54 protein-coding genes and 1 tRNA gene (1 of these 55 only partly in view) are annotated in these 55238 nt (G+C 71.3%); 35 read left to right on the top strand and 20 right to left on the bottom strand.

Going from position 1 to position 55238, the window contains the following annotated elements:
- Positions 1-79 precede the first annotated feature (79 nt).
- Positions 80-150 (bottom strand) — tRNA-Gly (locus ACZ3IJ_RS22030).
- 391 nt (positions 151-541) lie between these two features.
- Here ACZ3IJ_RS22030 and dcd point away from each other — a divergent pair.
- Together dcd and ACZ3IJ_RS22020 are read left to right on the top strand one after the other, a co-directional pair.
- The gene (gene dcd / locus ACZ3IJ_RS22025) at positions 542-1117 is read left to right on the top strand and encodes a dCTP deaminase (RefSeq protein ID WP_030690788.1); all 576 of its coding nucleotides are present in this window, start codon (positions 542-544) and stop codon (positions 1115-1117) included.
- 5 nt (positions 1118-1122) lie between these two features.
- Complete coding sequence (locus ACZ3IJ_RS22020; RefSeq protein ID WP_467470611.1) at positions 1123-1620, top strand: phosphoribosyltransferase; 498 nt, start codon at positions 1123-1125, stop codon at positions 1618-1620.
- A 143-nt stretch (positions 1621-1763) separates the two neighbouring features.
- On the opposite strand, the gene ACZ3IJ_RS22015 is transcribed toward ACZ3IJ_RS22020, so the two are convergent.
- Positions 1764-2609: a Yip1 family protein gene (locus tag ACZ3IJ_RS22015; protein WP_467470609.1), complete on the bottom strand. Its 846-nt coding sequence runs from the start codon at positions 2607-2609 to the stop codon at positions 1764-1766.
- Between the two features lie 207 nt (positions 2610-2816).
- On the opposite strand from ACZ3IJ_RS22015, the gene ACZ3IJ_RS22010 reads away from it, so the two are divergent.
- A complete protein-coding gene (locus tag ACZ3IJ_RS22010) occupies positions 2817-3716 on the top strand; it encodes a hypothetical protein (RefSeq protein WP_467470607.1) in 900 nt (299 codons plus the stop codon).
- Between the two features lie 86 nt (positions 3717-3802).
- On the opposite strand, the gene ACZ3IJ_RS22005 is transcribed toward ACZ3IJ_RS22010, so the two are convergent.
- Both ACZ3IJ_RS22005 and ACZ3IJ_RS22000 read right to left on the bottom strand, forming a co-directional pair.
- Positions 3803-6082, bottom strand: a complete 2280-nt coding sequence (locus ACZ3IJ_RS22005) for a (Fe-S)-binding protein (protein WP_467470605.1) — start codon at positions 6080-6082, stop codon at positions 3803-3805.
- A gap of 152 nt (positions 6083-6234) precedes the next feature.
- On the bottom strand, positions 6235-6753 hold the full coding sequence (locus tag ACZ3IJ_RS22000; RefSeq protein ID WP_467470603.1) for a sugar transferase: 519 nt from the start codon (positions 6751-6753) through the stop codon (positions 6235-6237).
- Between the two features lie 260 nt (positions 6754-7013).
- Between ACZ3IJ_RS22000 and dnaK the strand changes: the two genes are divergently transcribed.
- The 4 genes from dnaK to ACZ3IJ_RS21980 are packed head-to-tail and all read left to right on the top strand — an operon-like array spanning position 7014 to position 11180.
- Positions 7014-8858 carry a molecular chaperone DnaK gene (dnaK, locus tag ACZ3IJ_RS21995; RefSeq protein ID WP_467470601.1) on the top strand — a complete coding sequence of 615 codons (1845 nt, stop codon included), beginning with the start codon at positions 7014-7016 and terminating at the stop codon, positions 8856-8858.
- Positions 8858-9502, top strand: a complete 645-nt coding sequence (gene grpE, locus ACZ3IJ_RS21990; protein ID WP_467470599.1) for a nucleotide exchange factor GrpE — start codon at positions 8858-8860, stop codon at positions 9500-9502. Before dnaK ends, grpE begins: the two co-directional genes overlap by 1 nt.
- 30 nt (positions 9503-9532) lie before the next feature.
- Positions 9533-10723, top strand: coding sequence for a molecular chaperone DnaJ (gene dnaJ, locus ACZ3IJ_RS21985; RefSeq protein ID WP_467470597.1), 1191 nt, complete (start codon positions 9533-9535; stop codon positions 10721-10723).
- A 4-nt stretch (positions 10724-10727) separates the two neighbouring features.
- Positions 10728-11180, top strand: a complete 453-nt coding sequence (locus ACZ3IJ_RS21980; protein ID WP_361441888.1) for a heat shock protein transcriptional repressor HspR — start codon at positions 10728-10730, stop codon at positions 11178-11180.
- Between the two features lie 111 nt (positions 11181-11291).
- Here the strand turns inward: ACZ3IJ_RS21980 and ACZ3IJ_RS21975 are convergent, their stop codons facing one another.
- Positions 11292-11765, bottom strand: a complete 474-nt coding sequence (locus ACZ3IJ_RS21975) for a hypothetical protein (protein WP_467470594.1) — start codon at positions 11763-11765, stop codon at positions 11292-11294.
- A gap of 2 nt (positions 11766-11767) precedes the next feature.
- Positions 11768-12748 carry a helix-turn-helix transcriptional regulator gene (locus ACZ3IJ_RS21970; RefSeq protein WP_467470592.1) on the bottom strand — a complete coding sequence of 327 codons (981 nt, stop codon included), beginning with the start codon at positions 12746-12748 and terminating at the stop codon, positions 11768-11770.
- Between the two features lie 128 nt (positions 12749-12876).
- Here ACZ3IJ_RS21970 and ACZ3IJ_RS21965 point away from each other — a divergent pair, with 128 nt between their 5' ends.
- Together ACZ3IJ_RS21965 and ACZ3IJ_RS21960 are read left to right on the top strand one after the other, a co-directional pair.
- On the top strand, positions 12877-13068 hold the full coding sequence (locus tag ACZ3IJ_RS21965; RefSeq protein ID WP_391801610.1) for a hypothetical protein: 192 nt from the start codon (positions 12877-12879) through the stop codon (positions 13066-13068).
- Positions 13065-13382: a (2Fe-2S)-binding protein gene (locus ACZ3IJ_RS21960; protein WP_352190419.1), complete on the top strand. Its 318-nt coding sequence runs from the start codon at positions 13065-13067 to the stop codon at positions 13380-13382. The genes ACZ3IJ_RS21965 and ACZ3IJ_RS21960 overlap by 4 nt, the downstream gene beginning before the upstream one ends.
- A gap of 139 nt (positions 13383-13521) precedes the next feature.
- On the opposite strand, the gene ACZ3IJ_RS21955 is transcribed toward ACZ3IJ_RS21960, so the two are convergent.
- Positions 13522-13935, bottom strand: a complete 414-nt coding sequence (locus ACZ3IJ_RS21955; RefSeq protein ID WP_467470590.1) for a pyridoxamine 5'-phosphate oxidase family protein — start codon at positions 13933-13935, stop codon at positions 13522-13524.
- Between the two features lie 121 nt (positions 13936-14056).
- Here ACZ3IJ_RS21955 and clpB point away from each other — a divergent pair, with 121 nt between their 5' ends.
- The gene (clpB, locus tag ACZ3IJ_RS21950) at positions 14057-16642 is read left to right on the top strand and encodes an ATP-dependent chaperone ClpB (RefSeq protein WP_467470826.1); all 2586 of its coding nucleotides are present in this window, start codon (positions 14057-14059) and stop codon (positions 16640-16642) included.
- A 25-nt stretch (positions 16643-16667) separates the two neighbouring features.
- Here clpB and ACZ3IJ_RS21945 read toward each other — a convergent pair whose 3' ends face one another.
- On the bottom strand, positions 16668-17096 hold the full coding sequence (locus tag ACZ3IJ_RS21945; protein ID WP_467470588.1) for a hypothetical protein: 429 nt from the start codon (positions 17094-17096) through the stop codon (positions 16668-16670).
- Positions 17097-17226: 130 nt separating this feature from the next.
- Between ACZ3IJ_RS21945 and ACZ3IJ_RS21940 the strand changes: the two genes are divergently transcribed.
- Positions 17227-17763, top strand: coding sequence for a type III secretion system chaperone family protein (locus tag ACZ3IJ_RS21940; RefSeq protein WP_352190415.1), 537 nt, complete (start codon positions 17227-17229; stop codon positions 17761-17763).
- A gap of 33 nt (positions 17764-17796) precedes the next feature.
- Here the strand turns inward: ACZ3IJ_RS21940 and ACZ3IJ_RS21935 are convergent, their stop codons facing one another.
- Both ACZ3IJ_RS21935 and ACZ3IJ_RS21930 read right to left on the bottom strand, forming a co-directional pair.
- A complete protein-coding gene (locus ACZ3IJ_RS21935; RefSeq protein ID WP_467470824.1) occupies positions 17797-18987 on the bottom strand; it encodes a hypothetical protein in 1191 nt (396 codons plus the stop codon).
- A 167-nt stretch (positions 18988-19154) separates the two neighbouring features.
- A complete protein-coding gene (locus ACZ3IJ_RS21930; protein WP_467470586.1) occupies positions 19155-20336 on the bottom strand; it encodes a pyridoxal phosphate-dependent aminotransferase in 1182 nt (393 codons plus the stop codon).
- 601 nt (positions 20337-20937) lie between these two features.
- Here ACZ3IJ_RS21930 and ACZ3IJ_RS21925 point away from each other — a divergent pair.
- The 16 genes from ACZ3IJ_RS21925 to ACZ3IJ_RS21850 all read left to right on the top strand — a co-directional run bounded on the left by ACZ3IJ_RS21925 (position 20938) and on the right by ACZ3IJ_RS21850 (position 37673).
- On the top strand, positions 20938-21456 hold the full coding sequence (locus ACZ3IJ_RS21925) for a DUF2617 family protein (protein ID WP_383169603.1): 519 nt from the start codon (positions 20938-20940) through the stop codon (positions 21454-21456).
- A gap of 75 nt (positions 21457-21531) precedes the next feature.
- Positions 21532-23220 (top strand): polyamine aminopropyltransferase, encoded by a 1689-nt coding sequence (locus ACZ3IJ_RS21920; protein ID WP_467470583.1) that lies wholly within the window; start codon positions 21532-21534, stop codon positions 23218-23220.
- Between the two features lie 77 nt (positions 23221-23297).
- Positions 23298-24326, top strand: coding sequence for an SRPBCC family protein (locus ACZ3IJ_RS21915; RefSeq protein ID WP_467470581.1), 1029 nt, complete (start codon positions 23298-23300; stop codon positions 24324-24326).
- A gap of 20 nt (positions 24327-24346) precedes the next feature.
- Positions 24347-25144, top strand: coding sequence for an aldose epimerase family protein (locus ACZ3IJ_RS21910; protein ID WP_467470579.1), 798 nt, complete (start codon positions 24347-24349; stop codon positions 25142-25144).
- Positions 25145-25154: 10 nt separating this feature from the next.
- Positions 25155-25703, top strand: coding sequence for an orotate phosphoribosyltransferase (gene pyrE, locus ACZ3IJ_RS21905; RefSeq protein ID WP_467470577.1), 549 nt, complete (start codon positions 25155-25157; stop codon positions 25701-25703).
- A 224-nt stretch (positions 25704-25927) separates the two neighbouring features.
- Positions 25928-26950: a class II fructose-bisphosphate aldolase gene (gene fbaA, locus ACZ3IJ_RS21900; protein ID WP_467470575.1), complete on the top strand. Its 1023-nt coding sequence runs from the start codon at positions 25928-25930 to the stop codon at positions 26948-26950.
- 74 nt (positions 26951-27024) lie between these two features.
- A complete protein-coding gene (locus ACZ3IJ_RS21895; protein ID WP_467470574.1) occupies positions 27025-28191 on the top strand; it encodes a MalY/PatB family protein in 1167 nt (388 codons plus the stop codon).
- A gap of 45 nt (positions 28192-28236) precedes the next feature.
- The gene (locus tag ACZ3IJ_RS21890; RefSeq protein WP_467470572.1) at positions 28237-29691 is read left to right on the top strand and encodes an MFS transporter; all 1455 of its coding nucleotides are present in this window, start codon (positions 28237-28239) and stop codon (positions 29689-29691) included.
- 14 nt (positions 29692-29705) lie between these two features.
- Positions 29706-30119 (top strand): DUF3151 domain-containing protein, encoded by a 414-nt coding sequence (locus tag ACZ3IJ_RS21885; RefSeq protein ID WP_389570563.1) that lies wholly within the window; start codon positions 29706-29708, stop codon positions 30117-30119.
- A gap of 184 nt (positions 30120-30303) precedes the next feature.
- Entirely contained in the window at positions 30304-31215 is a 912-nt protein-coding gene (locus ACZ3IJ_RS21880) for a DUF3152 domain-containing protein (RefSeq protein WP_467470570.1), read from the top strand.
- Positions 31216-31327: 112 nt separating this feature from the next.
- Positions 31328-32176 (top strand): tryptophan 2,3-dioxygenase family protein, encoded by an 849-nt coding sequence (locus ACZ3IJ_RS21875; protein WP_467470568.1) that lies wholly within the window; start codon positions 31328-31330, stop codon positions 32174-32176.
- The gene (gene kynU, locus ACZ3IJ_RS21870; protein ID WP_467470566.1) at positions 32169-33383 is read left to right on the top strand and encodes a kynureninase; all 1215 of its coding nucleotides are present in this window, start codon (positions 32169-32171) and stop codon (positions 33381-33383) included. The genes ACZ3IJ_RS21875 and kynU overlap by 8 nt, the downstream gene beginning before the upstream one ends.
- A 103-nt stretch (positions 33384-33486) precedes the next feature.
- A complete protein-coding gene (locus ACZ3IJ_RS21865; protein WP_391801596.1) occupies positions 33487-34356 on the top strand; it encodes an alpha/beta hydrolase in 870 nt (289 codons plus the stop codon).
- A 76-nt stretch (positions 34357-34432) separates the two neighbouring features.
- Complete coding sequence (locus tag ACZ3IJ_RS21860) at positions 34433-35773, top strand: sensor histidine kinase (RefSeq protein WP_467470564.1); 1341 nt, start codon at positions 34433-34435, stop codon at positions 35771-35773.
- The gene (locus ACZ3IJ_RS21855; RefSeq protein WP_352190399.1) at positions 35770-36429 is read left to right on the top strand and encodes a response regulator transcription factor; all 660 of its coding nucleotides are present in this window, start codon (positions 35770-35772) and stop codon (positions 36427-36429) included. The genes ACZ3IJ_RS21860 and ACZ3IJ_RS21855 overlap by 4 nt, the downstream gene beginning before the upstream one ends.
- 41 nt (positions 36430-36470) lie before the next feature.
- Entirely contained in the window at positions 36471-37673 is a 1203-nt protein-coding gene (locus tag ACZ3IJ_RS21850) for a cytochrome P450 (RefSeq protein WP_467470561.1), read from the top strand.
- A gap of 86 nt (positions 37674-37759) precedes the next feature.
- On the opposite strand, the gene ACZ3IJ_RS21845 is transcribed toward ACZ3IJ_RS21850, so the two are convergent.
- Together ACZ3IJ_RS21845 and ACZ3IJ_RS21840 are read right to left on the bottom strand one after the other, a co-directional pair.
- Positions 37760-39343, bottom strand: a complete 1584-nt coding sequence (locus ACZ3IJ_RS21845; RefSeq protein WP_467470559.1) for an ABC transporter permease — start codon at positions 39341-39343, stop codon at positions 37760-37762.
- Positions 39340-40251, bottom strand: coding sequence for an ABC transporter ATP-binding protein (locus ACZ3IJ_RS21840; RefSeq protein ID WP_467470557.1), 912 nt, complete (start codon positions 40249-40251; stop codon positions 39340-39342). The genes ACZ3IJ_RS21845 and ACZ3IJ_RS21840 overlap by 4 nt, the downstream gene beginning before the upstream one ends.
- Positions 40252-40313: 62 nt before the next feature.
- On the opposite strand from ACZ3IJ_RS21840, the gene ACZ3IJ_RS21835 reads away from it, so the two are divergent.
- Positions 40314-40841, top strand: coding sequence for a GbsR/MarR family transcriptional regulator (locus tag ACZ3IJ_RS21835; RefSeq protein ID WP_467470555.1), 528 nt, complete (start codon positions 40314-40316; stop codon positions 40839-40841).
- An 84-nt stretch (positions 40842-40925) separates the two neighbouring features.
- On the opposite strand, the gene ACZ3IJ_RS21830 is transcribed toward ACZ3IJ_RS21835, so the two are convergent.
- The 3 genes from ACZ3IJ_RS21830 to ACZ3IJ_RS21820 form a co-directional block, all read right to left on the bottom strand.
- Complete coding sequence (locus ACZ3IJ_RS21830; RefSeq protein ID WP_467470552.1) at positions 40926-41216, bottom strand: helix-turn-helix domain-containing protein; 291 nt, start codon at positions 41214-41216, stop codon at positions 40926-40928.
- Positions 41216-41713: a DUF2975 domain-containing protein gene (locus tag ACZ3IJ_RS21825; protein ID WP_467470822.1), complete on the bottom strand. Its 498-nt coding sequence runs from the start codon at positions 41711-41713 to the stop codon at positions 41216-41218. Before ACZ3IJ_RS21825 ends, ACZ3IJ_RS21830 begins: the two co-directional genes overlap by 1 nt.
- Positions 41714-41849: 136 nt before the next feature.
- Positions 41850-42659: a diacylglycerol kinase gene (locus ACZ3IJ_RS21820; RefSeq protein WP_467470550.1), complete on the bottom strand. Its 810-nt coding sequence runs from the start codon at positions 42657-42659 to the stop codon at positions 41850-41852.
- A 142-nt stretch (positions 42660-42801) separates the two neighbouring features.
- Between ACZ3IJ_RS21820 and ACZ3IJ_RS21815 the strand changes: the two genes are divergently transcribed.
- Positions 42802-44085 (top strand): adenylosuccinate synthase, encoded by a 1284-nt coding sequence (locus tag ACZ3IJ_RS21815; RefSeq protein WP_391801588.1) that lies wholly within the window; start codon positions 42802-42804, stop codon positions 44083-44085.
- A 94-nt stretch (positions 44086-44179) separates the two neighbouring features.
- Here the strand turns inward: ACZ3IJ_RS21815 and ACZ3IJ_RS21810 are convergent, their stop codons facing one another.
- Together ACZ3IJ_RS21810 and ACZ3IJ_RS21805 are read right to left on the bottom strand one after the other, a co-directional pair.
- Positions 44180-46060, bottom strand: coding sequence for a serine/threonine-protein kinase (locus ACZ3IJ_RS21810; protein WP_467470548.1), 1881 nt, complete (start codon positions 46058-46060; stop codon positions 44180-44182).
- 38 nt (positions 46061-46098) lie between these two features.
- A complete protein-coding gene (locus ACZ3IJ_RS21805) occupies positions 46099-47622 on the bottom strand; it encodes a substrate-binding domain-containing protein (RefSeq protein WP_467470546.1) in 1524 nt (507 codons plus the stop codon).
- A gap of 165 nt (positions 47623-47787) precedes the next feature.
- Between ACZ3IJ_RS21805 and ACZ3IJ_RS21800 the strand changes: the two genes are divergently transcribed.
- The 3 genes from ACZ3IJ_RS21800 (at position 47788) to ACZ3IJ_RS21790 (ending at position 50481) form a co-directional block, all read left to right on the top strand.
- Positions 47788-48729: an NADP-dependent oxidoreductase gene (locus tag ACZ3IJ_RS21800; RefSeq protein ID WP_391801585.1), complete on the top strand. Its 942-nt coding sequence runs from the start codon at positions 47788-47790 to the stop codon at positions 48727-48729.
- Between the two features lie 266 nt (positions 48730-48995).
- A complete protein-coding gene (locus ACZ3IJ_RS21795) occupies positions 48996-49430 on the top strand; it encodes a MarR family winged helix-turn-helix transcriptional regulator (RefSeq protein WP_467470545.1) in 435 nt (144 codons plus the stop codon).
- A 166-nt stretch (positions 49431-49596) separates the two neighbouring features.
- Positions 49597-50481, top strand: coding sequence for a glycoside hydrolase family 19 protein (locus ACZ3IJ_RS21790; protein ID WP_467470544.1), 885 nt, complete (start codon positions 49597-49599; stop codon positions 50479-50481).
- A gap of 126 nt (positions 50482-50607) precedes the next feature.
- Here the strand turns inward: ACZ3IJ_RS21790 and ACZ3IJ_RS21785 are convergent, their stop codons facing one another.
- Both ACZ3IJ_RS21785 and ACZ3IJ_RS21780 read right to left on the bottom strand, forming a co-directional pair.
- Positions 50608-51111, bottom strand: coding sequence for a MarR family winged helix-turn-helix transcriptional regulator (locus ACZ3IJ_RS21785; protein WP_467470542.1), 504 nt, complete (start codon positions 51109-51111; stop codon positions 50608-50610).
- Positions 51108-51734, bottom strand: coding sequence for a DJ-1/PfpI family protein (locus ACZ3IJ_RS21780; RefSeq protein WP_467470540.1), 627 nt, complete (start codon positions 51732-51734; stop codon positions 51108-51110). The genes ACZ3IJ_RS21785 and ACZ3IJ_RS21780 overlap by 4 nt, the downstream gene beginning before the upstream one ends.
- Positions 51735-51937: 203 nt before the next feature.
- Between ACZ3IJ_RS21780 and ACZ3IJ_RS21775 the strand changes: the two genes are divergently transcribed.
- The 3 genes from ACZ3IJ_RS21775 to ACZ3IJ_RS21765 all read left to right on the top strand — a co-directional run bounded on the left by ACZ3IJ_RS21775 (position 51938) and on the right by ACZ3IJ_RS21765 (position 54873).
- Positions 51938-53299, top strand: a complete 1362-nt coding sequence (locus tag ACZ3IJ_RS21775) for an aminotransferase class III-fold pyridoxal phosphate-dependent enzyme (RefSeq protein WP_467470539.1) — start codon at positions 51938-51940, stop codon at positions 53297-53299.
- A 113-nt stretch (positions 53300-53412) separates the two neighbouring features.
- Positions 53413-54108 (top strand): GntR family transcriptional regulator, encoded by a 696-nt coding sequence (locus ACZ3IJ_RS21770; RefSeq protein ID WP_467470537.1) that lies wholly within the window; start codon positions 53413-53415, stop codon positions 54106-54108.
- Positions 54109-54222: 114 nt separating this feature from the next.
- The gene (locus ACZ3IJ_RS21765) at positions 54223-54873 is read left to right on the top strand and encodes a hypothetical protein (protein ID WP_391801577.1); all 651 of its coding nucleotides are present in this window, start codon (positions 54223-54225) and stop codon (positions 54871-54873) included.
- 145 nt (positions 54874-55018) lie between these two features.
- On the opposite strand, the gene ACZ3IJ_RS21760 is transcribed toward ACZ3IJ_RS21765, so the two are convergent.
- Positions 55019-55238 carry the 3' portion of an SLATT domain-containing protein gene (locus ACZ3IJ_RS21760; protein WP_467470820.1) on the bottom strand. The gene runs 518 nt beyond the window's last position, so 220 of the gene's 738 nt are visible here — the last part of the coding sequence; its start codon lies beyond the right edge, outside the window; it ends in the stop codon at positions 55019-55021.

The raw sequence follows: 55238 nt of genomic DNA, 5'->3' as shown, positions 1-55238 counted from the left end.
CTGCGCTCATGACGGACGAGAGTCGAGAGGTCTAGACGACGAAGAAGGCCCAGGTCGCTGACCTGGGCCTTCTCTCAAGAGCGGATGACGGGAATCGAACCCGCGCTATAAGCTTGGGAAGCTCATGTTCTACCATTAAACTACATCCGCCTGGCGGTTCGTTGATCGGTACCGCAGACTCGGACACTGTACCCCATCGCGAAGTCGAGGCGTACCTCCCTGTGACGGAGCGGCGTCTGGAGGCGGGTGCCGTCCCCCTCTAATGTGGCTCTCTCGTCCACCACTTGTCGGGGAAGGGACTTGATGGGTTCGATGGAGCGCACCGTCGTTCGTTGTGCCGAAGGGCATGTGTTCAGTACCGCTTCGTTCCCGCTGCAGCAGCTCGGTGCCGGGCGGATCGGGCCAGGGCGGCTCATCCGGTGTCCGCGCTGTGCGCGGCTGCGGCATGCGGTGCCCGTGGAGCTCGAGCGGCGCTGACCGGCGCGGGGCGCGGCGGGTTCCCGATTGGGGCAGGTCCGCGCCCTCTGCGTATCGTGGGGGCGTGCTTCTCTCAGACAAGGACATCCGGGCCGAGATCGATGCCGGACGGGTCCGCATCGACCCGTACGACGAATCCATGGTGCAGCCCTCGAGCATCGACGTGAGGCTTGACCGCTTCTTCCGGGTGTTCGAGAACCACCGCTACCCCCACATCGACCCCGCCGTCGAGCAGCTCGATCTGACGCGCGAGGTCGAGCCCGAGGGCGACGAGGCGTTCATCCTCCACCCCGGTGAGTTCGTGCTCGCCTCGACCTACGAGGTCATCACCCTCCCCGACGACATCGCCTCACGGCTGGAGGGGAAGAGCTCGCTCGGGCGGCTCGGGCTCGTCACCCACTCCACCGCCGGGTTCATCGACCCCGGGTTCTCCGGGCACGTGACCCTGGAGCTGTCGAACCTCGCCACCCTGCCGATCAAGCTGTGGCCGGGGATGAAGATCGGGCAGCTGTGCATGTTCCGCCTCAGCTCGCCCGCCGAGTTCCCGTACGGCAGCGAGCGGTACGGCTCGCGCTACCAGGGGCAGCGGGGGCCGACGGCCTCGCGCTCGTACATGAACTTCCATCGGACCCAGGTGTGACAACTATGAGTGACGTACGGGAGAACCTCACCTACGAGGGCTTCGGCCGCGCCGTCCGCGAGCTCGCCCAGACCATCGCCGACGACGGCTACGAGCCCGACATCGTGCTCTCCATCGCGCGCGGCGGCGTCTTCGTCGCCGGCGGCCTGGCGTACGCCCTCGACTGCAAGAACATCCACCTCGTCAACGTGGAGTTCTACACCGGCGTGGGCACGACGCTGGAGATGCCCGTCATGCTCGCGCCCGTCCCCAACGCCATCGACTTCAGCGACAAGAAGGTGCTGATCGCCGACGACGTCGCCGACACCGGCAAGACGCTCAAGCTCGTCCACGACTTCTGCGTCGACCACGTCGCCGAGGTCCGCTCCGCCGTCATCTACGAGAAGTCGCACTCCCTCGTGAAGTGCGAGTACGTGTGGAAGAAGACCGACGAGTGGATCAACTTCCCCTGGTCCGTCGAGCCGCCCGTCGTGCGGCGCGAGGGCCAGGTCCTCGACGCCTGAGGCGAAGAGGCCGAGAGCCTGGCACGGAACGAGGGAGGGCCCCCGCCGGTTGCGGCGGGGGCCCTCCCTTCTGTCTTCTGCAGCCTGCCCAGCTCGATGATCGAGAGCAGCTACAGCGTGCCCAGCTCGATGATCGAGAGCAGCTACAGCGTGCCCAGCTTGATGATCGAGAGCAGCGCGATCAGCTGGATCGCCGACGCGCCCAACGCCTTCGGCCACGGCAGGTCGTGCGAGCGGCTCACCATCAGCGTGAACAGCGCGCCCGCCGCCAGCCAGGTGGCCCAGCCGAGGACCTGGACCAGGCTGTTCTCGCCGCCCAGGAACATCGCGAAGAGCAGTCGGGGCGCGTCGGTGATCGACATGATCAGCATCGACAGGCCCACGGTCGGCTGCCAGCTGCCGTCGCCGCCCAGCTGGCGCGCGAGGGTGTGCGTGACCACGCCCAGGATCAGGCCACCGACGACGAAGCCGGCGCCCGTCATCAGCACGTACGGGATCGCCGTCGAGAGCGTCGCGCCGATCGCCTCGTCGCGCGCCTGGTCGAAGCCGAAGATCGCCAGCAGGCCGTAGAGGAACGTGACGACCAGTGCCGGTCCCCACACCGCGTGGTCCCGCATCTGCAGGAACGTCGGCGCCGGTCGCAGCACGATGCCGCTCAGCAGGGCCTTCCACGGCAGCCGCGGGCCCGTCGGGACGGGGGCCGCGCCGGCGTGGTACATCGCCGCGTCGCCGTAGGGGTCCTCGTTCACGCTGAACATCTGCGTGTGCCCCGGCGTGTTCGCCGCGTAGTGCTGCTGCTGATGCTGCTGCGCTCCGTGCGGGTCCCCGAAGTACTCCGGCTCGCCGTACCCGCCGTCCTGCGGGGCCTGCCGGCCCCACTGCTGCTGCGGGTGGGGCGGCGGGGCCGCGGGGTACCCGTACGGCGCCTGCTGCGGTTGTTGTTGCGGGGGGCGGTTGTCCCGGCCGCGTCCGTTCCTGAATCCAGCCACGCCTTGAACGTACCCGTTTCCGCTGTGTGGGCGCTCCTTTGCCACTGAGCTGTGACATCCCCTAGGGGGCCCGGAGGGCGTTACAAGGTCGGCGTCCGCCCCGGGGCCCACTGTTACAAGGCCGATGGTTCGCCTCAACGTCCCATCCGTAGCTTTACGGGTGTCGAAGGACGAAACGTACGAAAACGACATCACGAGGTACTTTCCATGCGCGTCACCCGTCGCACCATCCGTACCGCCGCGATCGCCACCGGCACCATCGCCGCCCTCGCCGTCCCGACCGCCGGCGCCTTCGCCGCCGACCACCCGGCCCCGGCGCCCGTCGCGGCGCCCGTGCCGGCGCCCGTGCCGACGGCGGACCAGGGCGCGGAGCCGGACCAGCCCGAGGTCCTCCCCGACGAGCAGCAGCAGCCGCAGACGGACCCGCCCGTCGAGCGCGCCGTCATCCGGTCGTACCGGCTCGCGGACGGCTCGGTCGCCAAGGTCTACCAGACGGGGTCGGACCGGTACACCGCCGAGATCTGGGCCGGCGGCACGCTGATCGACACCCTCGCCACCACCGGAAGCCCCGCCTACGGGCAGAACAACGGCCTGCACGTCGTCCTGCAGCCCGACGGGAGCGTCGCCTCCTGGACCGAGGGCGAGAGGCCCGCGCCGAAGCCCGAGCCCAAGCCGAAGCCGAAGCCCGTCCCCGACCAGAAGGTCCAGAGGAAGGCCGCCCCTTCCGTCACCCTCACCACGCCCGACGGACGCATCGCCAAGCTCGTCAAGGGCTCTCACGGGCCTCGCGTCGTGATCTCCCAGCCCGACGGCCGGAGCCTCGCCACGCTCGACCCGAAGCACCCCACCGCCCACCACGGCTGGAGCTACGGGCTCGTCGTCGTGGGGAAGGGGGAGTACCGGTTCGTCGTCGTCGACACCCCGAAGCAGGGCGGCAACAGCTGGGTCTACGACTTCCGCGGCAAGCTGGTCGCGAAGTACCGCGCAGAGAAGCACACGACGAAGCCGACCACCGTCGTGGCGCCTCCGTCGGCCGCGCGGATCGACATCCCCCGGGCCGACGTGCCCCGAGCCGATGGCCCCCAGGGCACCGTCCCCCGGGACTGAGGGCGCGCAGCCGTACGTACGAGAGCCGCCCCGCGCATCTCGCGCGGGGCGGCTCCCTCGTTCGTACCGGCTACTCGGCCGGACGCCTACTCGGCCGAGACCGACTCCGACTCCGCATCCGAGTCCGACTCCGGGGCGTCCGCCTCGGAGTCCTCCGGCTTCGTCTTCACCGAGTCGAGCAGCAGCTGCGCCACGTCCAGCACCTGGACGGACTCCTTCGCCTTGCCCTCGTTCTTCTTGCCGTTCACCGAGTCGGTGAGCATGACCAGGCAGAACGGGCAGGCGGTGGAGACGATGTCCGGGTTGAGGGACAGGGCCTCGTCGACGCGCTCGTTGTTGATGCGCTTGCCGATCCGCTCCTCCATCCACATCCGCGCGCCACCGGCGCCACAGCAGAAGCCGCGCTCCTTGTGACGGTGCATCTCCTGCTGGCGCAGGCCCGGGACCTTGTCCATGATCTCGCGCGGCGGCGTGTAGACCTTGTTGTGGCGGCCCAGGTAGCAGGGGTCGTGGTAGGTGATCAGACCCTCGACCGGCGTCACCGGGATCAGCTTGCCCTCGTCGATGAGGTGCTGGAGCAGCTGCGTGTGGTGGATGACCTCGAACTCGCCGCCCAGCTGCGGGTACTCGTTCGCGATCGTGTTGAAGCAGTGCGGGCAGGTCGCGACGATCTTCTTCGCCGACTTCGGCTTCTTCGTCGACTCGTCCTCGTCGTCCTCGCCGAACGCCATGTTCAGCATCGCGACGTTCTCCTGGCCGAGCTGCTGGAACAGCGGCTCGTTGCCCAGGCGGCGGGGCGAGTCACCGGTGCACTTCTCCTCGCCGCCCATGATCGCGAACTTGACGCCCGCCATGTGCAGCAGCTCGGCGAAGGCCTTGGTGGTCTTCTTGGCCCGGTCCTCCAGGGCGCCGGCGCAGCCGACCCAGTACAGGTAGTCGACCTCGGTGAGGTCCTCGACGTCCTTGCCGACGATCGGGACCTCGAAGTCGACCTCCTTGGTCCACTCGACGCGCTGCTTCTTGGCCAGACCCCAGGGGTTGCCCTTCTTCTCCAGGTTCTTGAGCATCGTGCCGGCCTCGCTCGGGAAGGCGGACTCGATCATCACCTGGTAGCGGCGCATGTCGACGATGTGGTCGACGTGCTCGATGTCGACCGGGCACTGCTCGACGCAGGCGCCGCAGGTGGTGCAGGACCACAGGACGTCCGGGTCGATGACGCCGTTCTCCTCGGCGGTGCCGATCAGCGGGCGCTCCGCCTCCGCGAGGGCGGCGGCCGGCACGCCGGCCAGCTGCTCCTCGGACGCCTTCTCCTCGCCCTCCATGGTCTTGCCGCCGCCGGCCAGCAGGTACGGGGCCTTGGCGTGCGCGTGGTCGCGCAGCGACATGATCAGGAGCTTCGGGGAGAGCGGCTTGCCCGTGTTCCAGGCGGGGCACTGCGACTGGCAGCGGCCGCACTCGGTGCACGTGGAGAAGTCGAGGATGCCCTTCCAGGAGAACTGCTCGACCTGGGAGACACCGAAGACGGCGTCCTCGGCCGGGTCCTCCCAGTCGATCTCCTCACCCGCGGTCGTCATCGGCTGGAGCGCGCCGAGCGCGGTGGAGCCGTCGGCGTTCCGCTTGAACCAGATGTTCGGGAAGCCGAGGAAGCGGTGCCAGGCGACACCCATGTTGGTGTTCAGCGAGACCGTGATCATCCAGGTGAAGGACGTGACGATCTTGAGCGCCGCGAAGAAGTAGGTGAGGTGCTGGATCGTGCTCAGGTCGAGCCCGTCGAGCAGCGCGATCAGCGGGTACGAGGCGAAGAAGCCCGGCTCCCAGCTCGTCACGTGGTGCTGGACGCCCTCCAGGGCGCGCAGCGTCATGATGCAGACGCCGACGATCAGGATGACCGCCTCGACGAAGTACGCCTGGCCGGTCTTCGATCCCGCGAAGCGGGACTTGCGGCCCGCGCCGCCCGGCCGGTTCAGCTGCCGGATCACGATGAGGGTCACGATGCCGAGGACGGTCATCAGGCCGAGGAACTCGGTGAAGATCTCGTACGGCAGCCAGTCGCCGATGATCGGGATCAGCCAGTCGGCCTGGAAGAGCTGGCCGAACGCGTTGACGATGGTGAGCAGCAGCGAGAAGAAGCCGACGGCCACGAACCAGTGCGCCACGCCCACGATGCCCCAGCGGTTCATGCGTGTGTGGCCGAGGAACTCCTTGACCAGCGTGATGGTGCGCTGTGTGGGGTCGCCGGTGCGCGTGCCCGCGGGCACGGGCTGACCGAGCTTCACGAAGCGGTAGATCTGCGCGATGGCGCGGCCGAACAGCGCGACGGCCACCACCGTGATGGCGATCGACACGATGATCGCGGCGAGTTGCATGAGGGGCTCCTCGGGCGGGCCTGCGAGGCGGAGCGCCTGTACTCCCCAGTGTGGCGAGCCTGGCGCTACTAAGCGGTAACTTATTCAGTCCGTGCTGAGATTACCCCGTCACGGCTCCGCGCTGTAGCGGCGCCTGCGGTGATCTGTGTCGCTCAGGCAAGCCTTGCCGACCGGGTCTCCCCCGCCGTGGAGGCGCTCGCCGCGCGACGCTTGCGGACTGCTGGAAGCGTACGCGCCAGGATGGCCAGATCCATCCCGAGCCAGTGGTGGTCCACATAGTGGAGGTCGAGCAGCTCGCGCTCCTCCCAGGGGAGCTCCGAGCGTCCGCTGATCTGCCAGAGCCCCGTCATCCCCGGGCGGACCGTGAGTCTGCGGCGGGACTCGCCGACGCACTCGCGGTGCCCGGGTGTGAGCGGGCACGGGCCGACGAGCGACATCTCCCCCCGTACGACATGGATCAGGAGGGGCATTCCGGCCAGCGGGCCCTTCGTACGGAACGTGTGCATCGTGAAAGCCCGACCGCCCCGGCCCGCGACGGTCCGGCGGCGCAGCACCCCGCCGACGCCTGCGGTCGTGACCGCGAGGGAGAGGGCGACGGCGGCGAACAGAGGGGACAGGACGGCCAGCAGGGCGAGTCCGCCGAAGAGGTCGAGTGCGCGCTTGGCCGTCATTCCCCACACCCTTTCGAGTGACATTCATGGGATATTCGTGGGATACGCCCGGTTTGCCCGGCAGGGGCACCCCGGACTCTCTCATGACGAAGGCCCCCCAACCGGGGAATGACGCGCCACGGGTGGGCCTTTCGGCGCCTCTTTGAGCGACTCTCAGGGTGAAGAGTTGAGTCGCCCTCACTCAGGTCTGTTGACGCGTCGGGGGTCGTCATGCATCCTTGAGTCAGATCCACTCAAGTCAGTCAGCTGGAGGAATTGAAATGGCACGTGCGGTCGGCATCGACCTGGGCACGACTAACTCCGTCGTCAGCGTTCTGGAAGGCGGCGAGCCCACCGTCATCACCAACGCCGAGGGTGCCAGGACCACGCCGTCCGTCGTCGCCTTCGCGAAGAACGGTGAGGTGCTCGTCGGCGAGGTCGCCAAGCGCCAGGCGGTCACCAACGTCGACAGGACCATCCGGTCGGTCAAGCGCCACATGGGCACCGACTGGAAGATCGACATCGACAGCAAGAGCTTCAACCCGCAGCAGATGAGCGCCTTCATCCTGCAGAAGCTCAAGCGCGACGCCGAGGCGTACCTGGGCGAGAAGGTCGTCGACGCGGTCATCACCGTCCCGGCGTACTTCAACGACTCCGAGCGTCAGGCCACGAAGGAGGCCGGTGAGATCGCGGGCCTCAACGTCCTGCGCATCGTCAACGAGCCGACCGCGGCCGCCCTGGCCTACGGCCTGGACAAGGACGACCAGACGATCCTCGTCTTCGACCTCGGTGGCGGCACGTTCGACGTGTCCCTCCTGGAGATCGGTGACGGCGTCGTCGAGGTGAAGGCGACCAACGGTGACAACCACCTCGGTGGTGACGACTGGGACCAGCGCGTCGTCGACTACCTGGTGAAGCAGTTCGCCAACGGCCACGGCGTCGACCTGGCCAAGGACAAGATGGCTCTCCAGCGTCTCCGCGAGGCCGCGGAGAAGGCGAAGATCGAACTGTCGTCCTCCACCGAGACGTCGATCAACCTGCCGTACATCACCGCCTCCGCCGAGGGTCCGCTGCACCTGGAGGAGAAGCTCACCCGGGCTCAGTTCCAGCAGCTGACCGCGGACCTCCTGGACCGCTGCAAGACGCCGTTCCACAACGTCATCAAGGACGCGGGCATCAACCTGTCCGAGATCGACCACGTCGTTCTCGTCGGTGGCTCCACCCGTATGCCGGCCGTCGCCGAGCTCGTCAAGGAGCTGACCGGTGGCCAGGAGGCCAACAAGGGTGTGAACCCGGACGAGGTCGTGGCCATCGGTGCGGCTCTGCAGGCCGGTGTGCTGAAGGGTGAGGTCAAGGACGTCCTGCTTCTGGACGTGACGCCGCTGTCGCTTGGTATCGAGACCAAGGGCGGCATCATGACCAAGCTGATCGAGCGGAACACCACGATCCCGACGAAGCGGTCGGAGATCTTCACGACGGCGGAGGACAACCAGCCGTCGGTGCAGATCCAGGTGTACCAGGGCGAGCGTGAGATCGCGGCGTACAACAAGAAGCTCGGCATGTTCGAGCTGACGGGTCTGCCGCCGGCGCCGCGTGGTGTCCCGCAGATCGAGGTCGCGTTCGACATCGACGCCAACGGCATCATGCACGTGACCGCGAAGGACCTGGGCACGGGCAAGGAGCAGAAGATGACCGTCACCGGTGGCTCCTCGCTGCCGAAGGACGAGGTCAACCGGATGCGCGAAGAGGCCGAGAAGTACGCGGACGAGGACCACGCGCGTCGTGAGGCCGCCGAGTCCCGCAACCAGGGCGAGCAGCTCGTCTACCAGACGGAGAAGTTCCTCGCGGACAACGCGGACAAGGTCCCCGGTGAGGTGAAGACCGAGGTCGAGACCGCCGTGGCCGAGCTGAAGGAGAAGCTCAAGGGCGAGGACACCGCGGAGATCCGTACGGCCACCGAGAAGGTCGCGGCCGTCTCGCAGAAGCTCGGCCAGGCGATGTACGCCGACGCGCAGGCCGCTCAGGCCGCGGGCGGCGACGCCCCGCAGGGCGAGGCCAAGGCCGACGACGACGTCGTCGACGCCGAGATCGTCGACGACGAGAAGCCGAAGGGCGGCGCTGCCTGATGACGGAGGAGACCCCGGGCTTCGAGGAGAAGCCCGACGTCCCCTCCGGCGCCGAGGACGCCGCCGAAGCCGCCGAGGCCCCCTCCACGGAAGAGGGCTCGGCGGCCCCGGCCGGGGACGCCGCACAGACGGCCGGCCTGACGGCGCAGCTGGACCAGGTCCGCAGCGCGCTCAGCGAGCGCACGGGCGACCTCCAGCGCCTTCAGGCCGAGTACCAGAACTACCGCCGTCGGGTGGAGCGGGACCGTGTCACCGTCAAGGAGATCGCGGTCGCGGGCCTTCTGACGGAGCTGCTGCCCGTGCTCGACGACATCGGCCGGGCGCGGGACCACGGCGAGCTGGTGGGCGGCTTCAAGTCGGTCGCCGAGTCGCTGGAGACGGTGGCCGCCAAGATGGGGCTGCAGCAGTTCGGCAAGGAGGGCGAGCCCTTCGACCCGACGATCCACGAGGCCCTGATGCACAGTTACGCACCGGACGTCACCGAGACGACCTGCGTGGCGATCCTGCAGCCTGGGTACCGGATCGGCGAGCGGACCATCCGGCCCGCGCGCGTGGCGGTGGCCGAGCCCCAGCCCGGGGCGACGCCGGCCACGAAGGAAGAGAAGTCGGCAGACGAGGAGAACGGTGGCCCCGAGGAGGGCTAGCGCGAAGATCGTCCGAGAGGAGGGACGTCGATGAGCACGAAGGACTTCGTCGAGAAGGACTACTACAAGGTTCTCGGCGTCCCCAAGGACGCCACCGACGCCGAGATCAAGAAGGCGTACCGGAAGCTCGCCCGCGAGAACCACCCGGACGCCAACAAGGGTGACACCAGCGCCGAGGCGCGCTTCAAGGAGATCTCCGAGGCGAACGACGTCCTCGGCGATCCCAAGAAGCGCAAGGAGTACGACGACGCCCGCGCGCTCTTCGGCAACGGAGGCTTCCGTTCCGGAGGCCCGGGCGGCGGCAACTTCAACTTCGACCTGGGCGACCTCTTCGGCGGCGCCCAGGGCCCCGGCGGCGCGGGCGGCGGGGCCGGCGGCTTCGGCGGCGGTCTCGGCGACGTCTTCGGCGGACTGTTCAACCGGGGGGCGGGCGGCGGCGCGGGCACGCGTACGCAGCCGCGCCGCGGCCAGGACATCGAGTCCGAGGTGACGCTCAGCTTCACCGAGGCCGTGGACGGCGCGACGGTGCCCCTGCGGATGTCCTCCCAGGCGCCCTGCAAGGCTTGTTCGGGCACCGGCGACAAGAACGGCACACCCCGGGTGTGCCCGACCTGTGTCGGCACCGGCCAGGTCTCGCGCGGCGGCAGCGGCTCGTTCTCGCTCACCGACCCGTGCGTGGACTGCAAGGGGCGCGGCCTGATCGCCGAGACGCCCTGCGAGGTCTGCAAGGGCAGCGGGCGGGCCAAGTCCTCCCGCACCATGCAGGTCCGCATCCCCGCCGGTGTCGCCGACGGGCAGCGGATCCGGCTGCGCGGCAAGGGCGCTCCGGGCGAGCGCGGCGGCCCGAGCGGAGACCTGTACGTGGTCGTGCACGTCGACGCCCATCCGGTCTTCGGCCGCAGGGACGACAACCTGACCGTCACCGTCCCCGTCACGTTCGACGAGGCGGCGCTCGGCGGCGACATCAAGGTGCCGACGCTGGGCGGCCCCGCGGTGACGCTGAAGCTTCCGGCCGGCACACCCAACGGCCGGACGATGCGCGCCCGCGGCAAGGGCGCGGTCCGCAAGGACGGCACGCGCGGCGACCTGCTGGTGACGGTGGAGGTCGCGGTGCCCAAGGAACTCGACGACAAGGCCCGTGAGGCCCTCGAGACCTACCGTGAGGCGACGGCGGGCGAGGACCCCAGGGCAGAGCTGTTCCAGGCCGCGAAGGGAGCATGACCCGATGGACAGCAGACCGGGACGCAGCCGTAATCCGTACGAACTGACCGACGAGACGCCGGTGTACGTCATCTCGGTGGCGGCCCAGCTGTCGGGTCTGCACCCGCAGACGCTGCGTCAGTACGACCGCCTCGGTCTGGTCTCGCCGGACCGCACGGCCGGCCGGGGCCGGCGCTACTCGGCCCGTGACATCGAACTGCTCCGTACGGTGCAGGCGTTGTCGCAGGACGAGGGCATCAACCTGGCGGGCATCAAGCGCATCATCGAGCTGGAGAACCAGGTCGCGGCGCTCCAGCAGCGGGTCGCCGAGCTGTCGGCGGCCGTCGAGGGCGCGGCGTCGGCGATGCGCCAGCGCGAGGCGCAGGTGCACGCCTCGTACCGGCGCGACCTGGTGCCGTACACGGACGTCCAGCAGGCGAGCGCGCTGGTCGTGTGGCGCCCCAAGCGCCCCGAGTAGAGCCCCGGGCAGCGCTCCTCCCGGGAGAGCCCGGGCAGCCCGGCCGGGACGCTCCGTACGACCGACGACGCCCCCTCCGCTTCCTGTGGAGGGGCCTCGTCGTCGTACGGGCTACGGGATGAGTTCGGCCACGATGTTCGTCGCCGTGTCCCACCAGGGCGCCGCGCCCGTGCCGAAGGCGGCGGCGAGCGCGGTGCCGACGGCCCGGTCCAGCGGCTCGGGTCCGGTGCCGGGCGCCCACTCGGCGTCCACCGTGCCGTCCCCGGAGGACTCCAGGGTGCCCACGGGGCGTCCGTCGCGGAGCAGTCGGCTCTCCACGTACGAGCAGGGCACGAGCCGGTAGCGGATGCCGGAGAACACGGCGTCGACCCGGTACGAGCGCCGCAGGAGCCGCCCGCGGCCGGGCCGGATGCGCGCGGGCGTGCCGTCGACGGTGAGGGTGAGCCGGCCGGCGGCGCGGGTGCCGATGGGGATGAGCGGGTCGGGCTCGTCGCCCGGCGCCCGCAGCAGCTCCACGGTGGGCATCTCGTACCCGGAGACGCGCAGTGTCCCCGCGGGGCCGTCCAGGTCGATCTGTACGTACACGGTCAGTGTTCCTGCTCCAGGATTCCGGACTGGGCGATGAGGTAGCCGAGCTGCGCCCGGCTGCCGCTGCCGAGGGCGGAGGCGAGCTTGGCGATGTGGGCGCGGCAGGTCCGGACGTTCATGCCGAGCCGGCGGGCGATGGCCTCGTCGACGTGACCCTCGACGAGGAGTTTGGCGATGGAGCGCTGGATGCCGCTGATGCCGTCCAGCGGCGGCTCGTAGGTGACGGGGTTGTCCAGGGGGATGGCCTGGAGCCAGAACTGCTCGAAGACGCCGACGAGGTACTCGACGAGGCCGGTGTGGCGCAGTTCCAGGGCGACCTGGCGGTCCCGGCTGGCGGGGACGAAGGCGACCTTGCGGTCCACGATGATGAGCCGGTCGATGATCTCCTCGAGCGTGCGGACCTCGACCTCGGGGCCGATGCGTTCGAGGTAGGCCAGGGTGATCGGCTGGTGCCGGGCGGTGTGCTGATAGAGCGTCCGCATCCGGATGCCGCGGCCGAGGAGCGGTCTGACGCGGCGCAGGGCCTCGCCGAAGGTGTGGGCGCTGCGGCCGCTGCCGGGCTGCACGGTCAGCAGCTCGGAGGAGCATTCGGCCACCACGCGGTCCAGGGAGGTGTTGATCCTCGTGAGGCCCTCCAGGACGGTGATCGCGTGGGTCGTCGTGGGGTCCTGGACGCTGACCGACATGAATGGCTCGAACGCGTCGGAGAGTTCGATGCTGAGACGTCTACGCTCCTGGATCTCCTTCTCGATCGGGAGCAGCAGTCGGGCCAGCGCGGCCGAGGGGGGAACCGGCCGGAGCCACTGGACGTCGTCGGGGTCGGGCCGAAGGAGGTCGAGGTCCATCAGGCAGGGCGTCGACTCGATGTCCGACCGGGCGATACGTCCCGTACGCAGGGCCTCTTTATAGACCCGTGTGCCCGCTTCGCACAGCTCGGCGTGCGTATGAGGATGCCCCGTTTTATCCGGTTCTATTTGCATATGTACACCCCCAGGCTTTTCCGATACAGGAACATGATGCATTGAGCCAGTGGTGGAAACGTGAGGAGTGAGCCATCGTCGTGCCTGCGGGGGAGCAGGAGATACACACCAAGTGAGGTTGCTCGGTCATGGCCAAGAAGCTCATACGCACCGTAGTTGGTGTCGCGTTCATAGCTGCTGCCGCGGTCGGCGCGGTGGCAGTCACCGATGATCCGGGCTGGGGCCTCGCTCCGCAGCAGGTCGTCGCCAAGGCGGGCGACCCGGGCTGGGGAGCAGCGCCGGCCGACTCCGACCCTGGTTGGGAGTCCGTGCGGGCATGACGGTTCCCGAAGATCCTCGATTCCGGCGTGAGATGGCGGCCGCTTACCGCTCCGGGTGGCATTTCATCGACCTCGTCACAGCCGTGCCGCACGGTGGCGATTCGTTGATGGTCACCCTCTTCGGTGAGCCGATCATCATCACGCGCGGGGACGATGAGGATATTCGCGCCTACCGATGTCTCCGGAAGCCGCGTGGCGCCCCTCAGCCCGTCCGCTGTGCCATCCGGTACGGCATGATCTTCGTCAATCTCGACCAGCGTGACCACCAGCTCGTCGAGTCCGAGACCATCACCGCCACCCCCCGCAGTGCCTGAGCGGTTCCCCCGTCGTTGTAGATCGCTCAGGTGCTTCCCCCACACAGCGGCGCCATCGCGGACCTGAAACGCGATGGCGCCGTTGTGCTGTGCCCGTAACCCCCCACCCGGTGAGCGCGCCGCCGAGCACCTCACCGGGTCAGGCCCGGCCCATGGCCCGGGTCAGCGCGATCTCGATGACGACCCGGTCGGGGTTGGGCGCCGGGACCCGGCCGTAGCGCGTCGCGTACCGGTCGACCGCGTCGGCGACGACGTCCGGCTCCGTACGGATGCGCGCCACGCCCTCCAGCGTCGCCCAGCGCCCCTTGTCCACCTGGCAGACCGCCACGCGCGCGCCGTCCGCGCCCGCCGCCAGGACGTTGGCGACCTTGCGGCTGTGCTTGTTGGTGATGACCCGGGCGATGCCGTTCTCGCCGCCCTCGGGGTCGTAGGTCACCCCCACCGCCACCACGTGCGGCGTGCCGTCCGCGCGCGGGGTCGTCAGGGTGGACATGTGGTACTCGCGCCAGAAGCTGAGATACGCGTCGTCGGGGTGCCTCGGGTCAGTCGCCATGCCCGGAACCTACCCGTGGCACGGGTCCGTGCGACACCTTGAGCGGAATAGGCTCAACTTTGTGTACGCTGGATGAGTCATGGACCGTGTGGAGCCGGACGACGAGGAGGAGACAGCGCACGTGGACGCCGAACTGACCAACAGGAGCCGGGACGCGATCAACGCGGCCACCGGCCGCGCCGTGTCCGCGGGACACCCCGACCTGACCCCTGCGCATCTGCTGCTCGCGCTTCTGGCCGGTCAGGACAACGAGAACATCGTCGACCTGCTCGCCGCCGTCGAGGCGGACCAGGCCGCTGTACGGTCCGGAGCGGAACGGCTGCTCGCCGCCGAGCCCAGCGTGACCGGCTCCACGGTCGCGCCGCCGCAGCCCGACCGTGAGCTGCTCGCCGTGATCGCCGAGGCCGCCAGGCAGGCCAAGGAGCTCGGGGACGAGTACCTCTCGACCGAGCACCTGCTCATCGGGATCGCGGCGAAGGGCGGACAGGCGGGCGAGGTGCTGGCCCAGCAGGGGGCCGGCGCGAGGAAGCTGCTGGACGCGTTCGAGAAGAGCAGGGGAGGACGCCGGGTGACCACACCCGACCCGGAGGGTCAGTACAAGGCGCTGGAGAAGTTCGGCACGGACTTCACGGCCGCCGCGCGCGAGGGGAAGCTGGACCCCGTCATCGGGCGCGATCAGGAGATCCGCCGCGTCGTCCAGGTGCTCTCCCGCCGCACCAAGAACAACCCGGTCCTCATCGGGGAGCCCGGCGTCGGCAAGACCGCCGTCGTCGAGGGCCTCGCCCAGCGGATCGTGAAGGGCGACGTCCCCGAGTCCCTCCGCGACAAGCGGCTGGTCTCGCTCGACCTCGGCGCGATGGTCGCGGGCGCCAAGTACCGCGGCGAGTTCGAGGAGCGCCTGAAGACCGTCCTCTCCGAGATCAAGGCCAGCGACGGCCAGATCATCACCTTCATCGACGAGCTGCACACCGTCGTCGGCGCGGGCGCCGGCGGCGATTCGGCCATGGACGCCGGCAACATGCTGAAGCCGATGCTGGCCCGCGGCGAGCTGCGCATGGTCGGCGCGACGACCCTCGACGAGTACCGCGAGCGGATCGAGAAGGACCCCGCCCTGGAGCGCCGCTTCCAGCAGGTCCTGGTCGCCGAGCCGAGCGTCGAGGACACCATCGCGATCCTGCGCGGACTCAAGGGCCGGTACGAGGCCCACCACAAGGTCCAGATCGCCGACTCCGCGCTCGTGGCCGCGGCCACCCTCTCCGACCGGTACATCACCTCCCGCTTCCTCCCCGACAAGGCCATCGACCTCGTCGACGAGGCGGCCTCCCGGCTCCGGATGGAGATCGACTCCTCGCCCGTCGAGATCGACGAGCTCCAGCGGTCCGTGGACCGGCTGCGCATGGAGGAGCTCGCGCTCAAGAACGAGACCGACGACGCCAGCCGGCAGCGCCTGGAGAAGCTCCGCCGCGACCTCGCCGACCGCGAGGAGGAGCTGCGCGGGCTGACCGCCCGCTGGGAGAAGGAGAAGCAGTCCCTCAACCGCGTCGGTGAGCTCAAGGAGCAGCTCGACGAGTTGCGCGGGCGCGCCGAGCGCGCCCAGCGCGACGGCGACTTCGACACCGCCTCCAAGCTGCTGTACGGCGAGATCCCGACGCTGGAGCGCGAGCTGGAGGAGGCCTCGGAGGCCGAGCAGGAGGTCGCCAAGGACACGATGGTGAAGGAGGAGGTCGGCCCCGACGACATCGCGGACGTGGTCGGCTCCTGGACAGGCATCCCCGCCGGCCGCCTCCTGGAGGGCGAGACGCAGAAGCTGCTGCGCATGGAGGACGAGCTCGGCAGGCGGCTCATCGGCCAGACCGAGGCCGTACGGGCCGTCTCCGACGCCGTGCGCCGTACGCGTGCCGGGATCGCCGACCCCGACCGTCCCACCGGCTCCTTCCTCTTCCTCGGCCCGACCGGCGTCGGCAAGACCGAGCTGGCGAAGGCGCTCGCCGACTTCCTCTTCGACGACGAGCGGGCCATGGTCCGCATCGACATGTCGGAGTACGGCGAGAAGCACTCCGTGGCCCGGCTCGTCGGCGCGCCTCCCGGCTACGTCGGCTACGAGGAGGGCGGCCAGCTCACGGAGGCGGTGCGCCGCCGGCCGTACAGCGTGGTGCTGCTCGACGAGGTGGAGAAGGCGCACCCGGAGGTCTTCGACATCCTGCTCCAGGTCCTCGACGACGGCCGGCTCACCGACGGCCAGGGGCGGACGGTCGACTTCCGGAACACCATCCTGATCCTCACCTCCAATTTGGGCAGCCAGTACCTCGTGGACCCCCTGACCGGGGAGGACGAGAAGAAGCAGCGGGTCCTGGAGGTGGTGCGGACCTCCTTCAAGCCGGAGTTCCTCAACCGGCTCGACGACCTGGTGGTCTTCTCGGCCCTCGACAAGACCGAGCTGGGGCGGATCGCGCAGCTCCAGATCGACCGGCTCGCCAAGCGGCTCGCCGAGCGCCGGCTCACGCTGGACGTCACGCCGGCGGCGCTGGCCTGGCTGGCCGACGAGGGCATGGACCCGGCGTACGGCGCCCGGCCGCTGCGCCGTCTGATCCAGACGGCGATCGGCGACCGGCTCGCCAAGGAGATCCTCGCGGGAGAGGTCCGCGACGGCGACACGGTCCGGGTGGACCGCTTCGAGGACGGGCTGATCGTGGGCGCGGCGCAGTAGGCGGGGCGCGGTGGCCAGGACGCGGTCAGGTGTCGAAGGCCAGCAGATGTACGAGGGCGGACTCGCCCTCGTACGTCACGGTCACGTCGACCGCGACCGGGCCGCCGGGCTCGGCCTCACCGTCGTACTGCACATTCAGGCACAGGTCGTGGTCGCAGAACTGGGGCTCGTCGGGTTCCGTGCCCGGGTAGGTCCCGGCGAGCCACTGCGCGGCTTCGCGGCGAGGCATCCGGAAGTCGGCCGTGACCTGGGTGTCCAGCCAGCTCGCCTGGGTGCACCGGGGCTCCGCGGCGCTCCTGGGCAAGGTCGCCTGCGCCCATTCCATGGCGTCCGCGCAGTCGACCGGCTTCGCTCCGGTGGACTCGTCGAAGGCCATCGCACCCCAGGCCAGCAAGGCGACCGGGCCCCCGCAGAAGATCGACACCAGCACCGACACCCAGACCCACGTCGACACGCGCGGCCTCACTTTTTCCCCCATAGGAACCAGATCTTGTCAGCCCGCAGCGGATCGCGGGAGCCGGGGCTTGCGCCGTACCGCCCGGCATGGGGGAGGATGGCGTCAACCGTACGAAGGGATATTCACGGTGAGCATCGACCCGTCCTCGATTCCGAATTTCGGGGGCCAGCCCCAGCCTCAGGCCGCAGGACCGGCGGGCCCCGTCGTCCCCGACCAGGATCTGGTCAAGCAGCTCCTGGACCAGATGGAGCTGAAGTACGTCGTCGACGACGAGGGTGACCTCGCGGCGCCGTGGGAGGAGTTCCGGACGTACTTCATGTTCCGCGGCGAGGAGGACCAGCGTGTCTTCTCGGTGCGGACGTTCTACGACCGCCCGCACTCGGCCGACGACCGCGCCAAGGTTCTCGACGCGATCGACGACTGGAACCGCCGCACCCTGTGGCCCAAGGTCTACACCCACCTGCACGAGGAGGAGGACGGCTCCGCCACCCTCCGCCTCATCGGTGAGGCGCAGATGCTGATCGGCACCGGCGTCGCGCTGGAGCACTTCGTGTCCTCCACCGTCAGCTGGGTCCGCGCCTCCATCGAGTTCGACAAGTGGCTCGTGGAGCAGTTCGGCCTGGAGTCCCCGGAGGACAAGTCCTCCGACGGCGACGAGGCCTGAGCCGCCACGGGGCCGGCCTCGGCCCCCGGCCCCTCAGAGGGCCATGCGTGCGAGCGTCAACGCGTACGCACCGAAGCTGAACGACAGCCCGGCCAGCGCCGCGATCACCACGATCGCGGCCCTCGGCCGGGCTTTCGTCAGGGCCCGCGCCAGCGGGAGGAGCAGCGGGAACGCGGGCAGCAGGAAGCGCGGCTTGGACTCGAAGAAGCCGGAGCCGCCGACCGTGATGACCACGAGTACCGCCGTGTAGACCAGGACGGGCAGCGGTGGCCGCTCCGCCAGCGCGAGCAGCGCGAAGAGCAGCACCCCCGCGCCCGTGATCAGCAGCGCCATCGCGAAGCCGAACTGCGTCGGCCCCCGCAGCATCTCCAGGACGAAGCGCAGCGCGCCGCGCCCGAGGTCGAAGCGGGAGGTCCAGCCGTCCTGGACGGCGAAGTAGCCGCCGAGCAGATCCCCGCGGCGCGCGCCCACCCAGAGCAGGTACGAGAGCCAGCCGACCGGTGCCAGCGCGGCACCCGCCCACACCCGTGGATCGCCCCGGCCGTCTCCGCTCCCGCGCCCGCGCCACAGCGCGCACCCCGCCGCGACCAGGACCGCGGCCGCGATGGCGACGCCGTTGGGGCGGGAGAGGCCGGCCAGCGCGGCCAGCGAGCCGGCCCACAGCCAGCGGCCGGTGAGGAGCGCGTACAGCGACCAGGCGGCCAGGGCCGTCATCAGTGGCTCGGTGTACGCCATCGAGAGCACGATCGAGTGCGGCAGCAGGCCCCAGAGCAGTACGAGCAGGACGGCGGTGGGCCGTCCGTGGAGCCGTTCGCCGACCAGGTAGATCCCCCACGCCGCGACTCCGGCCGAGAGCCAGGACAGGAGCAGCCCCGCCGTGCCGCCCTCGACGGGCAGGACCGTGGTGACCGCGCGTACCAGGGCGGGGTAGAGCGGGAAGAACGCCAGGTCGGACTGGACGACGCCGTCGGGCCAGTGGAGCGTGTGGCCGTAGCCGTGCGCGGCGATCCGGGTGTACCAGTCCGAGTCCCAGGACGTGGCGAGCAGCGCCCGCGGTGAGCGCCCGATGTGCCAGGCCCAGGCCGCGAGCACCAGCATCCCGGTCAGCCGGGCCGCGGCGAACAGTCCGAGCGCGGGGGCGGCCCGGTACAGCGAGGCCCGCCAACGGGGGACGCTCCGGGCGCCGGCGGTCGTGGCCCGGCGGTCGAGAGTCTCGGCGGACAGGGTGCACCTCCGTGCGCACGGGAATCGAGAGCGCCCCGCGATCCGGGATCAGCCCGACAAATCGGTCTACCCGACCATCGGCGTGGCACGGAGGAAGCGCGCGCGGGCGCGGGGCCCACCGGGTGAAAAATCCCCGCCGCCGGGGCCCCGCCGTCAGGAGCCCGTCGTCAGCCCGCGAGGCCCTTCAGGCGGGAGACCGCCTCCTCCAGGACGTCGACGCGCTTGCAGAAGGCGAACCGGACGAACGGCTCGCCCTCCGCGCGGTGGTCGTAGAAGACGGCGTTGGGGATCGCCACCACGCCCGCCCGCTCCGGCAGGGAACGGCAGAAGGCGAAGCCGTCGGACTCGCCGAGAGGCCGGATGTCGGTGGTGACGAAGTAGGTCCCGGCCGGGCGGTAGACCTCGAAGCCCGCCTGCGCCAGGCCGTCGCTCAGCAGGTCGCGCTTGGCGCGCAGGTCGGCGCGCAGGGTGTCGAAGTACGTGTCCGGCAGGCGCAGCGCCTCCGCGACGGCGTACTGGAACGGGCCGGACGCCACGTACGTGAGGAACTGCTTGGCGGACCGGACGGCGGAGGTGAGCTCCGGGCTCGCGGTGATCCAGCCGACCTTCCAGCCGGTGAAGGAGAAGGTCTTGCCGGCGGAGCCGATGGTGACCGTGCGCTCCCGCATTCCCGGGAGGCTCGCGATCGGCAGGTGCTCGGCGTCGTCGAAGACCAGGTGCTCGTACACCTCGTCGGTGACGACGAGCAGATCGCGGGCGACGGCGAGCTCGGCGATCGCGGTCAGTTCGGCGCGGGTGAGGACGGTGCCGGTCGGGTTGTGCGGGGTGTTGAGCAGGATCAGCCGGGTGCGGTCGGTGACGGCGGCCCGCAGCTCGTCCAGGTCCAGCCGGTAGGCGCCCTCGTGCGGCCGGAGGGTGACCGGTACGCGCGTGCCGCCTGCCATCGCGATGCACGCGGCGTACGAGTCGTAGTACGGCTCCAGGGCGATCACCTCGTCGCCGGGCTCGACGAGGGCGAGCAGCGCGGCGGCGATCGCCTCGGTCGCGCCCACCGTGACGAGGACCTCGCGGTCGGGGTCGTAGGCGAGGCCGTACCGCTTCAGCTGGTGCTCGGCGACGGCGGTGCGCAGCTCGGGCACACCGGTGCCGGGCGGGTACTGGTTGCCGCGCCCGTCGCGCAGAGCCCGGACCGCGGCCTCCCGGATCTCCTCCGGGCCGTCGGTGTCGGGGAAGCCCTGTCCGAGGTTGATCGCCCCGGTCCGGACGGCGAGCGCGGACATCTCGGCGAAGATCGTCGTCCCGAACTCGGCGAGCCGGCGGTTGAGCAGCGGTCGTGTCATGCCCGCCATCCTGCGGTGAAGCTCTGGACTTCCTCAAGTGCGCTTTGGGCGGCGGGCGCGGGGGGCATCCCCCTGTCACACAAGACCTACGGGGGTGTCACTCATGGAAGCTCTGATCATCGGAGTCGTCATTCTGTTCGTGGTGGCAGGTATCGCCTCATCCATCGGCGGCCGGTCGCGGCGCGGTGGCGGCCGGTCGCGGCGTGGTGGCGGCTGGTCGGACGGCGGCGGAGGCGGCTGCGGGGGCGGTTCGTCCTGCGGCGGCGGAGGCGGCTGTGGGGGTGGCGGCGGGGGCGACTGACACGGGGCAGTCGCCCTCGCGATTCACCCAGGTGCCCGGCCGCTCCAACATCCGCCGGGCACCTTCGTGTTGGAGCCGTACGTCGAATCCGATTGAACAATTGAACTGTGGGGTCCCCGAAGGGGATGGAAACCACGGCAAGTTGGGTAAAAACGCTGCGAGTCGCTCGAAGTCCATGATTCCCTCGCACTTGATAAAGACAGCCCTCGGACCGTGTGTGGACCCGAGTCGGCGATCCCCCACTCCCGTTGGACCCTTCTCCGGGGCGCCCCCGGCCCACCCGTCAAACCGTGTTTGCGGAGCCGACCCATGCTCACGACCCTGAAGACCTCCTACACCGATACGCGTGCGGCCGATCTGGCCTGGGCCCTCGGGCGCGAGCCGCTGCCCGCCCTCGCCGTGCTCGACCTCGAACTGACCGGCGCCAAGCTGCAGTTGCGGCTGCTCGGCGCCTCCCACCAGGTGCTCCTGGAGGAAGAGCAGCACAACTGCTCGGAGACCGTCGCCTGTATGCCCGGCAGCAGTACGCCGCTGCCGCTGGGCGTCTCCAAGCGCATCGGCGGCTGGGAGTACGAATTCGCCGCCCGTGTCGAGAAGCTCTCGCACGGCTCCTTCGCGGGCCGTGCCCAGGAATTGCTCGCACTCGTCGCCGACCATCCCAACGGCCTCGCGGGGACGTTTCCCGGTTCCCCGCACGCCTTCACCGCGATGCTGGCCCAGCGCCACGAGGGCCAGGTGCGGTGGCGCACCTGGCACGCGTACCCACAGGAAGGGCAGTTGGTGGTCACCCGGACGCGGATCGGCGTTCGTATGCCCGCCCCGCTGTAACGCGCCGCCCGGGAGCTCCATGTGCACTCGTGTGGGTGACAAGCGGCGACAGATGTGTGACGTAGCGTTACGAACATGATCGATCCGCCCCTGACCATGCCACCCAAGAGGGTGACTCGGCTGCCCGTGCGGCCGAGAGCGGTGCGGTTTCCGGTCCTCGTCGTCGTCTTCGTCTGCGCCGCCTGCGGTCTCGTCTACGAGCTGGAACTGGTCGCCCTCGCCTCGTACTTGATCGGCGACTCCGTCACCCACGCCTCCGTCGTGCTGTCGGTGATGGTCTTCGCGATGGGCGTCGGCTCGCTGCTCGCCAAGCGGCTGCGCTGCCGCGCCGCCGTCGGCTTCGGTCTCGTCGAGGGCGGACTGGCGCTGATCGGAGGCTGCTCGGCCCTCGTGCTGTACGCGGCGTTCGCCTGGCTGGGCGAGGCGCGGTACGTCCTGGTGGCGTTCTCGCTGGCCATCGGGGTCCTCATCGGGGCGGAGATCCCGCTGCTCATGTCGCTGATCCAGCGGGCGGAGTCGGCGCGTTCCCCGGGTGTGCGGGAGAAGGACAAGGCCGCCGATCCGGCCGGGACCGTCGCCGACCTGTTCGCCGCGGACTACGTCGGCGCGCTCGTCGGCGGGCTCGCCTTTCCCTTCCTCCTGCTGCCCTGGCTCGGCCAGGTCACCGGCGCGCTCGTCACCGGAGGGGTGAACGCGGTGGCGGGCGGCGGGCTGGTGCTGTGGCTGTTCCGGCGCGATCTGACCGCCCGCTCCCGGGCCCTGCTGATCGGTACGAACCTCGCCGTCCTCGCCGTCCTCGCCACCGCCACCGTTCTCGTGGACGACTTCGAGCGGGCCGCGCGCCGTGCGGTGTACGGAGACAGCGTGCGCGTCGCCGTACGGACCGAGCTCCAGGAGGTGGTCGTGACGGGGGAGCGGGGCAGCGCGCCCGACCTCTTCGTCGACGGCCGGCTGCGGGCCGGGGGCGAGGACGGCTCCCGGTACCACGAGTCGCTCGTGCACCCCGCGATGAACGGGCCGCACGCGCGGGTGCTGATCATCGGCGGCGGCGACGGTCTCGCCGCCCGCGAGGTGCTGCGCTATCCCGGAGTCCGCGCGGTCACCGTCGTCGAGGAGGACCCCGGAGTCGTACGGCTCGCCCGGAGCCACCCCGAACTGGCCGCGCTCAACCGGAACGCCCTGCGCGACCCGCGCGTCCGGGTGGCCTCCGAAGACGCGTTCAGCTGGCTGCGCGAGACGGCGACGACCGGCCCCGAAGGGGCCGGCGAGGGCCCGCGCGAGCGGTACGACGTGGTGATCTCGGACCTGCCCGATCCCGGGATCTCGGCCGGGACGAAGCTCTACTCCGAGGAGTTCTACGGCCTCACCTCCCGGGTCCTCGCCGACGAGGGACGACTCGTCGTGCACGCAGGATCGGCATCCGCCCGCCCCCACACCTTCTGGACGGTGGACTCCACGCTGCGCGCGGCCGGCTTCGCCACCCGCGCCTACAGCGCGCACGGCCGCGGGGCGCACCTCGCCGCCGGTCCCGACCGTGCCGACCGCTCGGAGGGCACGGCGACGGGGACGGGCGACTGGGGCTATCTGCTCGCGGCCGCGGGCACCTACCCACCCGAGCTGCGCCTCGCCGCCGACGCGCCCCGGCTCCGGTCGCTGACGGCCGGCGCCCTGGTGACGGGAGCGCGGGCGGCCGAGCGGACCCGGGACGACCGGGGCGCCCCGCCGCCGCCCTCGACACTGGTCCACCCGCGGTACGGCGGCTGACCTCACGGGGGTCCGCCGGCAGCGGACCCGGGACAAACAGGCGACGACGACGCCCGGGCTGAGTAGGCTCGGCTTCCATGGAGCATGAGGTGTTCGTTCCGGTACCGGCCGAGGTCCTCCGCGGGACCCTGACGGACCCCGCACGGGTGGCGCGCTGCGTCCCCGGTCTCCAGCAGGACGCGGAGGTGGGCCCGCTCGCAGGACGCCTGAAGATCCGGGCCGGTGGCAACACGATCACTTATCGGGGCGCGCTGCGGCTGACGGAGCGGGGCGACGGCGTCGCCGTCGAGGGTCAGGGCACCGAGGTTCGCGGCAAGGGCTCGGTGCAGCTCGTGCTGACGATCGCGCTCACCCCGGTGGCCGACGGCACGACGCTCGCCTTCACCGGGGCCGTGAAGGGCGAGGGCCGGCTCTCCGACCTCTCCGAGGAGGCCCGGGAGGCGGCGGCCCAGCGGCTGATCGGCAAGTTCGTGGAGAGCCTGGCCGCGGCCGCGCGGCAGGGCGGCGCGGAGAACGGCCGGGCGGAGAACGGCCGGGCGGTGAACGGCCGGTCGTTGAACGGCGCGGCGCTTGACGGCGGGGCGGCGAAGGAGTCCGACGACCCGTCCGGGACGGAAGCCGGGACCGCGGCCGGGCCCGGGGACGAGCCGGGCCCCGAGTCCGGCGCCGAGCCCGGGTCCGCGGCCGGATCCGCGGACCCGGCCGTGGGCGACGCCGTCGACGCCGTCGACGCGATCGACGACGACGAGGCCGACAGCGACAGCGACGGTGTCGACGACGGGGTCGAGGAGCCCCACCGCCCGTCGGTCTTCGAGACGCCCGTCCCCCCGCCCTCGCTCGACCCGTTCCAGGGCGGGGGCTTCGAGGACGCCCCCGTGCAGTACCCCGCCGAACCCCCGGCCGCCGAGGCCGCCCACGCCCGGCGGACGATGATCGGACGGAGCGCCGAGGAGGTCGACCACGCCCCGCCGCGCGGCCGGTACGCCCCTGTCCCCGCGCCGGAATCGACCAGCGCCGGCGCCACCCTGCGCTGGATCGCCCCCGCCGCCGCCCTCGCGCTCGCCTCGGCGGTGGTCGTCGGCCGGGCGCTGCGCCGCCGGCGCTGATCCCCGTCTACTGTCGGGGCGTGAGCAAGCAGACGCGACTGACGGCGGGCGACGCCGAGTTGACCATCAACCCCGACAACGGCTGCCGCATCGAGAGCCTGCGCATCGGCGGCACGGAGCTGCTGCGCCAGGGCGAGCGGTACGGCTGCTTCCCGATGGTTCCCTGGTGCGGGCGGATCGAGCTGGGGCAGTTCCGCAACGGCGGGGTGAAGCACCAGATGCCCCTCAACTCTCCGCCGCACGCCATCCACGGCACCGGCCGCGACTCCGTGTGGAAGCCCGCCCGGACGGCGGACGAGGACGGACGCGCGGCGGCGTTCACCTACGAGCTGGGCGACCCGTGGCCGTACACCGGCCGGGTCACGCAGACCTTCGCCCTCACCGAGGAGAGCCTCACCGTGCAGCTCGGTGTGGAGACCCTCGCCGACTCCTTCCCGGCGCAGGCCGGCTGGCACCCCTGGTTCAACCGCAGTCTCGACGGCGGTGCTCCCGTACGCATCGACTTCACGGCCGACTGGCAGGAGGAGCGAGGCGAGGACCACCTCCCCACCGGGCGGAGGATCGGCCCGGCTCCAGGCCCCTGGGACGACTGCTTCGGCATGCCCGGAGGCGTCGACGTCACCCTCACCTGGCCGGAGCAGCTGGAGCTGAAGGTGACCAGCCGGAGCGAATGGGTGGTGATCTACGACGAGCAGGAGGCGGCGGTCTGCGTGGAGCCGCAGTCGGGCCCGCCGAACGGGCTCAACACCCTCCCGCACCTCGTGACGCCGATCGAGCCGCTGGAGATCGCGGCCACGCTGGCATGGCGGCGGCTTTAAGCTCATGAGCATGACTGACGTACGCGCTGACCTGCTCCAGCAGATCAAGGACAAGGCCGTGGTGCACGGCAAGGTGACCCTCTCCTCGGGGCTGGAGGCCGACTACTACGTCGATCTGCGCCGGATCACGCTGGACGGAGCCGCCTCTCCGCTCGTCGGTCAGGTCATGCTCGACCTGACCGCGGAGCTGGAGTTCGACGCCGTGGGCGGTCTGACGCTCGGTGCCGACCCGGTCGCGACGGCGATGCTGCACGCCTCCGCCGCCCAGGGGAAGCGTCTGGACGCCTTCGTCGTCCGCAAGGCCGCCAAGGCCCACGGGATGCAGCGCCAGGTCGAGGGGCCGGACATCAAGGGCCGCCGGGTTCTGATCGTCGAGGACACCTCCACCACCGGCGGCTCCCCGCTCACCGCCGTCGAGGCGGCGCGTGCGGCCGGTGCCGAGGTCGTCGCGGTCGCCACGATCGTGGACCGGGCGACGGGTGCGGGCGAGAAGATCAGCAACACCGCGGGGGTGCCGTACCTCTACGCCTTCGCCCTCGACGAGCTCGGTCTCGCCTGATCGACCCCGGGTGATCGAGGCGAAGTCGTGACTTAGGTCCCGGAGCCGCCCGGCGGCGGCGCTGACCTGCGACTTTGGCAAGGGGCGGAGTGTTTCACGTGAAACGCTCCGCCCCTTGCTCCTGGTGTCCGCGGAAGAGTCTGGAAAGATGGGCCCCGACGATGACGTCGCCCCAGGTCAGGGTCTAGTAACGCACCCACCCGCACATCACAAGGAGCGGACGAATGCCCATCGCAACCCCCGAGGTCTACAACGAGATGCTCGACCGGGCGAAGGCAGGCAAGTTCGCCTACCCGGCCATCAACGTGACCTCCTCCCAGACTCTGCACGCCGCACTGCGCGGCTTCGCGGAGGCCGAGAGCGACGGCATCATCCAGATCTCGACCGGTGGCGCCGAGTTCCTGGGCGGCCAGCACAACAAGGACATGGTCACGGGCGCCGTCGCCCTGGCCGAGTTCGCGCACATCGTCGCCGCCAAGTACGACATCACCGTCGCGCTGCACACGGACCACTGCCCGAAGGACAAGCTGGACGGCTATGTCCGTCCGCTGCTCGACGTCTCCGCCGAGCGCGTCAAGGCCGGTCGTGACCCGCTCTTCCAGTCGCACATGTGGGACGGCTCCGCCGAGACCCTCGCCGACAACCTGGCCATCGGCCAGGAGCTGCTGGCCAAGGCCGCCGCCGCCCGGATCATCCTCGAGGTCGAGATCACCCCGACCGGTGGCGAGGAGGACGGCGTCACCCACGAGATCAACGACGAGCTGTACACCACCGTCGACGACGCGATCCGCACCGCCGAGGCCCTGGGCCTGGGCGAGAAGGGCCGCTACCTGCTGGCCGCCTCCTTCGGCAACGTGCACGGCGTCTACAAGCCGGGCAACGTCGTGCTCCGCCCCGAGCTGCTCAAGGACCTGCAGGCGGGCGTCGCCGAGCGCTTCGGCAAGGCCAACCCGTTCGACTTCGTCTTCCACGGCGGCTCCGGCTCCTCCGCCGAGGAGATCGCCACCGCGCTGGAGAACGGCGTCGTGAAGATGAACCTCGACACCGACACCCAGTACGCCTTCACGCGTCCGGTGGCCGACCACATGTTCAAGAACTATGACGGCGTCCTGAAGGTCGACGGCGAGGTCGGCAAGAAGTCCACCTACGACCCGCGCACCTGGGGCAAGCTCGCCGAGGCCGGCATGGCCGTGCGGGTGACCGAGGCGTGCGCGGCGCTGCGCTCGACCGGCACGAAGCTGAAGTGAGATAAGCGTTAGTCAGTGGTGGAAAGGCCCGGCACCCTGGGGTGTCGGGCCTTTCCGCGCTCCAGGAGGACTGAGTGACGACGTACGACTTCGACCGTGAGACAGACCGCCGCGGGACCTGCTCGGTCCAGTGGGACGGCATCGCGGACCGTTTCGGTGCCGGCGAGCTGCTCCCCTTCACCATCTCCGACATGGACTTCGCCTCCCCGCCGGAGGTCCTCGACGCCTTGCGCGCCCGGGTCGAGCACGGGGTCTTCGGCTACACGGACTGGCGGATCGGCGAGTTCCGTGAGGCGATACGCCACTGGTACGCGACCCGTCACGACACCGCGCTCGACATCGAGGCGCTGGTCTACGCGCCGTCCGTGCTCAGCCAGCTCTCTCAGCTGCTGCAGATGTGGACCGCGCCCGGCGACGGCGTGGTGGTGCACACGCCGACGTACGACGGCTTCCGCAAGGCGGTCACCGGTCTGGGGCGCGAGCTGAGGGGCGTGCCGGTCGGGGACACCGAGACGCTGGAGACGGAGCTGGCCCGGCCGGACAGCACGATGCTGCTGCTCTGCTCGCCGCACAACCCGACGGGCCGCGTGTGGCGGGAGGAGGAGCTCGCGGAGTTCGCGCGCCTGGCCGAGCTCCATGGGGTCGCGGTCGTCAGCGACGAGATCCACGCGGACCTGGTGGCCGACGGGCAGCGGCACCTCCCGTGGCTCCGCTTCACGCAGCCGGGACGCGGCCGGCGGTGGGCCCTGATCACCTCGGGCACGAAGGCCTTCAATTTCCCGGCGCTGACCGGCTCGTACGGGATCATCGGCGACCCCGGCGAGCGGGCGGAGTTCATCCGCCGGATGGAGACGGGCGAGGGCCTCGCCTCGCCGGCGGTGCTGTCGATGACCGCCCATGTCGCCGCGTACCAGCAGGGTGCGCCGTGGCTGGACGCGCTGCGGGCGTATGTGGCGGGGACGATGCGGCTCCTCGAGGAGCGGCTCGCGGCGGGGCTGCCGGGCGTCCGCTGGACGCCTCCGCAGGCCGGCTATCTGGCCTGGATCGACCTGCGCCCGCTCGGGATCGACGACGAGGCGCTCCAGCGGGAGCTGGTGGAGGTCGAGAAGGTCGCGATCATGCCGGGCGGCGTCTACGGCGCCCCGGGCTTCGTCCGTCTGAACGTCGGCTGCCCGAGGAAGAAGGCGGAACGCGGCGTGGAGGCCTTGGTGAGGGCCGCCACGAGACTCCGCACGGCCTGAGGCCCCAGCGGGACGATCGGGCGTAACGGGGGGAGCATGGCAGGCATGGACATCAGGCTCGCCTCGGGCACCGGCCGGTGGATCGTGCTCACCACCGTGCTCGGCTCGGGGATGGCGCTGCTCGACTCCACGGTCGTCAACGTCGCCCTGCCGCACATCGGCGAGGACCTCGGCACCGACATGGCCGCGCTCCAGTGGACGGTCAACGCCTACATGCTGACCCTTGCCGGGCTGATCCTGCTCGGCGGGGCGCTGGGCGACCGGTACGGGCGGCGGCGGGTCTTCGTGATCGGGATCGTGTGGTTCGCCGTCGCGTCCCTGCTGTGCGGGCTGGCGCCGAACGCGGGCATTCTGATCGCCGCCCGTGCTCTCCAGGGCATAGGTGGCGCGCTGCTCACCCCCGGGTCGCTCGCGCTGATCCAGGCCAGTTTCCATCCGGACGACCGGGCCAAGGCCGTCGGGCTCTGGTCCGGCTTCGGCGGGGTCGGTGCGGCGATCGGGCCGTTCGTCGGCGGGTGGCTCGTCGACGGGCCCGGCTGGCGGTGGGTCTTCCTGCTCAACGTGCCGCTCGCCGCGCTGTGCGTGCCCGTCGCGCTGCGCCATGTGCCGGAGTCGCGCGACGAGTCCGCCCACGGTCGGTTCGACGTCCTCGGCGCCATCCTGGGCGCGGCCGCGCTCGCCCTCGTCACGTACGCGCTGATCTCCGAGGCCTGGTGGGCCGCCGGGGCCGGGGTGGTGGTCGGGGCGTTCTTCGTCGTCCTGGAGCGACGGCTGCCGGAGCCGATGGTGCCCCCGTCGATCTTCGCGTCCCGGCTGTTCACGATGGTCAATCTGGTGACGCTCTGCGTGTACGCGGCACTCGGCGGCTTCTTCTTCCTCGCCACCCTCCAGCTCCAGGTGGTGTCCGGCTACTCGGCGCTCGCGGCGGGCACGGCGCTGCTCCCGACGACGGTCCTGATGCTGCTGCTCTCCGCGAAGTCCGGCGAGCTGGGCGAGAAGATCGGGCCCCGGATTCCGCTGACCGTGGGGCCGCTGCTGTGCGCGGTGGGGATGGTCCTGATGCTGCGGGTCGGGGAGGACGCCTCGTACGTCGAGGACGTGCTGCCCGCGATGGTGGTCCTCGGCCTCGGGCTCACCGTCCTGGTGGCCCCCCTGACGGCGACCGTCCTGGCCTCGGTGGACGTGGCGCGGGCGGGCCTGGCGAGCGGGATCAACAACGCGGCGGCGCGCGCGGCCGGCCTGCTCGCGGTCGCGGCGCTGCCGACGCTGGCCGGGATGGGCCCGGAGGCGTACCGCTCGGCGGAGGAGTTCGGCGACACGTTCCGGCGGGCGATGCCGATGTGTGCGGGGCTGATGGTGGCGGGCGCGGTCCTGGCCTGGGCGACCGTGCGGAAGCCGGCCGAGGCGTCCGACTGCCACCCCGAGTGCAAGGTCCACTGCGGGGTGACGGCACCCCCGCTGGACCCGGGGGACCGCTCGGCACGGGAGGGGGGCGGCTGAGGCAGACTGGCCCCATGGCCATCCACGAGAACCTCCTGGGGGGACCGCCCCCCACCCATCTGCCCGACGACCCGGAGCCGCGTGAGCTGCTCGCGGCGGGCACGGCGCCGGCGGACGTCGCCGCCAAGTACCCGACGTCCTCGCTGGCCTGGGCCCAGCTCGCCGACGAGGCGTACGAGGGCGGTCGCGTCATCGAGTCGTACGCCTACGCCCGTACGGGCTACCACCGCGGCCTGGACGCGCTGCGGCGCAGCGGCTGGAAGGGCCACGGCCCGGTGCCGTGGGAGCACGAGCCGAACCGCGGCTTCCTGCGGGCCCTGCACGCGCTGGCGCGGGCCGCCGGCGAGATCGGCGAGAAGGACGAGTACGAGCGCTGCTCGACGTTCCTGCGCGACTCCTCGGAGACGGCCGCGGAGACGCTGGGCTGACACCGGGCCGACCGCACCGGTTTCCTCCTCCCGTGGGGCAGGGGGAAACCGGTCATCGTCCCCGGAATGTTCGAGGCCGTTCGAAGCGGCGGTTACGATCCTTCGGACCGTTGTACCGAGAGCAGCCGGAACCGAGGCCCCACCCTCTTCCCCCCAACCGGCCGACGCAGGGGAGAAGTCTGTCTTGGGCAAGCGCGCCGCCGCACCCGCGGGACGGGGACGAACGCCGAGCCGGAGCCGGAGCGGAGGCCGTGGCCGTGGCCGCGCCCGTGGCCGGTCCGGGCGGAGCGCGATAGGACGGCTGGCCCTCCCGGCGCTCGCGCTCGTCACGCTCTCCCTCGGTGGCGGCGCAGCCCTCGCCCACTACCACAGCGGCCAGGACTCCGGTGGCGACGGCGCCGTCGCCGCCACCCCCTCCCCAGCGGCCGAGACGACGAAGGCGATCCCCACTCCCAAGGCCGCGCCCCCGAAGCCGAAGCCGACCACGCCCAAGCCGAAGCCGTCGGCCACGCCCAAGAAGCCGAAGGTGCCCGCCAAGGGCTCCGGCAGCTTCACCACCGCCAGATCCTCCGGCGACGCCGTCGGCACGGGCGGTTCCCTGCGCCGCTACCGCGTCCAGGTCGAGGGCGGCATCGACCTCTCCGCCTCCCAGGTGGCCACCGAGATCCAGCAGATCCTCGACCATCCGCGCGGCTGGGCGGCCAATGGCCGTGGCCGGTTCCAGCTGGTCTCCGAGAACGCCGACTTCGTCATCCGGATCGCCACCCCGGCGACCGCCGACAAGCTCTGTCTCGCCCAGGGGCTCAACACGCACGGCGAGCTGAACTGCGAGACCACGGACGGCGTCGTGGTGAACCTGAAGCGGTGGCTGCTGGGCTCCCCGACCTTCGCCGGGACCCCCGCCGAGTACCGGCATCTGATCATCAACCACGAGGTGGGGCACGAGATCGGCATCCGGAGCCATATGAGCTGTCCCGGTTCCGGCAAGCCCGCGCCCGTCATGATGCAGCAGATCAAGGGGCTCAAGGGCTGTCGTTCGAACGCGTATCCGTATGACGAAGACGGTAGCTACATCGAGGGTCCGATCGTGCCATGATGCGCATGGGACCGCGTGCGACGAAGCGCGCGGGCCCGAGGGGACCGGGGCTCCACTTGCCACACGGAAGGAGCGGACCGCTACCCGGTAGTTGCGTATCGAGGAGACAGCGATGTCCACCTTCCCCGATGCCTCCGGAGCCGGTTCGGTCGAAGCACCGAACCTCGACTTCGCGGGCACGACGCCGTACGAGGACTACGTACAGGCGGACGTACTCACCCACCTCCAGCACCTCCGCTCCGACGACCCGGGCGAGATGGTCTTCCTGGTCACCACCCAGGTCATGGAGCTGTGGTTCACCGTCATCGTCCACGAGTGGGAGACCGCGAGCCGCGCGCTGCGCGAGGACCGCATCCCGGTGGCGATGGACGCGCTCAAGCGCTCCGTGCGCGAGCTGGAGGCGCTGAACCACTCCTGGCGCCCGCTGGCCCAGCTCACCCCGGCACAGTTCAACTCCTACCGCGCGGCCCTCGGCGAGGGCTCCGGCTTCCAGTCGGCGATGTACCGGCGCATGGAGTTCCTGCTCGGCGAGAAGTCCGCGTCGATGCTGGTGCCGCACCGCGGGGCGCCGCGCGTGCACGCCGAGCTGGAGAAGGCGCTGCAGGAGCCGAGCCTGTACGACGAGGTGCTCAGGCTCCTCGCCCGCCGCGGGCTGCCCGTGCCGCAGGCCGTGCTCGCCCGTGATCTGGCGAAGAAGTACGAGCCGTCGCCGGAGATCGAGGAGATCTGGGCCGGGATCTACGCCGACGCCGACCAGAACGGGGAGCTCGTCCGTCTGGGCGAGGCGCTGAGCGACGTCGCCGAGCTGATCTGGCGCTGGCGCAACGACCACCTCGTCGCCACCCGCCGGGCCATGGGCTCCAAGACGGGCACCGGCGGCTCGGCGGGCGTCGCCTGGCTGGAGAAGCGGGCGCAGAAGAACGTCTTCCCCGAGCTGTGGACGGCGCGCAGCCATGTCTGAGGCGATGCGCGAGAACGCGCTGCTCCGTGACTCGAACGACCCGCTGGCGAAGGTGCGCGAGAGGTTCGCCCTCGACGACGCGACCGTCTACCTCGACGGCAACTCGCTGGGCGCGCTCCCCGCGCACGTCGCCGACCGGATGGCCGACGTCATCACCCGCGAGTGGGGGCAGCTGCGCATCCGCTCCTGGGACGAGAGCGGCTGGTGGACCGCGCCCGAGCGGATCGGCGACCGGATCGCCCCGCTCGTCGGCGCGGCCCCCGGCCGGATCGTGGTCGGCGACTCGACGAGCGTGAACGTCTTCAAGGCGGTCGTCGCGGCCACCCGGCTCTGCGCCGACGACCGGGACGAGATCCTCGTCGACGCCACGACGTTTCCCACGGACGGGTACATCGCCGCGTCGGCGGCGCGGATGACCGGCCGTCGGCTCGTACCCGTCGCCCCCGCCGACATGGCGGAGGCGGCCGGGCCGCGCACGGCCGCCGCGCTGGTCAACCACGTCGACTTCCTCACCGGCCGGCTCCACGACCTGCCCGGGATCACGGCCGCGCTGCACGCGGCGGGCGCCCTGGCGATCTGGGACCTGTGCCACACGGCGGGCGCGCTGCCCGTCGGCCTGGAGGAGCACGGCGTCGACCTGGCCGTCGGCTGCACGTACAAGTACCTCAACGGCGGCCCCGGTTCGCCCGCGTACCTGTACGTCGCCGAACGCCATCAGGCCGGCTTCGACTCGCCGCTGCCCGGCTGGACCTCCCACGCGGACCCCTTCGGGATGACCCCCGGGTACGCGGCGGCCGAGGGCGCGCTGCGAGGCCGGGTCGGTACGCCCGACATCCTGTCGATGCTGGCCCTGGAGGCCGCGCTCGACGTCTGGGACGGCGTCGACATGGCGGACGTACGGGCGAAGTCCCTCGCCCTGACGGACTTCTTCCTGGAGTGCGTCCGGGAGTACGTGCCGGCCGGCCGGGTCGAGTCGCTGACGCCCGAGGCGCACGGCGATCGCGGCAGCCAGGTCGCGCTGCGGTGCGCCGACGCCCCCGTCGTCATGCCGGAGCTGATACGGCGCGGGGTGGTGGGCGATCTGCGCCGCCCCGACGTGCTGCGGTTCGGCTTCACGCCGCTGTACGTCGGCTTCGCCGACGCGGAGCGGGCGGCGCGTGTCCTCGCCGAAGTGCTGGCGGAGGTGGGGTCCGGCCTCGACGGCTGAGGTCGGACGGTCCGATGATCGCTTGATCTGTGGGGGCGTCAGTCCTGATACGGTCCCCGCAGGTCAGGCCAATTCGGCCCCGTCCCCGAGAGGTTGGAACAGCATGCCGGACCCCGCCGCGCGCGACGCCGCCGAAGAAGCGTCGGCGTTCTCGCACCCGGCCGTCGCCCCGGACGCGTCCGCCGCGTACGGCGAGCACCCCGACCAGGTCGTCGACTTCTACGCTCCGCGTGACGGCCGGCAGCGGGCGCCGCTCGTCGTCGCGCTGCACGGCGGTGCCTGGCGGGCGCCGTACGACCGGCAGCATCTGACCCCTTTCGTGGACTTTCTCGCCCGCCGGGGGTTCGCCGTCGCCAACGTCGAGTACCGGCGGGGCTCCGCGCTGCCCCGGCAGGGCGGCACGGGGCCGGTCGCCGGCCGCTGGCCGGAGACCCTCGACGACGTGGCCGCCGCGCTCGACGCCGTACCGCGGCTGGCCGCCGAGCATCTGCCGCAGGCCGATCCGCGCCGGATCGTGCTCACCGGGCACTCGGCGGGCGGCCACCTGGCCCTCTGGGCCGCGGCCCGGCACGTCCTCGCGCCGGACGCGCCCTGGCGCCTGCCGTCCCCGCCCGCACTGCGCGGAGTGGTGGCGCTCGCGCCCATCGCGCACTTCGACCGGGCCGTGGAACTCGGGGTGTGCGGCGGTGCGGTGACCCAGTTCCTCGGCGGGGAGGGCGAGTTCGACGTACGGGCCCGGCACGCCGACCCGGCGCTGCTGCTGCCGACGGGGATCGCCACCACGGTCGTCCAGGGCCGGGACGACGTCGTCGTCCCGCAGGCCGTCGCCGACGCCTACGTGGACGCGGCGGCGAAGGCGGGCGAGACGGTCGGCCTCACGCTCCTCCAGGACGTCGGCCACTTCCCCCTGATCGACCCGGCGGCGGACGCGTGCGCGGTGGTGGCGGAGGAGATCGCCCAGCTGGCGTTCTGACCTGCCGGCCGAGCCGTCCGAGGACGAGGCCGCCGGTCGCGTAGTACCTGGGACGGACGCGGGAGGATCCGCCGTCATGGTGACGACCGCGTCCGTCGCCGCCCGTACCGTTGCTGACGTGACAGACACCCGTGACATGAGCCGCAGCCCCGAGTTCCGCCTGGCCCAGGGCGCGCTCGGCGGGCTGCGACAGGACCTCTTCCACAACGCCTTCGACTACCGGCCCATGCGGCCGATGGCGGTCGACGGGCCGCTGACCCGGCGCCTGCCCGGGCGCATACGGGCCAAGGTCCGCTGGACCCCGCACGCGATCGTCGGCGCCTGCGCCCTCTTCGTCTTCGCGATGGGGATGGAGCTCGCCTCCGGCAACGGCGTCTTCGCCCTCGTCTTCGCCGCGATGCCCGCGGTGGCGGTGCTGCTGACGCTGGTCCGTCCGGTGCTCGCCTTCTGGACGTCGCTCGCCTCCGCCCCCTTCGTGGCCCTCCTCGGCTCGTACGACTTCGGCTGGCCGTGGGGCCCGACCTCGGGCTTCGCCCAGGTGGTCGTCATGACGGTGGTGGCCGCCCGCACCCGGCCCCGTACCGGTGCCTGGATCTGGTTCGTCACCCTCGTGTACGCCTTCTTCGCCACCACGCTCAGGGGAGGCAGTGACAACGCCCTGTCGGTCCTCTTCCCCTCCGCGCTCGCCCTGCTCTTCGTGACCGTCGTCCAGGTCCGTCGCGAGGCCGAGCAGACGGTCACCGCCCAGCAGAGCGTGACCGCCGTGGAGCGCTCCCGGCGCACGCTGCTCGAAGAGCGCACCACCATCGCCCGCGAACTGCACGACGTCGTCGCCCACCACATGTCGGTGGTCGCCATCCAGGCCGAGGCCGCGCCCTACCGGGTCGAGAACCCGCCGCCGGAGCTGGAGCAGGCCTTCGTCACCATCCGCGAGAACGCCGTCGCGGCCCTGACCGAGCTGCGGCGCGTCCTCGGGGTCGTACGCGCGGAGGACTACGAGGCGCCCGACGCCCCGCAGCCCACGCTCGCCGACCTCGGCGGGCTGATCGGCAACGTCCGCGAGGCCGGGCTCGACGTCGAGCAGGCGGTGACCGGCGCGGTCCGTGAGCTGCCGCAGGGTGTGGAGCTCTCCGCGTACCGGATCATCCAGGAGGCGCTGAGCAACGTGCTGCGGCACGCACCCGGCGCCGGTGCGAAGGTGGAGGTGAGCTATGTCCTCGGCGGCCTCGGGCTGCGGATCGTCAACGGTCCGGCGCGCGGCCTGGTGAAGGCCTCCCCGGGCGCCGGTCACGGGCTCACCGGGATGCGTGAGCGGGTGACGATGCTGAACGGCGAGATGACGGCCGAACCGACCGAGGACGGCGGTTTCGAGGTCACGGCCTTCATCCCCGTGACCCGCGAGGAGATGGACCAGTGATCCGCGTACTGATCGTCGACGACCAGATGATGGTCCGCGAGGGCTTCTCGGTGCTGCTCGGCGCGATGCCGGACATCGAGGTCGTCGGCGAGGCCGTCAACGGCCGTGAGGCGATAGCCCAGGTCGCCGCCCTGCGCCCGGACGTGGTCCTCATGGACATCCGCATGCCCGAGCTGAACGGCATCGACGCGACCCGCGAGATCGTCGCGGCGGACGCGGACGCGAAGGTCCTCGTCCTGACGACCTTCGATCTGGACGAGTACGTGTACCAGGCGCTGCGCGCCGGGGCCTCGGGCTTCCTGCTGAAGGACGCCTCGGCACGGCAGCTGGCCGACGGGGTACGGGTGGTGGCGGCCGGCGAGGCGCTGCTCGCGCCGACCGTGACGAAGCGGCTGATCACCGAGTTCGCGAAGGCGGCGGAGACCCCGAGGGCGCCTGCCCTGTCGCAGGTGGGGGAGCTGACCGAGCGGGAGACGGAGGTCCTGGTGCTGATCGCGCAGGGGCTGTCGAACGCGGAGATCGCCGACCACCTGGTGGTGGCCGAGTCGACGATCAAGACGCATGTGAGCCGCATCCTGGTGAAACTGGGCCTGCGCGACCGGACCCAGGCGGCCGTCTTCGCCTACGAGGCGAGACTGGTGCAGGTCGGCGGGTAGCGACCGGTGCGGGCCGGCGGGCGGGCCGGTAGCGTCCGGTCATGGACGTTCCTTTCGAGCCGTGGTCGCCCGACTTCGTCGCCGACCCGTACCCCGCCTACGCCGAACTGCGGGCCATGGGCCGGGCACACTGGTACGGGCCGACCCGCCAATGGCTGATCCCGCACTACGCGGACGTGTCGGCGCTGCTGCGGGACCGGCGCCTGGGCCGCACGTACACGCACCGGTTCACGCACGAGGAGTTCGGGCGTTCGGCCCCGCCCGCCGCGCACGAGCCGTTCCACACGCTCAACGACCACGGCCTGCTCGACCTGGAGGCGGCCGACCACACGCGGATCCGGCGCCTCGTGTCGAAGGCCTTCACCCCGCGGACGGTGGAGAACCTGGCGCCGACGGTGGAGCGGCTCGCCGCGGACCTGGTGGCGGGTCTCGTGGCGCGGGGCGGCGGCGACCTGCTCGCGGAGGTGGCGGAGCCGCTGCCGGTCGCGGTGATCGCGGAGATGCTGGGCATTCCGGAGGAGGACGAGGAGCGGGGGCGGCTGCGGCCCTGGTCGTCGGACATCTGCGGGATGTTCGAGCTGAACCCGTCGGAGGAGACGGCGCGGCGGGCGGTCCAGGCCTCGCTCGAGTTCTCGGCGTATCTGCGGGAGCTGATCGAGCGGCGGCGCAAGGACCCGGGGGACGACCTCATCTCCTCGCTGATCGCCGTGGAGGAGCTGACCGAGCAGGAGATGGTCTCGACGTGCGTGCTGCTGCTCAACGCGGGGCACGAGGCGACGGTGAACACGACCGTGAACGGCTGGTGGACGCTGCTGCGCCACCCGGAGCAGCTGGCCGCGCTCCGGGCCGATCCGGCCGGGATGTTGTCCACAGCTGTGGAAGAACTGCTGCGCTACGACACACCGCTGCAGATGTTCGAGCGCTGGGTGCTCGACGACATCGAGGTCGGCGGTGTCGTGATCCCGCGCGGCTCGGAGGTCGCCCTCCTCTTCGGCTCGGCCAACCGCGACCCGGCCCGCTTCGCCTCCCCGGACGTCCTGGACCTCACCCGTACGGAGAATCCGCACATCACCTTCGGCGCGGGCATCCACTACTGCCTGGGCGCGCCGCTGGCCCGTCTGGAACTGACGGCGAGCTTCGGCGAACTCCTCCGCAGGGCCCCCCGCCTGCGCCTGGCGGCGGAACCGCGCTGGAACCCCGGCTATGTGATCCGGGGCGTGAGCGAGCTGCTGGTGGAGGTGTAGCCACGGCCGGAGGGCCGTCGCCCCGCGGCGCGGGACGACGGCCCTCCAGGCTCGATTCGGGGCCATGGCCCCGCCCGGTCCCCGCGTCAGGACGTCGTGAGGTCGCGTTTCCGGAGCCGCCAGAGGCCTGTCGTCACCAGCGCCGCCGCGACGGCCGTCAGCGTCCAGACCGGGGCCCAAGCCATCTCCTGCCCGGGCAGCTTCGGCAGGTGGCCGAAGGGCGACAGGTTCAGGACGGACTGCGGCAGGTCCAGCGCCGGGCCGATCCAGCCCAGTGCCAGGCAGAGCCCCGCCACCCCCCAGCCGGCCACCGCCGCCCTGGGGAACGCGCCCCACAGCAGCACCGCGAGACCCGCCGGCGTCCAGATCGCGGGGAGCTGGGCCAGCGACGCGCCCAGGATCGGGCCGAGGTCCCGGCCGTACGAGACGTACAGGCCCACCCCGGCCAGCAGCATGATCAGTGCCGCGCCGCCGAAGGCGATCACCAGATGACCCGCCGCCCAGCGCACCCGCCCGACCGCGTTCGCCAGGACCGGCTCCGCCCGCTGCGAGGTCTCCTCGCCGTGCAGCCGCAGCACCGAGCCGACCGCGTACAGCGCCGCGATCATCCCGAACATGCCGACCATCGTCGCGAGGAACGCGTCGGTCAGACCGCTCTGACCGCCCATCCGCTCGAAGATCTCCCGCGCCTGCTCGTTGTCGCCCACGATGTCCGCCGCGCCCTCGACCATTCCGCCGAAGACGAGCCCGCCGAGCAGGAAGCCGAGCGACCAGCCGAGCACGGTCCCGCGCTGCAGCCGCCAGGCCAGCGCCCCGGCCGTGCCGAGCCGGCCCTCCGCCGGGCCCGGCCGGGTCGGCAGGAAGCTCATGCCCACGTCACGCCGGCCGGCCAGCTCGTACGCCACCGCCGCCTGGACGAGCACGCCCACCGCGATCAGGAGCAGGACCCACCATCGCTCACCCGCGAAGGCGCGGACGTTCTCGGCCCAGCCGATCGGCGAGAGCCACGTCAGCGCCGAGGAACCGGAGGCGTCGCCCGCGTCCCCCGCCGCCCGCAGGACGAAGGCCAGGCCGAGCACCGCCGACGCCAGGCCCTTGGCGAGCCGCGCGCTCTCGGTGAGCTGGGCGACGATCGCCGCCGCCGTGGCGAAGAGCATCCCCGTACCGCCGACGGCGAGGCCGAGCGCGAGCGCACCACCCGCCCCCTGTCCCGCGAGTCCGGCGGTGATCAGGAGTGCGACGCCCGCGTTGGCGACGAGCGCGGCGAGGAGCGCGGCGGTCAGCGGGGCCCGCCGGCCCACCACGGCCGAGGAGAGCAGCTCCTGACGCCCCGTCTCCTCCTCCTCCCGGGTGTGCCGTACGACGACGATCAGGCTCATCACGGCCGCGAGCACGGCGGCGAAGGTGCCGAACCGCCAGGCCACGAGCCCGCCGAGCGAGTCGCCGAACACCGGTCCGTACAGCGAGCGCATGGAGCTGTTGGCGGTCATCGACGCGGCCAGTTCGGCGCGTTGCGCCCGGGTCCCGTACAGACCCTCCAGGGAGCCGACCCCGCTGGCGACGAGCCCGCCGGTGACGACGACCCAGATCGGCATCATCAGCCGGTCGCGGCGCAGGGCGAGCCGTGCGAGCGCCCCGGTCCCGGTGAGTTGGACGGCGAGCGTGCTCATCGCGCGGTCACCCCGTCCGTACGCGCGTCGTCGGCGTAGTGGCGCAGGAACAGCTCCTCCAGGGTGGGCGGCGTGCTCGTGAGCGAGCGCACCCCCGACTCGGTGAGCGAGCGCAGTACGGCGTCGAGCTTGTCGGTGTCGACCTGGAGCCGCACCCGGCGGCCCTGCACGGCGAGGTCGTGGACGCCGGGGAGGTGAGCCAGGCCGTTGGGGGCGCTCGCGAGTTCGGCGGTGACGCTGGTACGGGTGAGGTGGCGCAGCTCGGCCAGCGAGCCGCTCTCGACCGTCTGTCCCTTGCGGATGATGCTGACCCGGTCGCAGAGGGTCTCGACCTCGCTGAGGATGTGCGAGGAGAGCAGGATCGTCCGCCCTCGCTCGCGCTCCTCCGCCACACAGCGCTGGAAGACCTCCTCCATCAGGGGGTCGAGGCCGCTGGTGGGCTCGTCGAGGATGAGCAGGTCGACGTCGGAGGCGAAGGCGGCGACGAGGGCGACCTTCTGGCGGTTGCCCTTGCTGTACGTCCGCCCCTTCTTCGTCGGGTCGAGTTCGAACCGCTCGACCAGCTCGGTCCGCCGGGCCTTGTCGAGCCCTCCGCGCAGCCGCCCGTACAGGTCGATGACCTCGCCGCCCGAGAGGTTGCGCCAGAGCGTCACGTCACCGGGGACGTAGGCGATGCGGCGGTGCAGCTCGACGGCGTCGTGCCAGGGGTCCCGGCCGAGCAGCTGGGCGGCGCCGGAGTCGGCGCGCAGCAGTCCGAGGAGGACCCGGATGGTCGTGGACTTCCCGGCGCCGTTGGGGCCGAGGAAACCGTGGACCTCGCCGGCCTCGACCGCGAGGTCCAGGCCGTCCAGCGCGTGTGTGCGGCCGAACGACTTGTGCAGCCCGACCGCGGTGATTGCCTTCGTCATGATTCAGAACGTACGCTAGTTTCACAAATTTGTGAAGTTAAGGAACCGTGTAAAGTTGGGGGATGAGCGAGATGACGACCACCGGCAGTGCGGACGGCACTGCGGCGGGCGGCGACGAGGCGGTGTCGCGCTTCGTCGAGCGCTTCGCCGCCGAGCTGACCGAGGCCGGGATGCAGCGGATGGCGGCGCGCGTCTTCGCGGCGCTGCTCGCCTCGGAGAGCGCGTCCATGACCTCCGCCGAACTCGGGGAACAGCTGCGGATCAGCCCGGCCGCCGTCTCCGGGGCGATCCGTTATCTCAGCCAGGTCGGCATGGTCAGCCGCGAACGCGACCCGGGCTCGCGCCGCGACCGCTACGTCCTGCACAACGAAGTCTGGTACGAGTCGCTCACCCGCCGCGACGCGATCCTGACGCGGTGGGAGAAGGTGCTCCGCGACGGCTCCGAGATCCTCGGCGCGGACACGGAGGCGGGGCGCCGGACGGCGGAGACGGCGGCCTTCTTCGAGTTCCTCCAGAAGGAGATGCTGGCCATGCTGGACCGCTGGCGCGACCACAAGGCGGCCATGGCGGCGGAGGAACCGAAGGCGTAGGAGGGGGCGGCGCGGGGGCGGGGCTCAGGCCCGGGCCCCGCGCACAGGCCTGAGCTCCTGAGCCCAGGCGGCCGGACCCCGAGCTCAGGCCTGGGCCTCGGCGGCGGGTTCGGCGGCGTCGGCGGGTTCGACGGCCGCGTCGGTGTCGGGTCCGTGGTCCGGTTCGGTGTCTCCCGGTGCCCATCGCAGCAGGTCCCCCGGCTGGCACTCCAGTACCTCGCAGAGCGCCTCCAGCGTCGTGAAGCGCACTGCCTTGGCACGGCCGTTCTTGAGGACCGCCAGGTTGGCCGGGGTGATTCCGACGCGTTCCGCCAGCTCGCCGACGGACATCTTCCGCCTGGCCATCATCACGTCGATGTCGACGGTGATCGGCATCAGATCACCTCGTCCAGCTCGGCCCGCAGCGCCGTCGCCTCGACGTCGCGAGCGACGGCCTGGGCGAGGAGCATGCGCAGGACGAGGACGATCAGCCCGACGCCCAGGATCCCGAGGCCGACCCCGCCGAGCAGCAGAACCACGCCCGGGGCGACGGCCTCGCCGGGCGCCAGGATGGTGCCCAGGGCGAAGACCAGCAGCGCGGCGGCCACGAAGGCGCCGGTGATGATGTCCACGTACCGGAAGGCGGCGTGGGAGAACACCGTCCCGCGGCGCATCATCGTGAGCAGCCGCCAGACGCAGACCAGGACGGTCTGGGCGCACACGACGCCCAGGGCGAAGATCACGATGATCGGCACGCGCAGGTGCGAGAGTTCGCCGCTGGGGTCCTCGGTGTCGAGGAGCATCGCCGGCACGATCACCGTCAGCACGAACACCGAGCCGGCGAGCAGCGTCACCAGCACGGCGCGCAGGGCCAGTACCGCGAGTTGTCCCATCATCGCTCCTTCGATCGAGTCACGATGGGAATCTATTGATAAACGATAGGTCTGGCAAGTGGAGAAGGAACCTCGCGCCTCATGTCGCCGTGAGCCTGGGGCCCCCGGCCCTCCGGTGTCAGCCCTCTGGGACCTCTCAGGCCTTGGGCAGGGTCAGCCCCCACGCCCCTTCCCGCACCGTCCAGGTCCGCCTCCGGACCGGGCCCGACACCACCGTGTCCGCGCGGTAGCGGAAGTCGGGACCCGAGACCGTCAGGGTGCGGGCGTCGGTCTGGATGGGCGGCGCCGACGGGGGCTGGATCGTGATCGCGGCAAGACCCGTGAGGGACGACCGCACGCTCACCCCCTCCACCGGCGCGCTCACATCGCTGAGCAGGACGCCGTCCGCCTCCACTCGCAGCCGGTGGACCCGGACCGCGGCCTGCGCCGGGGCGGGGTGGACCAGCGTGCGGACCAGGGACCGGCAGGTGTCCCAGACGGTCGGCGCGGCCGGCGCGGGTACGAGCGGACGCCGCCCCGCCGGGATGCGCAGGTCGCCCAGGACGACCCCGTCGCTGTCGTCGACGAGCAGGTCGAGCCGGTGCGCCGCCCCGTCGAGCACCGCCCGGGCGGCCGCCACCGTGCTCCGCGGCACGCCGAGCGCGTACGCCACTTCCAGGGTGTCGGGCGCGCCGACCGGAACCAGTGACAGCGCCCCGTCCGCGAGCTCACGCTCACGGTGCAGGAGAGTCACCGTCCGTAGCAGCGCACGGTCGTCGCCGACCACGACGGGACGCCGGGAGCCCCGGCGGGCAAGGGCCCGGGAGAATTCCTCCGGGCTGTCCGGAAGGCAGATCTTCGTCTCCGCTCCCGCACACAACACATCTTTCGCGATCCGTACGGACTCGCCGTCACTTCGGCGGGCGACCGGGTCGATGACCACCAGCAGCTGGTCGTGAGCCGACACCTCGGTCCTTCCTCGGGTAGCATCTTTGTGCAAGAGCCCCTTGCGCTATTGCGCCAGGGGCTTCGTCTATTCCGGGGCACACCGGTGAGGCGGCCTCGGCCCCTGACCTTGGACATGCCCCACCCGGAAGGGGTGTACGCCTGTGCCCGCACTTGTGCTGCTCGGTGCTCAGTGGGGTGACGAGGGCAAGGGAAAGGCCACCGACCTCCTCGGTGGATCCGTTGACTATGTAGTGCGCTACCAGGGCGGCAACAACGCCGGCCACACGGTCGTCGTCGGCGACCAGAAGTACGCGCTGCATCTTCTCCCTTCCGGAATCCTCTCCCCGGGGTGCACCCCGGTGATCGGGAACGGAGTCGTCGTCGACCCGGCGGTCCTGCTCTCCGAGCTGAGCGGGCTGAACGAGCGAGGCGTCGACACGTCGAAGCTCCTGATCAGCGGCAACGCGCATCTGATCACCCCGTACAACGTCACCCTCGACAAGGTGACGGAACGGTTCCTCGGTAAGCGCAAGATCGGCACGACGGGACGCGGCATCGGCCCGACCTACGCCGACAAGATCAACCGCGTGGGCATCCGGGTCCAGGACCTGTACGACGAGTCGATCCTCACCCAGAAGGTCGAGGCGGCGCTCGAGGGCAAGAACCAGCTCCTCGCCAAGCTCTACAACCGCCGCTCCATCGACGCCGCGCAGATCGTCGAGGAGATGCTCCAGTACGCGGAGCAGATCAAGCCGTTCGTCGCGGACACCACCCTGATCCTCAACAACGCGCTGGACGAGGACAAGGTCGTGCTCTTCGAGGGCGGCCAGGGCACGCTCCTGGACGTCGACCACGGCACGTACCCCTTCGTCACCTCCTCGAACCCGACCGCGGGCGGCGCCTGCACCGGTGCGGGCGTGGGTCCGACGAAGATCAGCCGGGTCATCGGCATCCTCAAGGCCTACACGACCCGCGTCGGCGCCGGCCCGTTCCCGACGGAGCTCTTCGACGCGGACGGCGAGGCGCTGCGCCGCATCGGCGGCGAGCGGGGTGTCACCACCGGCCGTGACCGTCGCTGCGGCTGGTTCGACGCGGTCATCGCGCGGTACGCGACCCGGGTCAACGGCCTGACGGACTTCTTCCTCACCAAGCTCGACGTGCTGACGGGCTGGGAGCAGATCCCGGTCTGCGTCGCGTACGAGATCGACGGCAAGCGCGTCGAGGAGCTGCCGTACTCGCAGACCGACTTCCACCACGCGAAGCCGATCTACGAGATGCTGCCGGGCTGGTCCGAGGACATCACCAAGGCCCAGACCTTCGCCGACCTGCCGAAGAACGCGCAGGCGTACGTGAAGGCGCTGGAGGAGATGTCGGGCGCGCCGATCTCGGCGATCGGCGTGGGCCCGGGCCGGACCGAGACGATCGAGATCAACTCGTTCCTCTAGGAGCCCAGGCGCGCTCAGGCGCTCAGGTGTTGCGGGTGTGCCCCGGTGCCGGACTCGGCACCGGGGCACAGCCGTCTCCGGAGGCCGGGGCGGGTCAGACGCGGTAGTACTCGCCCGGCTCGCCGTCCATCATCGGGAAGACCAGCAGGCGCTCCCGTCCCTTGAAGCGGTCGACCGACAGGTAGCCGGAGATGTCGGCCCGCTCGCAGCCGCGGTCGGAGGCCTCGGGGACCGATGTCGCCGGGCCGACGACCAGCGGCGTCCCGGTGCCGGCGAGGATCGCCGTGAAGGTGCAGACGAGCGACTCGGACGTCTCGTTGCCCTCGTCGTCGGTGCGCGGGTAGACGTGCACCCGGCGGAAGACGGCGGCGCCCACGGGGCCCTGCGTGATCGTCACCTCGTCGCTGTAACGGTCGCGGTTCTCGCCGAAGATCAGCGGGTCGTTCTCCATCCTCCACCGGCCGAGGAGCCGCTCCGGAACGACGCTGGTGCCGGTCCCCGCCTTGCGGAACGTGGCCTTCGCGGCCCCGGACGACCACTCCAGGACGTCGGGGGAGCGCAGGGTGAGCGTCTGGTGCGCGGCGGGGGTGCAGCGCTGGGCGGGGACGCTCGTCGTGACGTCGGACTCGCCCAGGACCACCTTGTCCTCGTCGGCGGAGACGAGCCGCGAACGGCCCATGCACAGCCGCTCCTCGTTCACCTGGACGTAGACGGCGACCTTGGAGCCCTCGGCTCCCTGGCCGATCTCGATCCGGGCGGTCTCGCGGGGGTGGTCGGCCGAGCCGCTCCGGACACCCTCCCAGGCGCCGAGGAACGCGGCCGCCACGATTCCCGACGGGCGTGCGGACACCTCGCCCGTCTGTCCGGCGGCGCGGTTCTTCTGCCCGTCGCCGCCCGTGCCCGGGTCCGGCCAGAAGACGTACGTGAGCGTGGCCGCCGCGGCGAGGACGAGGGCCGTCGCCGCGGCGATCAGGCCGCCGCGCCGCCGCCCGCGCGCCTTCGGGGCGGGCGGGGGAGTGGGGTCGCCGGGGCGGCCGGGCCCGGCGGTGCCCTCCGCTGTGCCGTCCGCGGCGCCGGCCGAGGTGGTCGCCTCCGCCTCCAGGACCCGCGCGGCGTGACGGCCGAGGCGGGCCAGCACCTCCGCCGGGAGCCACGGGTCGGCGACCGTGATCGTCTCCACCAGCTCGGCGGCCGTGGGGCGGGCGGCCGGGTCCTTGGCGAGGCAGGCCCGGACCAGACCGGCCAGTTCGGCCGGCAGGTCCCCCAGGTCGGGTTCGTCGTGGGCGATGCGGAACATCGTGGCGTGGACACCGCTGTCCGCCGTACCGAACGGAGCCTGGCCCGTCGCCGCGTAGACGAGGACCGAGCCCAGGCAGAAGATGTCCGAGGCCGCGGTCAGCTTCTCGCCGCGCACCTGCTCGGGTGACATGAAGCCGGGTGAGCCGACCACGGCCCCGGTGCTGGTCAGCCCGCCGTCGGTGACCGTCTCCACGGCGCGGGCGATCCCGAAGTCGATGATCCGCGGACCGTCGACGGTGAGCAGCACGTTGGACGGCTTCAGATCGCGGTGGACGAGCCCCGCGGTGTGCACATGGGTGAGCGCCCGGGCGAGCCCGGAGGCGAGCGTACGTACCGTCGCGGTCGGCAGCGGTCCGAACTCCTCGCCCACCACGGCCCGCAGCGACGGTCCCGGGACGTAACCGACCGCCACCCAGGGGGAGTCGGCGGCGGTGTCCGAACCGAGGACCGGGGCCGTGCCGGTGCCGCCGACCTGTTCCAGCGCGGCGACCTCGCGGGCGAACCGGCGCCGGAACTCGTCCCGGGCGGCCAGCTCCGCGTGCACGACCTTCACCGCGACCGTCCGGCCGCCCGCCGAACGGGCCAGGAACACCCGGCCCATTCCGCCGGCGCCCAGCCGTCCGAGCAGACGGAACGGGCCGATGCTGACCGGGTCTTCCGCGTTCAATGGCTCCACGTGGGAAGAGGATGCCAGACGGCCTCGGAGGTGTGGCGTCATCCTTCGCCGCAGATCCGCAGACCCTTGGGTGTGGCGCAGGGCAGATGGCCGTGGGTACGGATCACGTCCTGGCCGCTGCCCCGGCTCAGATAGGTGAGAAAGCTGGAGGTCAGCGAGTCGGCCGGGGGCTCGCCCCAGGTGTAGGCGTACTCGATCTCGCGGTACGGGTAGGTCGACTCGCCTATCTCGTCCACGTGCGCCGCACGGCCGTCGATGGCGACCCGGTGCAGGCCCTTCAGCCCGCTCGCGGCGCGGAGTTCGGTGTAGCCGACGGCGCCCGGAAGCCTGGCGACCGTCGACAGCACCTGGTCCGTGCTGTCGAGTTCGCAGCGCACGACCGGGGACTCCGGGTCGTCCTGGTTCTGGCAGTCGCGGGAGGAGTTCCCCGGCTCGTTCCGGCCGAGGACGCGGCGCTGGAAGACCTCCCGCGTACCGGAGTTGGCATCCCGGCTGACCAGGCGCACCGGCACGTCCGGGCCGCCCGGTATCTCGCTCCAGTTGGTGATCCGGCCCTGGTAGAGGCTGCGGACCTGGTCGAGGGTGAGGTCGGCGACCGGTATCCCGTCGTGGACGACGAGGGTGAAGAGGGAGACGGCGACCATGCTCTCGCGCAACTGCGGGTATCCGCCGGGCTTGCGGCCGTCGGAGAGCGCGACGACGGCCGGGGAGCCCTTCCCGGCGCCGGCGCCCGCCGCCGCCAGCTCCCGGATCCCCGCCGTCGAGCCGTGGGCGTCGACCACGACGGTGGACCCCTCGCAGTCCTTCTCGTACTTCCGCGCCAGCTCGCGCACCGCCGGGGCGAACGCGGTGGAGCCGGTGACCGTCAGGGTGCCCCGGGCGCAGCCGATGGGCGGCGGGTCGTCGCCGCGGACGATGATCGTGGCGAGGGTGACCACGCAGGCGGCGAGGACGAGCGTGATGTTCCGGGCGGCGGGGCTGAAGGTCGGTGCCTTGTCGTCGACGCTCATGCTCTCGTTGCGGTGGATGTCCACCACATCCCGCGTGCCGGTGATCCGGATCGCGCGCTCGGAGACACTGCCGGAGAGCAGGACGAGCAGTTTGAAGTACTGCCCGCGCTCCAGCGACACCTTGGGCATCACGACGGAGTCGCCGTCCTTGCGCAGCCCGCGCCCGGTCGCCATGTCGTTGCGTACCGGCTCGAACGCTCGCGGGATCGTGGCGACGACCGCCTGGACCGTTCTGTTCCCGAAGGTGATCTTCAGGCCCTCGCGTTCGCTGGACTGCGTGTAGTCCCCGTGGTTGATCTCGCGCAGGCCGTCGTTCTCGATCCGGAGGAGGACCAGGGTGGAACCGTTGGCGTCGCCGAGGTCGCCGTCCCGCAGCGTCAGGTCGCCCACGCTCTCGTCCGCCATGTGCAGGGGTGTGTTGAGCTGCACGCGGTAGCCCAGCCGCCTGCCCCGCTGGAGGAAGCGCTCGTAGGCGACGACACCGGCCGAGACGACGACACCGAGGAGCGCGGTGACCACGGCGATGACGTTCTCTGCGGTAACCCAGTCCACGAGCGAGACGGTACGGACGCTTGTGCGGTTCTGTGGGGGAGGTCGTCTCCCGCCACCAGCTGTTCTCCCTTCGTTCAGGTCGCTACGGGTTGGCCGCGTATCTGTTGCCGGTGGTGTGGACCGTGGGTGTAATGGCCACGAGGGGGCCCGTCGGAGAGGAACCCCATGCGTGTCGTCGAAGTGACCGCCTACGGCGGCCCTGAGGTCCTGAGGATGGCCCGCCGGCCCGAGCCCGAGGCCGGGGACGTCCCGGGACGTGTCCGCGTGCGTCTGAAGGCGGCCGGTGTGAACCAGGCGGACCTGCGGATCCGCGCCGGCCGGTACCCCGGTCATGTCGGCGATCTCAAGCCTCCTTTCGTGCTCGGTACGGACTTCGCGGGCAAGCTGATGGACCCGGTGCCCGGCATGCCCGAGGGAACCCGCGTGGCCGGCTTCGTGCCCTGGTTCGAGGAGCTGACGGGCGAGGGGACCTACGCCGAGGTCCTGCGGGCCGCCCCGGAGTGGCTTGCCCCGATCCCGGACGAGGTGGACTACACGGTGGCCGCCTCCGTCCCGCTGGCCTCCGCCACCGCGCAGCAGGGTCTCGACCGCCTCGCGCTCCCGGCGGGAGCGACGCTGCTCGTGACCGGCGCGAGCGGGGTGGTGGGCCGTCTCGCCGTCCAGTACGCCGCGGCGGCCGGCGTCCGGGTGGTGGCCGTCGCCCACGAGGGCGACGAGCGGGAGCTGAAACTCCTCGGCGCGGAGCACAGCGTCGAGCGGGGCACACCGGAGGACGTGGTCGCGAGGGTGGTCGCCGCCGTCCCGGAGCGGGTCGATGCCTGCTTCGACGGTGCGTTCCACTCGGCCCCGGCTCTCGCCGCCGTCAAGGACGGGGGCGCCTTCATCGCCCTCGCCGCCGACCGGACTCCCGCCGCCGAGCGGAACATCCGGGTCGAGACGGTGCGCGGCCGGCCCGACGCCGCCCGCCTGAAGGAGACCCTGGAGAAGGTGGCGGCGCGGGAGCTGATCACCCGGGTGGCCGACGTCATGCCTCTGGAGGAAGTGGCGGAAGCCCACCGCAGGGCGGAGGCGGGCCACCGGCCCGGCCGCATCATCCTGATGATCTGATCGGCGTCTTTCACTTTCACCCTTCCCCCCAGCCTCACCTCAGCCGTGGCGGTCCGCGTGCACCAGCGACCGCCCCGGCTGCGTTCGTACCGCTAACGTTTATGTCACTAACGAAGCTATATCGTTCGGCGCCCTAACGCAAGGGGTAATCTGCGCGCATGACGACGGACGACGCGGGCGCCGAAACCGCCAGGGCTGCGAAGAGCGCCGGGAGCACCGGGAGCGCAAGGAGCACCGGGAGCCCCCATGGCGCTGAAGGTGCCGAGATGGATGAGCGGCAGACTCCCGCCCGCCTCCGTGGCCTCCCCAGCCGTCTCCTGAACATGGCCGCCGCGCGGGCGGACCGCCTGGTCGCCGCGAGCTTCGCCGAGCAGGACGCTCGCAAGTGGCACTACGCGGTCCTCGCCGCGCTCGACGACGGGGGTGCGACCAGCCAGGCCGGACTGAGCCGGCGCACCGGGATCTACCGCAGCGACCTCGTCGCCGTCATCAACGAACTCTCCGAGCGCGGCCATGTCGAGCGGACTCCCGATCCCGACGACCGCCGACGCAACGTCATCACCATGACCGAGGGCGGCCGTCGGCATCTTGAGCGCCTCGACGAGGTGCTGACCGAGGCGCAGGACGAGCTGATGGACGGCCTGACAGTGCTCGAACGGGAGCTTCTGACCAGCCTGTTGGAGCGCATGCTGCGAAGCTGAGCGGTCCCCGCGCCCGTGGATCGCGCCGCCCCGCGCGGGGGCGGCGCGAGCGTGGAGGGCCGGCCATCGCCTCAAGTGCGGTCATCGTCCCAAGTGTTGGTCTAGACCTTGACAGGTCCAGACCAAGAACGCTTCTCTGGGCTCTCCCCCACCGAAGGGCGAGCGCATGTTGCGACGTCTGCTGATTCTCGTCTCCGCACTCTGTACGGCCGTCGGACTGGCCGTCTTCCTCCCTGCCACCACCGCCGGTGCCGCACCCGCCTGCGTGGGCGCCTGGAACTCCTCCAGCGTCTACACGGGAGGGATGACCTCCTCGTACAACGGCCACAACTGGTACGCCAAGTGGTGGACCCAGAACGAGCGCCCCGGCACCTCGGACGTCTGGCGCGACGAGGGTGCCTGCGGCGGCGGCACCACCCCGCCGCCCACCTCCGGATTCGTCGTCTCCGAGGCCCAGTTCAACCAGATGTTCCCGAGCCGGAACTCGTTCTACACGTACAGCGGTCTCACGGCGGCCCTCGGCGCCTACCCCGCCTTCGCCAACACCGGCGGTGACACGGTGAAGCGGCAGGAGGCCGCCGCCTTCCTCGCCAACGTCCACCACGAGACCGGCGGTCTGGTCCACATCGTGGAGCAGAACACCGCCAACTACCCGCACTACTGCGACTGGGGCCAGTCCTACGGCTGCCCCGCCGGCCAGGCCGCGTACTACGGCCGCGGTCCGATCCAGCTCTCCTGGAACTTCAACTACAAGGCCGCCGGTGACGCCCTCGGCATCAACCTCCTGGCCGACCCCTGGCGCGTCGAGCGCGAGTCGGCCGTCGCGTGGAAGACCGGCCTCTGGTACTGGAACACCCAGAACGGCCCCGGCACGATGACCGGCCACAACGCCATGGTCAACGGCGCCGGCTTCGGCCAGACGATCCGTTCGATCAACGGTTCGCTGGAGTGCGACGGCAAGAACCCGGCGCAGGTCCAGAGCCGGGTGACGAAGTACCAGCAGTTCGCGCAGATCCTGGGCGTGCCGACGGGCGCGAACCTGTACTGCTAGTCGCCGGTTCTCCCGGCTCCCCGAACGACGGCACGACCCCGACGGCGGGCTCACGGACGACTGTGGGCCCGCCGTCGACATACGTCGACGAGGAGGAGACGGCCCGCCGGCCGACGGACCCCGTCTTCACTCGGGCGATGGAGTACGCACAGGGGGCCATGTGCCGACCGGGGGAGCCGGGTCGGTCCCGCCGACCTCCCCCAGCGCGCGGGAGAGCCGCTCCAGGACCCGTACCGTCTCGTCGAACTCCGCCTGGCCGCCGAGGGCGTCCGCGAGCCGGGCCGCGAGGTCGGCGTGGCCGGGGTCGAGCCGCTCGACGGCCGCGAGGCCCTCGGGGGTCGGCGCGAGGAGCTTCGCGCGCCGGTGGGCCGGGTTGGGCTCGTACACCGCGAGGCCCCGCTCGACCAGGAGGTCCGCGATCCGCTGGACGCTCTGACGGGTGATGCCCATGGTGCGGGCGATGGCCGATACGGGTTGCGGGGTGCGGAGCGCGGCTCCGAGGACCTGCCACCAGGCGGCGGTGAGGCCCACCGGGCGGGCCAGCTCCTCCGAGACCGCGAGGAACTGGCCGTTGAGCCGGAAGACGCCCAGCGCGGTGCGGGTGAGGGCGTCCTGCTGCTCCCGGCTCACGACGGCTCGTCCTCCGCGTTGAGCAGCTCGTACGCCGCCGCGTCCGAGTCGTGGAAGAGGCGGTACCAGGCGTCCAGCCTGGTGCCGTCGAAGGCGCCCATCGTGCCGAGCACCTCGCGGGCGAAGGCGACCGGCTCGGTCGGCCCGGCGGTGATGAGGTCGCCGGAGCCGTCGACACCCTTGTCCGTGACCGCGTCGGCGTCGACGTAGTGGTCGCCGCCCCGGTAGCCGGTGGCCGCCAGGTAGTACGAGACGGCGCTCGTGTGGGCGCGGTCGTCGAGGAGGCCTTCGCGGGCGAGCCCCGCGGTGGCGCCGCAGATGGCGGCGACGGGCACGCCGGCGTCGAGGAGGCGGCGGGCCGCGGCGGCGAAGGGGGCGAGGTCGTCGCCCGTGTCCCAGAGGTCCGCGCCCGGGAGCACCAGGAGCGCGCTGTCCTCGGGCCGGAGGTCCGCGAGGGAGAGGTCGGGGAGGATCCGCGTCCCGCCGATGGTGGTGACGGGCTTCTCGGCGACGGGGCCGACGGTCGTGACGGTGAAGCCGGAGCGGGCGAGCCAGGCGGTGGCGTGTCCGGTCTCCCAGTCGGCGAGGGTGTCGTAGACGGCGAGGTGGACGGTGCGGGGCATTTCGGGCCTCCAGCGTGATGTCGGTGCCGGTCTTTATGACAGCAGACTGTCAGTTCGACAGGATGCTGTCAATGGCCGAGGGGAAGCCGCGGGGGCCGCCGCAGGGCTTACGGACCGGGGACGGCAACGTGTCTGGTCCGTGTCGGTCTCGGTGGACAAGATGGTCATGGCCGCTCCGACCTGCGCGTCCTTACTCTGGATCCATGACCCCTCATGTCGAACCCGACCCTCAGGCCGGCGCGGCCGTGAAGGCCGCAGACCGTGCGCACGTGTTCCACTCCTGGTCCGCCCAGGGCCTGATCGACCCGCTCGCCGTCGCCGGCGCCGAGGGTTCGTACTTCTGGGACTACGACGGCAACCGCTACCTCGACTTCACCAGCGGCCTCGTCTACACCAACATCGGCTACCAGCACCCCCGTGTGGTCGCCGCCATCCAGGAGCAGGCCGCGAAGCTCACCACCTTCGCGCCCGCCTTCGCCATCGACGTACGCTCCGAGGCCGCACGCCTCATCGCCGAGCGCACCCCCGGCGACCTGGACAAGATCTTCTTCACCAACGGCGGCGCCGAGGCCGTCGAGAACGCCGTACGGATGGCCCGGCTGCACACCGGCCGTCACAAGGTGCTCTCCGCTTTCCGCTCGTACCACGGCGCCACCTCCACCGCGATCAACCTGACCGGCGACCCGCGCCGCTGGGCCTCCGACACGGGCTCCGCGGGCGTCGTGCGCTTCTGGGCCCCGTTCCTCTACCGCTCGCCGTTCTACGCGACGACCGAGGAGCAGGAGTGCGAGCGCGCCCTCGCCCACCTCGAGGACACCATCGCCTTCGAGGGTCCGGCCACCATCGCCGCGATCATCCTGGAGACCGTCCCCGGCACCGCCGGCATCATGACCCCGCCGCCCGGCTACCTCGCCGGCGTCCGCGAGATCTGCGACAAGTACGGCATCGTCTTCGTCCTCGACGAGGTCATGGCGGGCTTCGGCCGGACCGGCAAGTGGTTCGCCGCCGAGCACTTCGACGTCGTGCCCGACCTGATGACCTTCGCCAAGGGCGTGAACTCCGGTTACGTGCCCCTCGGCGGTGTCGCGATCAGCGCGAAGATCGCCGCGACCTTCGACAAGCGGCCCTACCCGGGCGGACTGACCTACTCCGGTCACCCGCTCGCCTGCGCCGCCGCCGTCGCCACCATCCAGGTGATGGAGGACGAGAAGGTCGTCGAGCACTCCGCCCGCATCGGCGAGACCGTCCTCGGGCCGGGCCTGCGCGAGCTCGCCGAGCGCCACCCCTCCGTCGGCGAGGTCCGCGGCATGGGTACGTTCTGGGCGCTCGACCTCGTCAAGAACAAGGAGACGCGCGAGCCGCTCGTCCCGTACAACGCGGCGGGCGAGGCCAACGCCCCCATGGCGGCCTTCGGCGCGGCGGCCAAGAAGCACGGCCTGTGGCCCTTCATCAACATGAACCGCACCCACGCCGTCCCCGCCTGCAACGTCTCCGAGGCGGAGGCCAAGGAGGGCCTCAGCGCCCTCGACGCGGCGCTCTCGGTGGCCGACGAGCACACCGTCTAGAAAGCGGGCCGGGCGCGCGGACCACCCGCGCGCCGTCGGCGTCAGAAGCGTCACAGAGCCGGACCCTCCGTCTGGTCTAGGGTGTCCCAGAGCCGGACGGAGGGGGCCTAACCATGCCCGCGAGCGGAGCTGTCACCCGCAACACCCTGCGGCGGCAGATCGCGGACGCGCTCCGTGACGAAGTGCTCGCCGGGCGTTTGCAGCCGGGTGAGGAGTTCACCGTCAAACAGATCGCCGAGCAGTACGGCGTCTCCGCCACACCGGTGCGCGAAGCCCTCGTCGACCTCTCCGCGCAGGGGCTCCTCGACTCCGACCAGCACCGCGGCTTCCGCGTCCACCAGTTCACGATCGACGACTACCGCGGCATGGTCGAGGCCCGCATGCTCGTCGTGGACGGCATCTTCCGCCGACACGACCCGGCCGTGCACCCGCCCGGGCCCGACGTCTCGCGCGGGGTCGCGCTCGTCTCCATTCGGCGCCGGGGCGAGGCTGCGGTCCGCGCGGCCCGCGCGGGCGACCTCGACATCCTCATCGGATACGACATCCGCTACTGGCGCGAACTGGCCCGGCTGGTCTCCGCCAACGACTACATCGCCGACTTCCTGCACCGCCTGCGGGTCCAGGCCTGGGTCTTCTCCGTGCCGTACCTGCGTTCCGACCGGGACCTCCTCGGCTGGCTGTGGAGCGGCCACGTGGACCTCGTCGACGCGCTGACCCTCGGCGACGCGGACGCGGCGGTCGAGGTCGTGCGGGTGTACAACCAGCAGTCGCTGGAGTGGGCGGACCGCGTGGAGCGCCAGGCACGCTGACGCCCCGCGCGGGTGTCGCGCGGCGTGCCGACGGGCAGGTCACCACCGGGTGTGCGGTGCGGACCGCGCCGACTACCCTGGCCGTCCCTGCAACTGACGGAGAGCGAGCCTCCCTTGGCCTGTGACCTGTGGCTGGTCCCGCTTGTCGACGTGCTGTGCCACAGCCCCGACAATCCCTTCGCCGAAGAGATCGCCGCCTACGACAAGGCCCTGACCTCGTCCGGTCTGCCCACCGTTCCCGTGTACGCCTACATGCCGGGGCTGTCCGGCGATGTCGCGCCCGTCGCCGGGTTCGACTACGACGCCCTGCACTTCCTGCGCCGCGCCTATCTGCTGCACCTGTGCGGCCTGCCCGTCGAGCCGGTCGACGAGCTCGGCGGGGACTACGAGCAGCTCCTGGAGATGTTCGAGGCCACGGCGCAGCAGTCCCATCTCGTCTGGCACTACGACCACGCCGGCGCGTACGTCCCCGTGGACTTCCCGGCTCCGCTCTCCAACGACGAACTCCTGGAAGGCGGCGGTCCGCTGGGGTCCTCCCACGGGCTGCTGCGGGAGCTGGAGTTCGTCGCCCCCGCGATCGGGATCGATCCGGCGAATCCGCCCGCCGCGCCGCTGCCGCCGGAACGGCCGACCTCGCTGGAGGAGCCGGCCGGGCCGATCGCGTACGAGGACAGTCCGTTCGCACGCGAGCGCCATGTGTGGCTCGGACTGCACGCGGCGGCGACCCGGAGCCTCGGCCAGGGCTCGATGATCATCCTGAGCTGACGTCGGCCCAGTTCGTACGGACGAAGGAAGGGTGCCCCCGCCCCGGGGACACCCTTCCTTCCGTTCGCCCTGCCCTGCTCTGCCCTGCCCTGCCCTGCCCCGCCCGCTCGTCCTGCCCGTACGTACGGTTCTGCCCGTACGGAGGTCAGCGCGGCTCCGGCGGCCGCTGCCTCGGCATGTTGGGGCGGGTGCCCGGCGGAAGGGGGAAGCGGGCCGACGGGTGCCCGCCCTCGGGCCGGGTCCCGCCCGTGCCCGCCGACTGCAGGGCCAGCGGCGTGGGGCCGGAGCGGAACTCGACCATCCAGTCCGCCGTCTCGGCCCGCACGAGCTCCGTCACGTCCTCCGAGAACTTGCGCAGCACCCCG

The sequence above is a fragment of the Streptomyces sp. NPDC013317 genome (assembly GCF_055563155.1).
Note: the sequence above shows the minus strand (reverse complement) of the source record. Positions and strands in the feature narration are given on the sequence as shown.

Excerpts from the sequence above, each read along its gene's own strand:
- ACZ3IJ_RS21925 (WP_383169603.1), top strand. The coding sequence starts at position 20,938 with ATGCTCACGACCCTGAAGACCTCCTACACCGATACGCGTGCGGCCGAT.
- ACZ3IJ_RS21790 (WP_467470544.1), top strand. The coding sequence starts at position 49,597 with ATGTTGCGACGTCTGCTGATTCTCGTCTCCGCACTCTGTACGGCCGTC.
- ACZ3IJ_RS22010 (WP_467470607.1), top strand. The coding sequence starts at position 2,817 with ATGCGCGTCACCCGTCGCACCATCCGTACCGCCGCGATCGCCACCGGC.
- ACZ3IJ_RS21840 (WP_467470557.1), bottom strand. The coding sequence starts at position 40,251 with ATGACGAAGGCAATCACCGCGGTCGGGCTGCACAAGTCGTTCGGCCGC.
- ACZ3IJ_RS21860 (WP_467470564.1), top strand. The coding sequence starts at position 34,433 with ATGGTGACGACCGCGTCCGTCGCCGCCCGTACCGTTGCTGACGTGACA.
- ACZ3IJ_RS21770 (WP_467470537.1), top strand. The coding sequence starts at position 53,413 with ATGCCCGCGAGCGGAGCTGTCACCCGCAACACCCTGCGGCGGCAGATC.
- ACZ3IJ_RS21830 (WP_467470552.1), bottom strand. The coding sequence starts at position 41,216 with ATGCCGATCACCGTCGACATCGACGTGATGATGGCCAGGCGGAAGATG.
- ACZ3IJ_RS21795 (WP_467470545.1), top strand. The coding sequence starts at position 48,996 with ATGGATGAGCGGCAGACTCCCGCCCGCCTCCGTGGCCTCCCCAGCCGT.
- ACZ3IJ_RS21970 (WP_467470592.1), bottom strand. The coding sequence starts at position 12,748 with ATGCAAATAGAACCGGATAAAACGGGGCATCCTCATACGCACGCCGAG.
- ACZ3IJ_RS21885 (WP_389570563.1), top strand. The coding sequence starts at position 29,706 with ATGGCCATCCACGAGAACCTCCTGGGGGGACCGCCCCCCACCCATCTG.
- ACZ3IJ_RS21845 (WP_467470559.1), bottom strand. The coding sequence starts at position 39,343 with ATGAGCACGCTCGCCGTCCAACTCACCGGGACCGGGGCGCTCGCACGG.
- ACZ3IJ_RS21835 (WP_467470555.1), top strand. The coding sequence starts at position 40,314 with ATGAGCGAGATGACGACCACCGGCAGTGCGGACGGCACTGCGGCGGGC.
- ACZ3IJ_RS22005 (WP_467470605.1), bottom strand. The coding sequence starts at position 6,082 with ATGCAACTCGCCGCGATCATCGTGTCGATCGCCATCACGGTGGTGGCC.
- dnaK (WP_467470601.1), top strand. The coding sequence starts at position 7,014 with ATGGCACGTGCGGTCGGCATCGACCTGGGCACGACTAACTCCGTCGTC.
- ACZ3IJ_RS21955 (WP_467470590.1), bottom strand. The coding sequence starts at position 13,935 with ATGGCGACTGACCCGAGGCACCCCGACGACGCGTATCTCAGCTTCTGG.
- ACZ3IJ_RS21960 (WP_352190419.1), top strand. The coding sequence starts at position 13,065 with ATGACGGTTCCCGAAGATCCTCGATTCCGGCGTGAGATGGCGGCCGCT.
- ACZ3IJ_RS21775 (WP_467470539.1), top strand. The coding sequence starts at position 51,938 with ATGACCCCTCATGTCGAACCCGACCCTCAGGCCGGCGCGGCCGTGAAG.
- ACZ3IJ_RS21965 (WP_391801610.1), top strand. The coding sequence starts at position 12,877 with ATGGCCAAGAAGCTCATACGCACCGTAGTTGGTGTCGCGTTCATAGCT.
- ACZ3IJ_RS21920 (WP_467470583.1), top strand. The coding sequence starts at position 21,532 with ATGATCGATCCGCCCCTGACCATGCCACCCAAGAGGGTGACTCGGCTG.
- ACZ3IJ_RS21850 (WP_467470561.1), top strand. The coding sequence starts at position 36,471 with ATGGACGTTCCTTTCGAGCCGTGGTCGCCCGACTTCGTCGCCGACCCG.
- fbaA (WP_467470575.1), top strand. The coding sequence starts at position 25,928 with ATGCCCATCGCAACCCCCGAGGTCTACAACGAGATGCTCGACCGGGCG.
- ACZ3IJ_RS21780 (WP_467470540.1), bottom strand. The coding sequence starts at position 51,734 with ATGCCCCGCACCGTCCACCTCGCCGTCTACGACACCCTCGCCGACTGG.
- dnaJ (WP_467470597.1), top strand. The coding sequence starts at position 9,533 with ATGAGCACGAAGGACTTCGTCGAGAAGGACTACTACAAGGTTCTCGGC.
- ACZ3IJ_RS22000 (WP_467470603.1), bottom strand. The coding sequence starts at position 6,753 with ATGACGGCCAAGCGCGCACTCGACCTCTTCGGCGGACTCGCCCTGCTG.
- kynU (WP_467470566.1), top strand. The coding sequence starts at position 32,169 with ATGTCTGAGGCGATGCGCGAGAACGCGCTGCTCCGTGACTCGAACGAC.
- ACZ3IJ_RS21980 (WP_361441888.1), top strand. The coding sequence starts at position 10,728 with ATGGACAGCAGACCGGGACGCAGCCGTAATCCGTACGAACTGACCGAC.
- ACZ3IJ_RS21875 (WP_467470568.1), top strand. The coding sequence starts at position 31,328 with ATGTCCACCTTCCCCGATGCCTCCGGAGCCGGTTCGGTCGAAGCACCG.
- ACZ3IJ_RS21865 (WP_391801596.1), top strand. The coding sequence starts at position 33,487 with ATGCCGGACCCCGCCGCGCGCGACGCCGCCGAAGAAGCGTCGGCGTTC.
- pyrE (WP_467470577.1), top strand. The coding sequence starts at position 25,155 with ATGACTGACGTACGCGCTGACCTGCTCCAGCAGATCAAGGACAAGGCC.
- ACZ3IJ_RS22020 (WP_467470611.1), top strand. The coding sequence starts at position 1,123 with ATGAGTGACGTACGGGAGAACCTCACCTACGAGGGCTTCGGCCGCGCC.
- ACZ3IJ_RS21825 (WP_467470822.1), bottom strand. The coding sequence starts at position 41,713 with ATGGGACAACTCGCGGTACTGGCCCTGCGCGCCGTGCTGGTGACGCTG.
- ACZ3IJ_RS21930 (WP_467470586.1), bottom strand. The coding sequence starts at position 20,336 with ATGGCGGGCATGACACGACCGCTGCTCAACCGCCGGCTCGCCGAGTTC.
- ACZ3IJ_RS21915 (WP_467470581.1), top strand. The coding sequence starts at position 23,298 with ATGGAGCATGAGGTGTTCGTTCCGGTACCGGCCGAGGTCCTCCGCGGG.
- ACZ3IJ_RS21890 (WP_467470572.1), top strand. The coding sequence starts at position 28,237 with ATGGACATCAGGCTCGCCTCGGGCACCGGCCGGTGGATCGTGCTCACC.
- grpE (WP_467470599.1), top strand. The coding sequence starts at position 8,858 with ATGACGGAGGAGACCCCGGGCTTCGAGGAGAAGCCCGACGTCCCCTCC.
- ACZ3IJ_RS21800 (WP_391801585.1), top strand. The coding sequence starts at position 47,788 with ATGCGTGTCGTCGAAGTGACCGCCTACGGCGGCCCTGAGGTCCTGAGG.